This window comes from Dysgonomonas sp. 216 (genome assembly GCF_010501065.1).
Taxonomy (GTDB): domain Bacteria; phylum Bacteroidota; class Bacteroidia; order Bacteroidales; family Dysgonomonadaceae; genus QVMM01.
In genome coordinates, this window is record NZ_QVMM01000008.1 from 57,672 (window position 1) to 115,342 (window position 57,671).

Annotated in this window: 43 protein-coding genes and 1 tRNA gene (1 of these 44 only partly in view); 19 read left to right on the top strand and 25 right to left on the bottom strand. The window is 36.2% G+C overall.

Annotated elements, in window-relative coordinates:
• A protein-coding gene (locus D0T53_RS06490) for a saccharopine dehydrogenase family protein (RefSeq protein WP_163266273.1) crosses the window boundary here: on the top strand, positions 1 to 376 show its 3' portion. Its footprint begins 818 nt before the window's first position; 376 of the gene's 1,194 nt are visible here — the last part of the coding sequence; its start codon lies beyond the left edge, outside the window; the stop codon is at positions 374 to 376.
• A 99-nt stretch (positions 377 to 475) separates the two neighbouring features.
• On the opposite strand, the gene D0T53_RS06495 is transcribed toward D0T53_RS06490, so the two are convergent.
• Complete coding sequence (locus D0T53_RS06495) at positions 476 to 4,711, bottom strand: acyl-CoA dehydratase activase (protein ID WP_370457800.1); 4,236 nt, start codon at positions 4,709 to 4,711, stop codon at positions 476 to 478.
• Between the two features lie 115 nt (positions 4,712 to 4,826).
• Complete coding sequence (locus D0T53_RS06500; protein ID WP_163266274.1) at positions 4,827 to 5,393, bottom strand: 5'-methylthioadenosine/S-adenosylhomocysteine nucleosidase; 567 nt, start codon at positions 5,391 to 5,393, stop codon at positions 4,827 to 4,829.
• Positions 5,394 to 5,677: 284 nt separating this feature from the next.
• Between D0T53_RS06500 and D0T53_RS06505 the strand changes: the two genes are divergently transcribed.
• Positions 5,678 to 6,178, top strand: coding sequence for a DUF4625 domain-containing protein (locus D0T53_RS06505; protein WP_163266275.1), 501 nt, complete (start codon positions 5,678 to 5,680; stop codon positions 6,176 to 6,178).
• Between the two features lie 27 nt (positions 6,179 to 6,205).
• Here the strand turns inward: D0T53_RS06505 and miaA are convergent, their stop codons facing one another.
• Positions 6,206 to 7,102 (bottom strand): tRNA (adenosine(37)-N6)-dimethylallyltransferase MiaA, encoded by an 897-nt coding sequence (gene miaA, locus D0T53_RS06510; RefSeq protein WP_163266276.1) that lies wholly within the window; start codon positions 7,100 to 7,102, stop codon positions 6,206 to 6,208.
• The gene (locus D0T53_RS06515; protein ID WP_163266277.1) at positions 7,102 to 7,656 is read right to left on the bottom strand and encodes a plasmid pRiA4b ORF-3 family protein; all 555 of its coding nucleotides are present in this window, start codon (positions 7,654 to 7,656) and stop codon (positions 7,102 to 7,104) included. The genes miaA and D0T53_RS06515 overlap by 1 nt, the downstream gene beginning before the upstream one ends.
• A 356-nt stretch (positions 7,657 to 8,012) precedes the next feature.
• Between D0T53_RS06515 and uxuA the strand changes: the two genes are divergently transcribed.
• Both uxuA and D0T53_RS06525 read left to right on the top strand, forming a co-directional pair.
• Positions 8,013 to 9,194: a mannonate dehydratase gene (gene uxuA / locus D0T53_RS06520; RefSeq protein WP_163266279.1), complete on the top strand. Its 1,182-nt coding sequence runs from the start codon at positions 8,013 to 8,015 to the stop codon at positions 9,192 to 9,194.
• Positions 9,195 to 9,205: 11 nt separating this feature from the next.
• Positions 9,206 to 10,021: an SDR family oxidoreductase gene (locus D0T53_RS06525; protein ID WP_163266281.1), complete on the top strand. Its 816-nt coding sequence runs from the start codon at positions 9,206 to 9,208 to the stop codon at positions 10,019 to 10,021.
• A gap of 71 nt (positions 10,022 to 10,092) precedes the next feature.
• On the opposite strand, the gene D0T53_RS06530 is transcribed toward D0T53_RS06525, so the two are convergent.
• Positions 10,093 to 15,930 carry an alpha-2-macroglobulin gene (locus tag D0T53_RS06530; RefSeq protein ID WP_163266283.1) on the bottom strand — a complete coding sequence of 1,946 codons (5,838 nt, stop codon included), beginning with the start codon at positions 15,928 to 15,930 and terminating at the stop codon, positions 10,093 to 10,095.
• Between the two features lie 210 nt (positions 15,931 to 16,140).
• On the opposite strand from D0T53_RS06530, the gene D0T53_RS06535 reads away from it, so the two are divergent.
• The gene (locus tag D0T53_RS06535) at positions 16,141 to 17,271 is read left to right on the top strand and encodes an adenylyltransferase/cytidyltransferase family protein (protein WP_163266285.1); all 1,131 of its coding nucleotides are present in this window, start codon (positions 16,141 to 16,143) and stop codon (positions 17,269 to 17,271) included.
• Positions 17,272 to 17,340: 69 nt separating this feature from the next.
• Here the strand turns inward: D0T53_RS06535 and D0T53_RS06540 are convergent, their stop codons facing one another.
• From D0T53_RS06540 to D0T53_RS06550, 3 genes are all read right to left on the bottom strand, one after another.
• A complete protein-coding gene (locus D0T53_RS06540) occupies positions 17,341 to 19,437 on the bottom strand; it encodes a S9 family peptidase (protein WP_163266287.1) in 2,097 nt (698 codons plus the stop codon).
• Between the two features lie 32 nt (positions 19,438 to 19,469).
• The gene (locus tag D0T53_RS06545) at positions 19,470 to 20,120 is read right to left on the bottom strand and encodes an ABC transporter ATP-binding protein (protein ID WP_163266289.1); all 651 of its coding nucleotides are present in this window, start codon (positions 20,118 to 20,120) and stop codon (positions 19,470 to 19,472) included.
• 83 nt (positions 20,121 to 20,203) lie between these two features.
• Entirely contained in the window at positions 20,204 to 20,959 is a 756-nt protein-coding gene (locus D0T53_RS06550) for an RNA methyltransferase (RefSeq protein ID WP_163266291.1), read from the bottom strand.
• A gap of 153 nt (positions 20,960 to 21,112) precedes the next feature.
• Here D0T53_RS06550 and D0T53_RS06555 point away from each other — a divergent pair, with 153 nt between their 5' ends.
• The 8 genes from D0T53_RS06555 to D0T53_RS06590 all read left to right on the top strand — a co-directional run bounded on the left by D0T53_RS06555 (position 21,113) and on the right by D0T53_RS06590 (position 31,987).
• Entirely contained in the window at positions 21,113 to 23,494 is a 2,382-nt protein-coding gene (locus D0T53_RS06555; RefSeq protein WP_255489406.1) for a BamA/TamA family outer membrane protein, read from the top strand.
• A 46-nt stretch (positions 23,495 to 23,540) separates the two neighbouring features.
• The gene (locus D0T53_RS06560; RefSeq protein ID WP_163266294.1) at positions 23,541 to 24,296 is read left to right on the top strand and encodes a GNAT family N-acetyltransferase; all 756 of its coding nucleotides are present in this window, start codon (positions 23,541 to 23,543) and stop codon (positions 24,294 to 24,296) included.
• Between the two features lie 58 nt (positions 24,297 to 24,354).
• Complete coding sequence (gene proB, locus D0T53_RS06565; RefSeq protein ID WP_163266296.1) at positions 24,355 to 25,449, top strand: glutamate 5-kinase; 1,095 nt, start codon at positions 24,355 to 24,357, stop codon at positions 25,447 to 25,449.
• Positions 25,450 to 25,453: 4 nt separating this feature from the next.
• A complete protein-coding gene (locus D0T53_RS06570; protein ID WP_163266298.1) occupies positions 25,454 to 26,704 on the top strand; it encodes a glutamate-5-semialdehyde dehydrogenase in 1,251 nt (416 codons plus the stop codon).
• Positions 26,705 to 26,709: 5 nt separating this feature from the next.
• Positions 26,710 to 26,898, top strand: a complete 189-nt coding sequence (locus tag D0T53_RS06575; protein ID WP_163266300.1) for a hypothetical protein — start codon at positions 26,710 to 26,712, stop codon at positions 26,896 to 26,898.
• Positions 26,899 to 26,947: 49 nt separating this feature from the next.
• Positions 26,948 to 27,901, top strand: coding sequence for an N-acetylornithine carbamoyltransferase (locus D0T53_RS06580; RefSeq protein ID WP_163266302.1), 954 nt, complete (start codon positions 26,948 to 26,950; stop codon positions 27,899 to 27,901).
• A 111-nt stretch (positions 27,902 to 28,012) separates the two neighbouring features.
• Positions 28,013 to 29,200 (top strand): glycine C-acetyltransferase, encoded by a 1,188-nt coding sequence (kbl, locus tag D0T53_RS06585; protein WP_163266304.1) that lies wholly within the window; start codon positions 28,013 to 28,015, stop codon positions 29,198 to 29,200.
• A gap of 117 nt (positions 29,201 to 29,317) precedes the next feature.
• Positions 29,318 to 31,987 (top strand): AsmA-like C-terminal region-containing protein, encoded by a 2,670-nt coding sequence (locus D0T53_RS06590; protein WP_163266306.1) that lies wholly within the window; start codon positions 29,318 to 29,320, stop codon positions 31,985 to 31,987.
• Between the two features lie 188 nt (positions 31,988 to 32,175).
• Here D0T53_RS06590 and D0T53_RS06595 read toward each other — a convergent pair whose 3' ends face one another.
• The 9 genes from D0T53_RS06595 to lgt all read right to left on the bottom strand — a co-directional run bounded on the left by D0T53_RS06595 (position 32,176) and on the right by lgt (position 39,795).
• Positions 32,176 to 32,739, bottom strand: a complete 564-nt coding sequence (locus D0T53_RS06595; protein ID WP_163266308.1) for a 30S ribosomal protein S16 — start codon at positions 32,737 to 32,739, stop codon at positions 32,176 to 32,178.
• A 128-nt stretch (positions 32,740 to 32,867) separates the two neighbouring features.
• Entirely contained in the window at positions 32,868 to 33,863 is a 996-nt protein-coding gene (locus tag D0T53_RS06600; protein ID WP_163266310.1) for a DUF3137 domain-containing protein, read from the bottom strand.
• Positions 33,864 to 33,876: 13 nt separating this feature from the next.
• On the bottom strand, positions 33,877 to 34,437 hold the full coding sequence (locus tag D0T53_RS06605) for a LemA family protein (RefSeq protein WP_163266312.1): 561 nt from the start codon (positions 34,435 to 34,437) through the stop codon (positions 33,877 to 33,879).
• Positions 34,438 to 34,469: 32 nt separating this feature from the next.
• Positions 34,470 to 35,483, bottom strand: a complete 1,014-nt coding sequence (locus tag D0T53_RS06610) for a S41 family peptidase (RefSeq protein WP_163266314.1) — start codon at positions 35,481 to 35,483, stop codon at positions 34,470 to 34,472.
• Between the two features lie 5 nt (positions 35,484 to 35,488).
• Complete coding sequence (locus D0T53_RS06615; protein WP_163266316.1) at positions 35,489 to 36,253, bottom strand: glycoside hydrolase family 25 protein; 765 nt, start codon at positions 36,251 to 36,253, stop codon at positions 35,489 to 35,491.
• A gap of 16 nt (positions 36,254 to 36,269) precedes the next feature.
• The gene (rfbC, locus tag D0T53_RS06620; protein WP_163266318.1) at positions 36,270 to 36,818 is read right to left on the bottom strand and encodes a dTDP-4-dehydrorhamnose 3,5-epimerase; all 549 of its coding nucleotides are present in this window, start codon (positions 36,816 to 36,818) and stop codon (positions 36,270 to 36,272) included.
• A 12-nt stretch (positions 36,819 to 36,830) separates the two neighbouring features.
• Entirely contained in the window at positions 36,831 to 37,697 is an 867-nt protein-coding gene (gene rfbA / locus D0T53_RS06625) for a glucose-1-phosphate thymidylyltransferase RfbA (RefSeq protein WP_163266320.1), read from the bottom strand.
• Between the two features lie 30 nt (positions 37,698 to 37,727).
• Positions 37,728 to 38,921 (bottom strand): FprA family A-type flavoprotein, encoded by a 1,194-nt coding sequence (locus D0T53_RS06630; protein WP_163266322.1) that lies wholly within the window; start codon positions 38,919 to 38,921, stop codon positions 37,728 to 37,730.
• 25 nt (positions 38,922 to 38,946) lie between these two features.
• Positions 38,947 to 39,795, bottom strand: a complete 849-nt coding sequence (gene lgt / locus D0T53_RS06635; RefSeq protein WP_163266324.1) for a prolipoprotein diacylglyceryl transferase — start codon at positions 39,793 to 39,795, stop codon at positions 38,947 to 38,949.
• A gap of 262 nt (positions 39,796 to 40,057) precedes the next feature.
• Here lgt and D0T53_RS06640 point away from each other — a divergent pair, with 262 nt between their 5' ends.
• Both D0T53_RS06640 and D0T53_RS06645 read left to right on the top strand, forming a co-directional pair.
• Complete coding sequence (locus D0T53_RS06640; RefSeq protein WP_163266326.1) at positions 40,058 to 41,074, top strand: AI-2E family transporter; 1,017 nt, start codon at positions 40,058 to 40,060, stop codon at positions 41,072 to 41,074.
• 172 nt (positions 41,075 to 41,246) lie between these two features.
• A complete protein-coding gene (locus tag D0T53_RS06645; RefSeq protein WP_163266328.1) occupies positions 41,247 to 42,509 on the top strand; it encodes a hypothetical protein in 1,263 nt (420 codons plus the stop codon).
• A gap of 79 nt (positions 42,510 to 42,588) precedes the next feature.
• Here D0T53_RS06645 and D0T53_RS06650 read toward each other — a convergent pair whose 3' ends face one another.
• Genes D0T53_RS06650 through recN form a run of 5 tightly spaced genes read right to left on the bottom strand, consistent with a single transcriptional unit; the run spans position 42,589 to position 47,583 of the window.
• Complete coding sequence (locus tag D0T53_RS06650; protein WP_163266330.1) at positions 42,589 to 42,969, bottom strand: YccF domain-containing protein; 381 nt, start codon at positions 42,967 to 42,969, stop codon at positions 42,589 to 42,591.
• 8 nt (positions 42,970 to 42,977) lie between these two features.
• Positions 42,978 to 43,355, bottom strand: coding sequence for a RidA family protein (locus D0T53_RS06655; protein WP_163266332.1), 378 nt, complete (start codon positions 43,353 to 43,355; stop codon positions 42,978 to 42,980).
• Between the two features lie 18 nt (positions 43,356 to 43,373).
• On the bottom strand, positions 43,374 to 44,108 hold the full coding sequence (gene rlmB, locus D0T53_RS06660) for a 23S rRNA (guanosine(2251)-2'-O)-methyltransferase RlmB (RefSeq protein WP_163266334.1): 735 nt from the start codon (positions 44,106 to 44,108) through the stop codon (positions 43,374 to 43,376).
• Positions 44,109 to 44,141: 33 nt separating this feature from the next.
• Positions 44,142 to 45,914: a hypothetical protein gene (locus D0T53_RS06665; protein ID WP_163266336.1), complete on the bottom strand. Its 1,773-nt coding sequence runs from the start codon at positions 45,912 to 45,914 to the stop codon at positions 44,142 to 44,144.
• A gap of 10 nt (positions 45,915 to 45,924) precedes the next feature.
• Entirely contained in the window at positions 45,925 to 47,583 is a 1,659-nt protein-coding gene (recN, locus tag D0T53_RS06670) for a DNA repair protein RecN (RefSeq protein ID WP_163266338.1), read from the bottom strand.
• A 218-nt stretch (positions 47,584 to 47,801) separates the two neighbouring features.
• On the opposite strand from recN, the gene D0T53_RS06675 reads away from it, so the two are divergent.
• The 4 genes from D0T53_RS06675 to D0T53_RS06690 all read left to right on the top strand — a co-directional run bounded on the left by D0T53_RS06675 (position 47,802) and on the right by D0T53_RS06690 (position 52,428).
• The gene (locus D0T53_RS06675) at positions 47,802 to 49,229 is read left to right on the top strand and encodes a GDSL-type esterase/lipase family protein (protein ID WP_163266340.1); all 1,428 of its coding nucleotides are present in this window, start codon (positions 47,802 to 47,804) and stop codon (positions 49,227 to 49,229) included.
• A complete protein-coding gene (locus tag D0T53_RS06680; RefSeq protein WP_163266342.1) occupies positions 49,226 to 50,731 on the top strand; it encodes a LysM peptidoglycan-binding domain-containing protein in 1,506 nt (501 codons plus the stop codon). The genes D0T53_RS06675 and D0T53_RS06680 overlap by 4 nt, the downstream gene beginning before the upstream one ends.
• Positions 50,712 to 52,223 (top strand): MBOAT family protein, encoded by a 1,512-nt coding sequence (locus D0T53_RS06685; RefSeq protein WP_163266344.1) that lies wholly within the window; start codon positions 50,712 to 50,714, stop codon positions 52,221 to 52,223. Before D0T53_RS06680 ends, D0T53_RS06685 begins: the two co-directional genes overlap by 20 nt.
• A 131-nt stretch (positions 52,224 to 52,354) precedes the next feature.
• Positions 52,355 to 52,428 (top strand) — tRNA-Met (locus tag D0T53_RS06690).
• Positions 52,429 to 52,490: 62 nt separating this feature from the next.
• Here the strand turns inward: D0T53_RS06690 and D0T53_RS06695 are convergent.
• The 3 genes from D0T53_RS06695 to clpB form a co-directional block, all read right to left on the bottom strand.
• Complete coding sequence (locus tag D0T53_RS06695) at positions 52,491 to 53,405, bottom strand: RluA family pseudouridine synthase (RefSeq protein ID WP_163266346.1); 915 nt, start codon at positions 53,403 to 53,405, stop codon at positions 52,491 to 52,493.
• Positions 53,406 to 53,441: 36 nt separating this feature from the next.
• A complete protein-coding gene (locus tag D0T53_RS06700) occupies positions 53,442 to 54,191 on the bottom strand; it encodes a hypothetical protein (RefSeq protein ID WP_163266348.1) in 750 nt (249 codons plus the stop codon).
• 630 nt (positions 54,192 to 54,821) lie between these two features.
• The gene (gene clpB, locus D0T53_RS06705) at positions 54,822 to 57,410 is read right to left on the bottom strand and encodes an ATP-dependent chaperone ClpB (RefSeq protein WP_163266350.1); all 2,589 of its coding nucleotides are present in this window, start codon (positions 57,408 to 57,410) and stop codon (positions 54,822 to 54,824) included.
• Positions 57,411 to 57,671 lie beyond the last annotated feature (261 nt).

The following is a 57,671-nucleotide window of genomic DNA, read 5'->3' on the forward strand; positions in this document are numbered from 1 at the left end:
GTATAATGGAGTAGAAATTATCCCAATCCAGTTTCTTAAAGCAGTATTACCCGATCCGGGCGATTTGGGAGAAAACTATAAAGGCGAAACATCGATAGGCTGTCGTATAAAAGGGCTTAAAGATGGAAAAAAACGAACATACTATATATACAACAATGCTTCGCACGAAGAGGCATATAAAGAAACCGGCACTCAGGCTGTAAGTTATACTACGGGGGTTCCTGCCATGATTGGAGCAATGATGTTTATTAAAGGCATCTGGCGTAAACCGGGAGTATTCAATGTCGAAGAGTTTGATCCGGATCCATTTATGGAGCAATTAAACAAACAAGGCCTACCTTGGCACGAATTGTTTGATATAGATTTAGAAGTATAACACTTTAGTTTACAACTAAAACGAATAAATAACAAAGGGTTTTATCTATACATAAAACCCTTTGCTATTTTATAAACTATCTGTTATTTAAGAGATTACTTACGAAATCATAAAATGTAACCTGTTTTGTAAATTTACGTCAGCAATACCTCCATCTATATCCAGGTATAACAGGTTCATATCGGGATATACCGATTTTATACGTTTTTCTATCCCTTTAGCTACCACATGGTTAGCAATACACCCAAAAGGTTGTATACATACAACTTTGTTTATTCCTTTACGAGCGTAATGAGCCACTTCGCCTGCAATAAGCCAACCTTCGCCAAACTGATTCGAAAGATCGATAATCTCAGATGCAGCTTCTGCTTTAGCAAATATAGATTCGCTAGGCATATGGAAACGGAAGTCCGACATTATTTTCTCAACCTTCTTTATCTTACTGTTTATATACTTCCAGAATAGAGGCTGTAGAGCTTTCTCGAACAAGCTAGTTTCTTTCAGTCCATTATCGGTATTCACTTTACCATTAACAAAAAACTGGGCAAGGAAATCCAAAATAGGCGGAGTTATAACTTCAACTTCTTTCGACCGCAACCACTCTGTTATATGAGCTTGTCCGTAACTGTTGTATTTTATATATATTTCACCTATAAGCCCAACTCTTGCCAAATCCTTATCATTGATCGGAATATTATTAAAATCGGCCACAGCCTCTTTTAAAAGGCGAAGAACTGTCTTTGGGTTATTTGCCCGTGTAGCGTCTGCTCCTCGCTCCATATAGAAATCAAAAATCTTCTTTGCCGATCCTTTTTTCTTCTCGCGTACCGATATAGCCGAATACATCTGTTGAAGCGCATCGCCATACAATACCAGATGAATAGCTATTTTAAGAAGTTTTTTCCATTCAACTTTAAACTCACTCTGGTCATTCTGATAAGTATCACCCGAACTTAAAGCTACAACAGGAATATCTCGGAACCCGGCAGCCTGCAAACCAAGTTTAATTTGAGAGAGGTAATTTGTTGCCCTACATTGCCCTCCGGTTTGAGTTATTGCAAGAACAATATCCTGTAAGTCGTATTCGCCCGACTGCAATGCTTTTATAATGTCGCCTAAAACAAGAGTAGACGGATAACAAACCTCATTATGGCCGTAAACCAAACCCAAATCGGCTGATGCTTTATCTGTTTTAGGCAGATTTTGTATTTTATATCCAACTAACTCACCTAAAGCAGGAACAAAAGGCGATAGAAAATCGGCAAACCAGGGCACTAAGATTGTTTTCTTCCTGTCTTCCGCTTCATAACGTACTCCATAATTCTTAAATGGCTTTACATCCTGTTTTTCGTCAGTATTAATTGCTTTCAGAGATTCGACCAACGACCGCAAACGCAAACGAATTGAACCCGGACTAGCAATTTCATCAATACGAAGAACTGTTAGGTTTTTTCCGGCCTGTTTCAATACTTCCATTACCTCATCCATAAAGAACGAGTCAGGACCACATCCAAATGAGTTCAACTGTATTAATTGTACATTCTGAGGAAGTTTTGCGACCTCCATTGCAGCCTGAACAACCCTATTAGGGTACGACCATTGAGAAACTATATTTAACGCACTAAATCCCGCTGTAACTTCTTTTCTGAACACGTCATCAGTAAATACCAATACTCCTAAGTCAGAAAGTATTTGCCCTACCTTTTGATGCACCAAAGGATCGGTATGATACGGACGCCCTGCAACAATAAAAGCCATCTCTTTATCTTTTATCGCTTTATCCAGATAATCTTTTTGCTCGTCCCGTAACTGTCGCTTAAGCTCTGACCGAGCTGACAAAGCTACTTGAAAAGCCTTTCTGAAAACAGATTTCGAAACTCCCAGAGTCGACAAATACCTGTAACATGTTTTCTCTAAAGCTTCATCTGTATTAAATGTTATAACCGGTTTATCGAAAGGTATTCCAAACCTAGCTTCCGGATCGATAGAACTACGAACAACCTCCGGATAGCCGCTAACAACCGGACAATTGAACGAGTTGGATGAACTCCCGAATTCCTTCTCATCTTTCGGTATAATAGGGTAAAATATACGATCGACCTTTTGTTCTATCAGAGACAATATATGCCCATGTACCAGCTTAGCCGGAAAACATATATTATCAGACATAACCCCTCCTACTCCCGTTTGATACAAGTGCACTGTAGATTCTGGCGACAATCTGACGTTGAACCCACACTCCGACAATAGTGCATGCCAAAAAGGATAATTCTCGAACATATTTAATGCGCGTGGTATACCTATAGTCTTACCTTTTTGAATATTTTCGGCAGTTACAGGCCTATTGAACAGAACCTCATTTTTTATATCAAATGCATTGAATCCTTGTTTACGAACATTATTGGTATTATAGAATATCTTTTCGCATTTATTACCTGCATAAGAGATATTACCATTATCGAACTTAAACCGCAATACCGAGCACAAATTTGTACAACCTTTACATTGCAATTCGCGTGTATCTATTTTGTCGGGATCAGACAAACAGATAACTTTGCTAAGTTGTTTAGCACCTTCTTTCTCCCACAATTTATGTGCATATAATGCAGCCCCTAATGCTCCCATTAATTCAGGATAATCAGTAGAACTTACCGATTTTTCGGAAAGCATTTCTAAAGCCCTGTATACAGCATCATTTCTGAATGTACCTCCCTGAACAACAATATTATCGCCTAGTTCATTCAGATTGTTTATTTTAAGCACTTTAAACAAACAGTTCTTGACAACAGAATACGCCAACCCCGCCGAAATATCGCCAACATCAGCATTTTCACGCAAAGCCTGTTTTACTTTCGAGTTCATAAACACCGTACAACGAGAACCCAAATCGCTCGGATATTTAGCCAGACATGCTTCTGTAGCAAATTCGCTTATATCCATATTCATTGTAGACGCAAAATTCTGCAAAAACGAACCACATCCAGCCGAACATGCTTCATTCAACTCTATATTCGAGATTACACCGTTCTTCGTGAAGATTGATTTTATATCCTGTCCGCCAATATCTAGTATAAACGATACATTAGGATCAACATATTGCGCCCCTGAGAGGTGAGCCATTGTTTCAACAATGCCATAGTCTAAACCTAAAGCCGAACGGATAAGATCCTCGCCATAACCGGTTGCTGCCGAAGCCAAAAAGCTTACTTCCACACCTTGAGCTTTCGCTTCAGCGTAAAACTTATGCATCCCCGACAGTACCTTCCTCAATGGATTCCCCTGATTATTATCGTAAAAAGTATAGATAATATTAGCAGCAGAGTCCATCACAACTATTTTTGTTGTTGTCGAACCCGAATCTATGCCTAAAAAGCAATCTACATTCTTTCGTGCACCCAACTTTTCGAAATTCAGATGCTTTATTTTCCGTACAGCTTTCCAATCATTGTATTCTTTTTCATCTTTGAAAAGAACAGGCAGAGTCTCTTTTTGAACAGCAGTAGACACTTCCATTTTTTGAAGAAGTTGCTCTAAAGAACAAAACTGTTCTCTTTTATTATTATATAGGGCAGCTCCCCATGCCGGAAAGTATTCTCCATTTTCGGGCAAAATAAAATCTGCATCGGTTAATTTCAATGCTTCTCTAAAAGAGTTTCGGAGAGCCGGTATAAACGTAAGAGGACCACCTATACACAATACTTTAGGTTCTATATCATACCCTCTGGATAATGTTGTAACCGATTGAATTGCAACAGCATGAAGAATCGAAGCCGAAACATCAGGTATTGGAATATTACGGCTTATCAGATTCTGAACATCGGTTTTTGCAAATACTCCACAACGAGAAGCTATAGGATAAAGCTTCTCGAATTTCAAAGCTTGCTCTCCCAACTCTTCAACCGAAATATTCATTAAACTGGCCATTTGGTCGATAAAAGCACCTGTTCCTCCAGCGCAACTACCATTCATTCGAATATCAGGATGTTTACCCTCTCTGAAGAATACCATTTTAGCATCTTCCCCCCCTAAATCTATCAAGGTACGAGTTTCAGGATAAACATTGTTAACAACCTCTACAGCCGCAACAACCTCCTGAATAAAAGATACTCCGGTACGTTCAGCGATTCCCATACCAGCCGAACCTGTTATATTTATATCATACTCCGAATCAGGGAATAACTGAATTATTTTAGCTATTTCTTCAATAAATGTTTGCCTGATATTTGCCTGATGCCTACGATATGCCTTATATACAATCTGTTGAGTATTATCAAGAAGAACTACCTTTATCGTAGTTGATCCTGCGTCAACACCCATTTTGTATTGTTTTTTCACGAACCTATATATTTTTACAGTTTAATTTGCAAAGATACTAAATAATAATTTCTATATAAATTAGCCTTTGTAGTACTTCACTATTTTATTAGTCTTTTTTAACGGCAGAAGCATATTATTTATCTAAAAACCACTGAGCTAAACCTCCCCGAGCATCTGTTAGCTTATCCTCCCAATGTTTCACAGAGTTTTGCCCGATAATATCCGTTACATATTTTACAGCAATAAACGGAAGATTAAATTTTTTACATACTATAGCCAAAGCAAAAGCTTCCATGTCAACAACATCACCTTCTATTAATTCAGCTTCGGTTACAAAACTATCTCCGGTATTACACGTTCCGGTTAATCCATTGGAAGACAACCAAGATCGGGTTAATCCATCAGCATCCAATTCTTCTCGAAAATTAAGCTCAAAATCAATACCAGGCAATTGAACTGCTTGAAAATCTCTGTCAATAAACCGCCTGCATACAAAAATATTACCAACAGCATGAGTCAACGTTCCGGCTGTGCCTTTGTTTATAACAATATCAGGTCTATTATTACATATTGCCGCAGTCAGGTTCATTGCAGCTTTAGCTTTTCCAATTCCTGTTTTCACGTATTCAACCTTACATCCTTTCAAGGTTATTGGTGTAAACTCTTGTTCTACTGCATATGCTATTAAAACCTTTTTCATATTTTTATATTCTAATGTATTATTCACTAATATAATGGGGCTTTATTTTGACTAAAAGCCTGCAAAGTTACAGATTAATTACAATTTTTATATAAGGATATTTCAATACTATTAAGTAGAATAATAGATATAAAAAGCCGACAATACTAGTAGCAAGATTGTTATAAATAGTTTTAAACCACTGATAAAGTTATAACATATTTTATTAATAATCATTATGCCCAGCAAAGAAACACAAGCCTTTTTTAGTAAATTTGCACCATCATAAACAAGTAGCATTTTCAATGGCACGAATATTTTATACGCTATCAGTACTTTACATATTATCGTCTATACTTTTATCGTGTAGTGGTTCCGACGATGACAATCAAAAGCCTCGAATTGATAATTTCAGAGTTGGGGATACTATTTTAATTGGAGATAGTGTAATAAATTACATATATGCAGATCTTTCCGACAACGGAGGGCTTTCTACTTTTCGTATACAAATAATGCCTTCGCCAAGCATGCAAAAGCCAGACAGCGTTGTTCGCGATAGCTTTGCTTTACAAAAGCATATTCGAAGATGGTCATTCTTTGGCAAAGACACGGCTACATTGAACACCGGATTTGTTGTTCCATCTATTTCTTCTTATTATGATAAAACAACCGGAAAATCGACAAATTACCCAACCCGTACCGGCGAATACATATTGAGATATTCTTGTATTGACCTTGCTGGAAACCAAGACTCAAGCGAAGTTAGTATTACAATACTTTATCCTAAAAAACAAGTTACAGAGTAATACAATACGAAAAAACATCTTCGGCTATCAGGCAATCGATAATATACAGGACATGGCATCTTCTTCGGATGTTTCCGAAAGATTAATCCAGTGAATATCCTTATCCCGCTTAAACCATGTTATCTGTTTTCTTGAATATATACGCGAACTTTGTTTTATTTTATCTATTGCATAATCCAAAGTCCATTCATTATCAAGATATTTGAATAGCTCTTTATATCCGACAGTATTTAAAGAATTGAGTGACTTGAACGGATAAAAACGACGAGCTTCATCAAGCAATCCCTGCTCCATCATTATATCAACGCGTTTATTTATTCGTTCATATAACTCGTCTCTGTTACGTGTCAATCCAATTTTTACGATTTCAAACGGTCGTTCTTTTACTGAATTTGTTCGTAGAGAAGAGTATGGTTTACCCGTCATTAAGCAGACTTCGAGAGCATGAATAACCCGTTTATGATTCTTCAAGTCAACTTGTTTATAAAATACAGGATCAAGTATCTTCAGTTGTGTCCTTATTGCTTCTAGTCCTTGTTCTTCATACATCTGATAGACTTCAGCTCGAAGCTTGTCATCAATAGTCGGAATATCGTCTATACCTTTACATATAGCATCGATATACATCATAGAACCTCCGCTCATTATAATGTACGGAGAATTTATATCATTAATCAATGTTAAGGAATCCTGTTCAAACTCGCTTGCACTATAGTATTCCTCAACATTGAGTTTTGCCACCAAATAATGTTTAGCCCTTTTTAGCTGTTCTTCCGTGGGCGCGGCAGTTCCAATAGTTAATCCTTTATATATTTGTCTCGAATCGGCTGAAATTATCGGGCAATTCCAATATTCGGCAAGATGTAGGCTTAAATCGGTTTTACCGACACCTGTAGGTCCAAGTAAAACGATTAGTTTTTTCATCAAAAATTTTCGTCGTCAGGCAATTGTTCAAAATTATCTAAACCATCAAATCCTTCGGCATCCAATTCGTCTATATCATAAGTTTCATCGCCATAAAAATTCTCGCCAATATCCAGAGAACCGTTTACTGCTGCAATATTATCGAACTCCATAAACTGAACAGGAGGAAGTCCAACTGACTTTGTTATTACTGCTTTATCTAAGTTTTTGCCTGTTATTATTTCAGCTAATTCTATAAAAAATGCCCTCTCTGTCAGGTAATCAAAAACATACATCAATTTTTGTTTTTCATCTTCGAGAAAATCATCCAACGCGCAACCATCCATTACGTAAGAATCTTCCTCCGAGCTGGTATCCATCTCTATCAGAGTTATTTCTTTCTCCTTTTCCCAATTATCATCACAAATAAAAAAAGAAGCCATCTCTCCTTCTTTGTAATCTACCGATTCAAGAATCGTTTTATGAAGATCGAAAAACGTATCATTTGCATCAATTTGAATTTCTCTTTTGAAGTCATCTATCTCGTCTGACAACATTAAAAACCTGAAGATCATAAAACTGTATATTTAAATTATTTATTTTATAGATTATTGTTCTTATAAACACGATAAATACTGAAAAAGCACTCACCTTTTTGTAAACTCAAAGATAATACAATCTTTATTTCTGTCACAATATCAAAATAATTTTATGAACATATCTTCCTTTATTAATAAAAGTTCGATTTGCTTTCTGTGTATATCACAATCCTTTTAATCCCCCAAAACCTTCATTCTGTTAAAAATTAATAGAAACATGAACAAATATGCATTAATATATGTCTATTTTACATTCTTTCAAAGTCTAATAGTCCTTATTTTTACAGAGATAAATTACGATTGATTTATAAAAGAAATACTGACAAAACATTATGAAAAAAACATGGAGATGGTTCGGTAAAAAAGACAAAATAACACTATCCATGCTTCGCCAGATTAGTGTAGAAGGCATTGTTACGGCTTTACACAATATACCCAATGGCGAGGTATGGGATTTAGAATCTATTCTTGACCTAAAACAATACATTGAAGATGCCGGTTTGGAATGGTCGGTTGTAGAAAGTCTGCCTGTCAGCGAAGCTATAAAATATGCTGGTAGTAACAGAGATAAACTTATTGATAATTACATCGTCAGCCTTGAGAATCTCGGTAAGGCAGGAATAAAAACTGTATGCTACAATTTTATGCCTGTTATAGACTGGATACGTACCGATCTAAATTATAAATGGGAAGATGGAACATCTTCTCTTTTCTTCGATAAAATAAAGTTTGCCTATTTCGATTGTATGATTTTGAAGCGTAACAATGCTGAAAATAACTACACAGAAGAAGAATTAAAGAAGGTATATGCTCTTGACAAAACAATTACGCAAGAAGAAAAAGATGCACTTATCGATACGATCATCGTAAAGACCCAAGGCTTCATTAATGGAAATATAAAAGAGGGTGATCAAAATCCCGTTGCAATATTCAAAAGCCTATTGGCCTTATATGATGGCATAGGCCGAAATACTCTACGAGAAAATATGAAATATTTTCTTGAACGTATTATGCCTGTATGCGAAAAATACGGAATAAACATGTGTGTGCATCCCGATGATCCTCCATATCAGATGCTCGGATTACCACGTATTGTAACTAGCGAGGAAGATATAGAATGGATACTAAAAGCTGTGGATAACCCTCATAACGGATTAACATTTTGTGCCGGATCACTTAGCTCTGGTTGCCAGAACGATGTGCCTAAGTTAGCTCAAAAATTTGCTTCGCGTACCCGTTTTATACACTTACGAAGTACCGAAATATTGGAGGGTGGAAACTTTATCGAAGCACCGCATCTCGAAGGGAGGGGGCATCTTATCGACCTTGTCAGAATATTCGAAAAAGAAGACACTTCTTTGCCTATGCGGGTAGATCATGGACGGCTGATGCTTGACGACGAAAAAAACGGGTATAATCCGGGATATTCGTTTTATGGAAGAATGTATGCTTTGGCACAGATGGACGGTGTTATCGAAACTGTAAAGAATGAAATAAAAGAAAATATAATTTAAACAAAAACATTATGAACGAACAATTCAGTATAAAAGGAAAAGTTGCTGTAATTACAGGTGCAGGGGGCGTTTTAGGTGGAAGTATTGCTAAAAGCTTCGTTGATGCAGGTGCTAAAATTGTAGCATTAGATATAAGACAAGAGCAATTGGATGTAAGGATTGCTGAACTCACAGCAAACGGAGGCGAAGCTATCGGCATAATTGGCAATGTTCTGGATATAGAAAATCTCGAAAAAGTTGCTAAAGAGATTATTAGCAAATGGGGGCAAATAGATATTTTACTAAACATAGCCGGAGGAAATATGCCCGGAGCAACATTGAATCCCGATCAGGATTTTTATAATATGAAAATATCGGACTGGGAAAAAGTTACAAGCCTGAATATGAACGGAACAGTTTACCCCAGTATGGTTTTTGGCAAAATAATGGCTCAACAAAAAAGCGGATGTATAATAAATGTTTCGTCAATGGCTGCTTACTCGGCTATAACAAGAGTTCCCGGCTATTCGGCAGCAAAAACAGCCGTTAGCAACTTCACTCAATGGCTTGCAACCGAAATGGCTTTAAAATATGGCGATGGAATACGTGTAAATGCAATAGCGCCGGGGTTCTTTATCGGGGATCAAAATCGTGCTGTACTGATTAATCCCGACGGATCGCTAACCGACAGAAGTAAAAAAGTTTTGGACAAAACCCCTATGGGACGTTTTGGCGATATAACCGAATTGAACGGAGCTGTTCAGTTTTTGTGTAGTCCTGCTGCAAGTTTTATTACAGGAGTAGTACTTCCTATCGACGGTGGATTTAGTGCTTTTAGTGGTGTTTAATAACAAATTAAGTATAGAAATAGAAAAGGTTGCTTTTTGCAACCTTTTCTATTATATTAAAACATCTTTAATTATTTCACTGTAACTGTTATACCATTTGTATGCGATATAAACTCGGGAGCATACAAACACTGTATGCTTGTTATTCCATTCGAGTATGTACCTGATCGACTGACATATAATTCGTATTCGAAAGTATATGTACCTTTTGGCAAATTATCGAAGTAGAAATTTGTAGAAGCATCTTTGGTCGATTGATAGTATACGGCATTGTTCTGCCATTTATTACCCGACAACGTTTCAGTTGGTTCAAAACATGAAGCCCTCATATCTTTCAGATGAACAAACTCCATATCCCTGTCTGTTCTTACAACCAAACGCACAACCACTTTGTCACCTACTTTTAACGACCTACTCTCGTTCACAATATTTAGTTTTCCGTTTTCGTGAACAAATAGCAGTTTATCTACGCTGAAACCATTATTAACCGAGGTAGATATTTTATTAAGATCTTCAAAATACTGCCAATAGAGAGCCCCAAACGAAGGAGTATTACCTTGTTTACTTATCTGAACATTAGCCATTTTTGAATTTATTTCTCCTTTATTCCAGGTCTCTTTAATATATCCTGTTCCTTGTTCAATATTCGAAGTGTCAACTTTTTTACCACCAATAGTTATTTGTGCCGATTCGTTTTTCACATCAAACCAATTACTACCGGTACTTAACAATGCATATATTGCATCTATTGTAGCATGTGTCGACTCCCATTTCTGAGTTTGTTTTTGCTTAATCAACCACTGCTTCAGCATATCCATTTCTTCTGCCGGCGCTTTAGCCTCTTTAAAGGCATCCATTAAAAACACATGAGTTGCAACAGCCGACTGCGACATAAACACATGGCTCCGATTATTAGCCCAGAACATTCCCATTTCGTCTGTCTTTTTAGCGTGCTCTCTCAACGAATTCATAATTTTTGCCGATAATTCCTTGTTTCCGTTCCGCTGCAAAAGAACTACTAAAAGAGAACGCTGATATAAATCGAGTTTCGTCCAATTTTTCTCTACAACCGAAGTATAAAAACGCTCTGCTGTACGAGTCTCCTGATCTATTGGAATATCCCTGTAACTGGATCGTACATATAAATATTCAAGTTGATTTGTCGAGATAGAAGTGATAGTCTCCCAATTCTTATTATATTTTTTGAGATCTTCAAAATCTTCCCTGATTTTTAAATCTATAAACCGGATAGCATTCATTTGCATACGTTTGACTCTCTCGGGATATTGCACGGCATTCATCCCGATAAGTTGAGTAAAACCATACAATATATACTGAGTAATGCTACGGCTTGGATAAAAACCTTTGAACCACGACCAACTTCCGTCGGAATTTTGCAAATCTGACAATTTATCTATTGCCATATTTGTTTTCTGAATATTATTATTTGCATCAAATAACAACGACAATTGCTGTATCTGCTCTGTTTCGTCTTTTGCGTCCAATACCCAAGGTGTTTCTTCTAACAATACGGACTTCAATTCTTCGTTCTTCATCAAGTCCGATGTTAGCGTTTTTTTATCCTGATTCTGTTGTTTCCAAGCTTTAATCATTGCCGATACTTTAGGATACTGAACACCTATTGCTGTTCCTAAAGTATTTACATAATAACTGGCAAACCAGCTTATGGCATCATCTCCCGACGGATTGCTTAACGTAGGCAATGCCTGTACGGCATACCATGCCGGATTAGCTGTATATTCCAAAGTCAGGCGATAATTTTCAGCTGTTTTAGATTTGTTATTAGCAAACTTATCGAAAGTAAAGTACCCATTCTTTCCTGCGTTTACATGCATAGCCATGCTTTCTGTCACCAACATACGGTTAGGTAATACCGATATAGCATGTTGCTCTCCATCGCTAAAGTTTTCACTTTGTGCAATTATCCGACAACCAATCATTTCTATATCAGCAGGAACATCAAAAGTCCAGGATACTGATGCAGAAGCATCTTTTACTATCGAAAACGTTTGCTGTTTATCTGCCATAGGCATATCAATAATATCTTCTGTAACAGGATTAAAAAATTCTAATCTTACATTTCCCGACATCGGGCTTTCCGATAAATTTGATATTTTAGTAGATATACTTGCCTTATCCCCCTGACGCATAAAACGTGGTAAATTCGGAGTAACCATCAACTCCTTTCTCGAAACAGCAATAGCTTCGAGTGCCCCCGATGTCAATTCTTTATTATGTGCTAAAGCTCTGAATTTCCAAAGAGTGTTACTTTCGGGAACAGTAAAACTTATCAATATTTTACCATTACTATCAGTTTTCAGATGAGGGTAAAAGAATGCTGTTTCGTTAAAATCACGACGGATTTGGGGTTGCGATTCATCTGCTTTTTCTATCTGTCCGGCACCTGCTTCTTGTGTTAGAGTAGCCCCATTCGATTCAAATTTTGCTTTACTAGCCACAGCAAGTCCTGCGACTCTACCTTGTAACGCATCATCCATCGAAGCCTCCTCCATTTCGGCCAAATCGCTCGAATTTACAACTGCTGCAGCAGGCATTACAGTACTACCTGTTCCTCTTATTCTCATGGTTCTGCCGTAGAAAGAAAAACCAAACCATCTTAATTCATCAAATTCGAATTTTTTATAATCGAAACGAGAAGTTCTTCCATTATAAGTCTTATACAGGTTATTATATCCCTCTCCCGAATTAAGTCCAACAGGATTAGCTATATATTTGGAGTTTTGATATATATTCCAATAAGCAGGCTGGTAAATCTTATCAAGCGACGAATCGTACATCGAAGCCAATAGTTCGGCAAATGCAGGCTTATCCTGATTATCGGTAATTGATATACGCCACTCCTCATTTTGCCCCGGACGCAATTTATCCCTGAATACGTCAAACCTAAGATTCAGCTTTTTCTCCTCTTTTTGTAGCTCTATCAGTTGTTCTTTTCTGTATACCTCTTCATTTACAACATAAGTAAAACAAGCATATACATTTTCGCCATACGATTCGTTATATGGTATTACAAAAGACTTATTTTCATTATTGTATTTAATTTGTTGTTGCTGCAATATTTTGTTATCCTTTTCCAATTCGTAAAGTACTGTAATATCCTTTGCCGATATACCTAAAATAATTTCAGCAGCTTTTCCTTGTCCAAACTTAGGTTCTTTCACAATCCACCATTCATTCGTTTCTATTGCAGGACGTTTATCTTTTTCGGAATAGAGGACAAATTTATTCTCGTTTTCTACCAGATTGCCATTACTATCATTAGCCTGAAGTTTTATAAGATATTGTCCCGAAGGTATTTTTTTTAATTTTTCTTTCAGTTCATCCTGTTTGCCAAGTACAAATTCACCCGTCAATACTTCTGTCTTCACTGAATCATTGTCTGTCATTTTATATACTGTGTACTTACCGTTTGCCGAACTTATTTCATAACCATCAAGATTAGTTGCTTTTATATTAATAACAGCAGCACTTTCTTTACTTAGCATCTGAGGAATATCGGCTGAAAGAATCATCGAAACGCTTCCAACAGAAAAGCGATAATCTCCGGTTTGAGTTTCCCCATTAATATCGGTAACCGTTGCTGAAACATTGTATGAATAAATATTACGCCACAATGGAACAATATCGGAACCCGATTTTTCGGGTATCATAAACGATATTTCGAACGATCCATCTTTTTGTGTAACACTAACACTATCAGCTATAGTCTCTGTATTACCGCCAAACCATCTCCACAATGAGCTTTGAGTTACTTGATATTCAACCTCGGCATCCTGAATCTTAATTCCCGAAAAATTTTCGGCATGTCCTTTTATTGTTATCTTTTCGCCAAACTTGTATGTCTTATCTATCTTGTCGAATGTTATTTGAAAAGTCGGACGCTTATATTCTTCAACATTTATGTAAATGGAATTATCATTTATCCATATCGAATATGTACCTGTATTTAAACCTTTAGGTATGGTAAACTCGCCCGATAAAGAACCAAATTCGTTTGTCGTCACTTTTGATTCACTTATTGTCTGTCCGTTCGAATCTTCAAATTCAACCTCGTAAGTTTTGTTCGGAATAACCCGAAATCCGCCACCTTCATTTTCAGAAGATATTATACACTTATAATAAACTATCTGCCCGGGACGATATATACTTCTGTCGGTAAATATATCTGTTCTTTCTGTTTCTGTTACAATATTAGGCTGATCTCCGCCTTGCCAATATCTGTAATCGTAAGGAAAAGAACATTTCAACCCCGAATCATCATTTTTTGTCGACACCTGATATTTATATTTATTTCTTAGAGAATAATCCTTGTTTATATTCTCATCTATTGTAAGCACAGTAAAACCCTTGTTGTCGGTCTGTGCTGTTTTTAATATTTTATTATCTTTCAGAATTTTGACAGAAACATCCTTAACCGGATTTCCATTAAGCCTGTTTACTACATAAAATTCATATTCCCGTTCGCCTTTAGCTCGAGTTAAAACCATAAGGTTTGTTACATACAGAGAAAAGTCATCTTTATAGGTATTATTTTCACCAAAATTAGCCTTGATTTTATATTCACCAGCTTCGGTAATACCTAGATCAACATCTTGTTTCTCTTTTATATAAGTAGTTTTTGGAGAAAGCTCTATATTTATTGTTTTCAAAAATTTAAAACTGCCATCTACCGCTTTTTTAGATATAGTTAATGTACCCGTTTTTATATTATTATACTCTAGTTTCAGTTTTTTATCTTTTTTATCAGCTGCAAATATTGTTTTTCCCGAAATATGGGCATAAGGACGTTCCATATCTCTCAACTGAATTTTAAGAATATTTACCCGTTCGTACTTCGGATACATATCAATGCCTTTTAGACACCAATCGTAAGCCTGGGTTAAATCGGCATCTGTGTTTTTTCTTTTATATAAATCGGCTATTTGGTTTATAAGCTCTACACAGGTTTCGTCCGACTTATAATTATTGAATATATCTAATAAGAAATCAAGACTTTGAGCACCACTTGTACTTCTGCCATATACACTCGATATTAATTTATACCTTTCCAGCTCGGTAAGAATAATGGTTCCGGTCATATTACGATTATGCAGATTTTCCAAATATTCCTTAATATATAGAAAAGAAACAGCAGTAATATTGCTTCCAAAGGATTGTGAATCCAACTTTATAAAATCCGAAGTATTTAAAGTTACTTTATCAAAACTCAACAAAGGTTTGTCAGCATATCTAATACCATTAATATTCTTGCTTAATTCTATACACCTTTTCATTAAGAAGTCATACAAGGTGGGATAATATTTCTTAGAGTCTGCCCCTTTTTCTATAAGTTCGTTATAATCGGATATTTTTTTAGTTAGCAGTAAATCAACATTTTCCACCGATTTACCAAAATGCTCAAATATTTTATCTTCAAAAATATTTGTAGTCCATTCTTTCATGTCTTCAGGAATATAGTTTCCTAAATTTGTCCGACCTTTTATACTCCAATATTGATCGTTGTAGTAGTTCAAATAAAGTTCCGCAATATAAGTGTGCAATAACGCATTATCCGCAGGACCTGAAATATCTTTCAGCAAGTTTTCTAAATCGGAAAACAACCCCAGATTGTCGTCCGAATCAGTTATTATCTTATACTTATTTTTACAAATAAGAGCTTTTATTATTTGCTCATTATTTTTTTCGGATATTGCTTGTGCCAACACCTCATCTACAACATTTGCAGCCGATTGCGGCAAACTTTCAGCTTCGTATTTATTAGCCTTTATCCATAATTCGGCATAATCTTTCATTTTTTTCGATTTAGTTTGTGCCTGAACTCCTGTACATATTAATATCAGGATTATAAAAAGAACTCTCTTTTTCATACTGTCTAAAGTTTTTATCAAAGAATAAAAGTACAAAAAGATATTGCAGAAAAAACATTGGAGGTTAAAACTTTTTTTAATTATGTTAAATATTAGTTTAATCAAAATATCGACAGGAATAAAAAACGAAGAATATCATAGATAAAAAACTTCCGTTAATTTGTAGAAAATTATATCTTTACAGTATTGTAAAAAGAAAATACATAAAAAATGAAAAAAGTATTTGTCAGTGGCTGCTACGATATGTTACATAGTGGGCATGTTGCCTTTTTTGAAGAAGCTGCCACGTACGGAGAACTGTATGTTGGAATAGGTTCCGATAAAACAATAATGGAACTCAAAGCCCGTAAAACAATTAATAGCGAAAAAGAACGCCTTTATATGGTAAAAGCTTTAAAAGCTGTAAAAGATGCATGGGTAAACCAAGGTAATGGGCTTATCGACTTTCTGAAAGAGATACAAACTCTAAAACCTGACATATTTTTCGTAAACTCGGACGGACATAGTACTGCAAAAGAAGAACTTTGCAAAAAACTGGGTATTGAGTATGTTGTTAGTAAACGTATGCCTCATGAAGGATTACCTGTTAGATCGACAACTGCCCTTAGGGAAGAATGCCGTATTCCGTACAGAATAGATTTAGCAGGAGGTTGGCTCGATCAACCATCTGTAAGCAAATTAGCACCGGGTGCCGTTTTAACTATCTGTATAGAGCCTGACTACGATTTTAACGACAGGAGTGGAATGTCTACAAGTTCGAGAAAAAAGGCCATAGAACTATGGCAAGAAGATATTCCTGTAGGAGACCGTCTACAATTGGCTAAAACACTATTTTGTTACGAAAACCCTCCGGGAACAAAGTATGTAAGCGGCTCTCAGGACTCGTTAGGTATAGTTTTACCGGGGCTGAATAAATTACATTACGATGGCGATTTTTGGCCTTCCGAAATAGAATCTATTCTGGATGATGATCTTCTGAACTGGATACAAAACAATTTGTGGCTTATACCTCTATATCCTCGATTAGAAGAATATGATGCCCTTGCCGACACAAACCTTACTCGGGAAAATGCCGAACGTTTAAGCAAAGCAGCTATTGATTGCTGGAATGCTATTCAGTCCAAAGATGTCGACAGGTTTGGAAAAGCAATGAAAGAAAGTTTTGAGGCTCAAATATCATTATTCCCTAATATAGTTTCGGATAGTATTATGGAAGTCATAAATAAGTACAAAAGCCAAGTAAAAGGTTATAAACTGAGTGGTGCCGGAGGAGGCGGTTATTTAACCATGGTTAGTGATACCCCTATAAAAAACGCTATAAATATAAGAATAAGAAGATAACATTCTGAAAACAATAAAAACCGAGTCTAACAACTCGGTTTTTATTTTATAATATTTACTTTTCTCCTTTTACTTCAAATGAATACCAAACCAACGGGCAAACTCTCTCTGAAACAATATTCCGTTCTGAGGCTGCGATATCCAATGATTCTCATTCGGATAAATTAACATGCGAGCAGGTATACCTCTTAATTTAGCGGCATTAAATGCCATCATACCTTGCGACGCTAAGATACGAAAATCCAACTCGCCATGAGTAACCATTATTGGAGTATCCCATTTGTCAACAAACTTGTGTGGCGAATTAGAATATGTACGTTGCGCAATAGAATTATTTCTATCCCAATACGAACCTCCCATATCCCAATTAGCAAACCACATTTCTTCTGTTTCTAAGTACTGAGCCTCTAAGTTAAAAATACCGGCATGCGCAAGGAAAGCCTTGAAGCGTTTATTATGGTTACCAGCTAACCAATAAACAGAAAATCCTCCATAACTAGCCCCTGTACAACCCAGTTTATCTGCATCAACAAACGACTCTTTTGATACAGCATCAATAGCCGAAAGATAGTCCTTCATGTTCTGCCCTCCATAGTCTCCACTTATCTGTTCAAGCCATTCCTGACCAAATCCGGGTAGTCCTCGTCTGTTAGGAGCCACAATAATATAACCATTAGCTGCCATCATTTGAAGATTCCATCTGTACGACCAAAATTGACTTACTGTATTCTGAGGACCTCCTTGACAATATAACAATGCGGGATACTTTTTATTCGGATCGAAATTGGGAGGGTACACAACCCACGTTAGCATCTTTTTATTATCAGTTGTTGTTATCCAACGTTCTTCTACTTTTCCCATTATTACCTGATCAAGAATATGCTTATTCTCAAAACTTAATTCCGTAGCCTCTCCGTTCGCCAGATTTACCGAATAAACCTCATTTGGTTTCGACAATGAATGACGTAATGCTATTAATTTATCTCCGGCTATAGCAAACGATTCATAATCGTGTACACCATTCGTAATCTGTTTTATCTCACTGGTATGTATATACGCTCTGAATATTTGCGTCTTAGCCTCAACACACGACACGATATAAAGACTTTGATTGTCGCTATCCCAAGACATAAAATCAACATTATAATCAAAACGATCTGTTACATATGTCTTCTCTCCTGTTGACAAATCCATCACAAACAAGCGATTCTTATCCGACTCATAGCCTTCACGCTCCATGCTTTGCCATGCAATATATTTTCCGTTTGGCGAAAAAAGAGGATTCACATCATATCCCATCATACCTTCTGTCAGGTTTCGGGTCTCTTTCGATTCTATGTTATATAAATATATATCAGAATTTGTAGACAAAGAGTATTCTAATCCGACCTTTTTACGACAAGTATAAGCTACAACTTTGCTATCAGGACTCCATGTCAATTGTTCCATACCTCCCAAAGGTAACATAGGCGATTCGTAAGGCTCTCCCTCTAGAAGATCTACAATACCCGATAGCTTTGTACCATCATAATCAGCTACAAACGGATGAGGAATCTCTTCCACCCATTCCGACCAATGTTTATACATCAAATCGTCAATAATACGTCCTGATGCTTCAGGTAAATCGGGATACAAATCAACTGTACGCTTTCCATATTTTACGTTTGCAAAATACAAGATTTTTGTTTCGTCTGGCGAATAACAAAATCCATCTATGCCACCCTCCACTTCACTTATCTGTACACGACCCGACCCATCTGCATTCATCTCCCATATTTGAGAAGAACCACTTTCGGAACTCAGAAATGCAATTTTATTACCATTTTTAACCCAAACAGTATTATTCTCACTTTTAGGAGTAGAAGTAATCTGTTTTTTATTGGAACCATCAACATTCATCGTAAACAATTCCCTGTTAGTTTTATTCTGATCGATGCTAACATAAGTAACGCCATACAGTATAGTAGAATTATCGGGAGCTACTTGTACATCACTTACCCTTCCAAAACTATACAGCACCTCCGGTGTCATTATTCCGTCTTTAACACGGATATCCGATTTCCCTATAAGAATAGCTTTTTCTTCGTCTTTGTTTGTTTCTGGTCCCGAGCCACACGAAACAAGCCCAACTCCTAAGGCCATAACTATAAATGTTTTAATATTCATATTGTCAAAATTATTTCTTCTTAATCTTCGCTTTACACAATCATTCCGTCTTTCATATGTATAGTCCTGTCGGTAATATTGGCTAAACCTTCATCGTGTGTTACAATTACAAAAGTTTGCCCTAGCCTATTTCTTAAATCAAAAAACAAACGATGCAATTCTTCCTTATTTTCTGAGTCTAGACTCCCTGATGGTTCATCCGCTAAAATTACTGATGGGTTGTTCATCAAAGCCCGGGCAACTGCAACCCTCTGATTTTCGCCACCCGACAATTCGCTCGGTTTATGATCCTTGCGGGCTGATAATCCCAACATTTCTAATAAATCTTTAGCCCGTTTTTTAGCATCAGACTCTTTCGTTTTTGCAATTAACGCCGGAATCATCACATTTTCTAATGCTGTAAACTCCGGTAATAATTGATGAAACTGAAATACAAACCCTATATTCTTATTTCTGAAATCAGATAGTCGGCTATCATTCAGTTTCGATACATTTTGGTTATTTATAAATATCGAACCCGAATCAGCTTTGTCTAATGTCCCTATTATCTGTAACAATGTTGTTTTTCCTGCACCACTTGCTCCTACTATAGATATAACCTCCCCTTTATTAACTGAAAGATTAATCCCTTTGAGAACCTGTAGATTACCAAAACTTTTAGTTATATTTTCTATTTTAATCATCGTTTCCCCGATTTGTTAAATACAAATGTACAATTAGTTTATTCTTCGAGCAAAACATACGAAGTAAACAATTACGTCTCTTTTCAACTGCGGCGCCTAAACTCTGCACATATTATAGCTGTAGCTATGGCAACATTTAACGATTCTGACGTTTCACGAGTAGCCGGGTAGTTTGGTATAAATAATTTGTGAGTTATCATGCGTTGAATTTCCGGCCTGATACCATTGCCTTCGTTCCCCATAATTATAATTCCGTTTTCAGATAAGCTTTCGGTATACATATTATTTCCATCTAACAGTGTCCCATAAACAGGAATATCCGTTGCATATTCTGACAAAAAATATTCGAGATCCAAATAATGTATTTTTACCCGAGAGATAGCTCCCATTGTAGCCTGAACTGTTTTTGGATTATATATATCAGCACAATCTTTAGAACAAAAGATATTTTCTATACCATACCAATCGCATAACCGAACAATAGTACCCATATTACCCGGATCTTGTACGCCATCGAGCGCCATACTCAACGTTGATTTCAACTCTTCCGGATTTATTTCATTTTCAGGCTGATAAAACACACCTAATACATTTTGTGGTGTTTTCAAAAAACTGGCTTTTGCCAAATCACTATTATCCACAACAATAACCTCTTCAACAGACGACAAGTCTTTACCTAAAATAAAATCATCTGTAACGAGCAACAATTGGCACTTTATTTTGCCTATTAGTTCGGCAACCATTTTATCGCCTTCTGCTACAAATGTTTTGTGTTCGATACGGTGTTTCTTATCTTTTAACGATTGAATATGTTTAATTCTATTTTTAGTAAGTGCCATTCACATTAATTTTGAAACAAATCTACAAAAGAAACAATTAAAATCATAAATTTGCATTTTATAAAAAATACTCCATCCTTTTTGGTAATGCTATTATAAATGAGATTGAAGTTATTTTCCCTTTTTTCAACAATAATCATATTCTGTATTTATTTGAGCTCTTGCAGCTCTACTAAATTTGTACCCAAAGGCGAATATTGGCTCGAAAATGTAAGTATTACAAGCGATACCAAAGATATTACTCCTATGGACATGGAGACTTACCTTGCCCAAAAAGCGAATTATAAAACATTTGCAATATTTAGGCTACCATTATTTATATATAACTTATCTGGGCGCGATTCGACCAAATGGATAAATAAAATATTACGCAGCGGAGGCGAACCTCCGGTCATATTCGACAGCACACTTGTATACAAATCGGCTGATAATTTGACCCAAGTTTTAAAAAACAAAGGTTATGTTCATGCGAAAGTAACAGACGAAGTTTTTATCAAAAACAATAGGGTAAAAATAAAATATAACATAGAAGCCGGCGAACCATATAAAATAAAAGAGTATGAGGTTAATATACCCGATTCTTTATTTAATAACAATAAGCCCTTCGGAATACTTCATAACGATCCTCGTTTTAGAGCGGACTCAACTATCCTTAACTTAAACCGTATTTTAAAATGGAACACGCTGGTTAAATCCCAAGCTAAATTCGATCTGAACGTCTTAGATGACGAAAGAGCACGCATATCATCATTGTTCCGCAGATTTGGTTATTACGATTTTAATCGAGAATATATTGGTTTTGTAGCCGATACTATCACTGGAGGTAAAGATAAAGTTAATCTGGAACTTACCATATACCCCTTTACTCAACGGGCAGAAAGTGGCAATATCACGGAAATGCAGCACCAACAATATATAGTTAAAGAAGTTGACTTCTATGTAGACTACAATCCGCTGACCGATGGCTATTTAACAGACTATCGTCCAACTGAAACCGTAGAAAGAAATGATGGAAAATTTAAAATTTATTATGGGATAAGAGGGAAGTATATAAAACCACACATAATACTCGACAATAATTTTATTTCACCCGATGCATTGTATAACGAAAATGCAACATCGCAAACATACAATTCGTTAGCCCGTTTACACATATTAAAAAATATAAATATAAAATACGAGCTATTAAACGAAAACGATTCAACTAAACTTAAATGTATTATAACATGTATTCCCGACAAAAAACAGGGAATATCTACAGAAATTGAAGGAACAAACTCCGGAGGACGTTTTGGCGTTGGAAGTAGCATAGGATATCTGCACCGAAACATATTTAAAGGTTCCGAACTATTCAATGTTAAATTACAAGGGGGTTACGAAGCCATATCATTCGATTTTTCGAATTTCGCAAAAAATTACTTCGAAATAGGAGCCGAAACATCTGTTACCTTCCCTCGTTTTATGTTCCCATTCCTTCAAAAGGATTTACGACGCAGGCTTAATGCTTCTACCCAATTCACGGCAAATTATACATATCAGCGCCGCCCCGATTATTTTTCACGAACTATCCTTTCGTCCGGAGTTAAATACTTATGGAATAATAGGCGGAACAGTTCGGTAAAACACACATTCGACCTTGTTGAAGTAAGTTATGTCAGGATTCCTGAACTAAGTAAAGATTTTATTGAAAAACTTACTCCGGCTGCTCGCATCTATAGTTTTACCGATCAGTTTATATTAAGTACCGGATACACATATTCAAACACAAACTATAATCCGTCGCGAAGAACTCTGCAACCGGTTTATTCGTTTAGAGGACAAGTAGAAACAGCCGGAAACCTATTGTCATTAATAGGCAATTTAGCAAACAGTCCTAAAGACGAAATTGGTTCGAGAACAATATTCGGAACACGTTTTGCCCAATATGCCCGATTAAACATAGATTACAGCCAAACAATACCTATCGACGAAAAAAATGCAATAGCTTGGCGTATTGGAGGCGGCTTAGCTTTTCCTTATGGAAACAATAAAGAAGTACCAATTCAAAAACGTTTTTTCTCGGGAGGAGCAAATAGCGTCAGGGGATGGGGTGTCAGAGAGTTAGGACCCGGATCGTTTGGCGATACAATAAATAATTTCTATAATCATTCGGGCGATATACGTTTTGATGCAAATATTGAATACCGAAGTAAAGTTTTTTGGAAATTCGAACTCGCATCCTTTATCGATGCAGGAAACATTTGGACTGTAAAAAAATATAAAAATCAGGAAAACGGCGAATTTAAATTAGACAGAGCTTACAAAGAGATTGCTGCTTCTTGGGGAATAGGACTACGACTCGATCTCGAATACGTTCTTATTCGTTTAGATTGGGGATGGAAAATATACGACCCAACTAAAAATCCTATTTATAAGATGGAGGATGGAGAAAAAGTACTAGATCACTACGAAACAAATAGATGGCCTACCTTTAATTCTCCATTAAGTTTAGGAAGGAATACTGCTTGGCACATAGCTGTAGGTTATCCTTTCTAATAAATAACAGACTGAACCTTATCTTGTACATCTAAAATTACACCTTATGAATATTATCAACCTGAATGAAGAAAATATTGCAACAGAACATATCTGTTGTGCGCTCGACAGCAAAACCAGCAACAGCGGCGTTTTGGCAAAAAAAGAATGGTTAAATAAACGTTTCAAAGATGGCTTACGCTTCAAAAAGTTAGATGCTAGAGGTAAGGTTTTTATCGAATATATACCTATAGAAAACGCATGGGTACCTGTTCTAGGAAAAAATTATTATATAATAAATTGCCATTGGGTGTCGGGTAGCTACAAAGGAAAAGGTTACGGTAAAGCCCTTCTGGATGAATGCGAAAATGATGCTAAAATTAACAATGTAGACGGCATTGTCGTTATTGTAGGAAACAAGAAAAAACCGTTCTTATCCGATAAGTCTTTTTTCTTAAAGCAAGGATATGAGGTTTGTGACACAGCCCCGCCCTATTTTGAATTATTGATAAAACGTTTTAATAACAAAGCTCCTCTACCCCACTTTAGCGAAACTGCTAAACAAGGGATGCCCAGAGATATAAAAGGGATAGATATATTTTACACCCCACAATGCCCCTTTTCTGTTCCATATATTGAAATATTGAAGCCCGTTATTTTAGCATCAGATATTCCTGTACGTACACATTTAATAACAAGCAAAGAAGAAGCACAGTCTCATTTTTGTCCTGTTACAACTTACAGCGTATTTATAAACGGAATATTTAAAACAAATGAAATACTGACTCCGGCTAAACTTGAAAAATTATTGTCGGTTTTCTAAACAAAATGTTTATTTTATTAACTTTGTCTTAAACATTTTCTACAACAAACCTATTATTGTGGTAACTAAGAAAAAAAACATACGTATAGTTGTAAAAATAGGCAGTAATGTGCTTACCCGTAAAGACGGAACTCTTGATGTTACTCGCATGTCGGCGTTAGTGGATCAGATCGTTGAGTTAAAAAAATCGGGCGTTGAGGTTGTTCTCGTTTCATCGGGAGCTGTAGCGGCAGGTAAAAGTGAGATAAAAACCCAATCGAAACTCGATATAATTTCTTCACGCCAGTTATATTCGGCTATCGGGCAGGTAAAGCTCATAAATCACTATTACACCCTATTTCATCAACATAAATCGGTTTGCGGACAGATACTAGCCACAAAAGAAGACTTTTCGACCCGTCGGCACTATCTAAACCAACGCAACTGTATGGAAGTAATGCTAGATAATAATGTAACCCCTATTATCAACGAAAACGATGCAATATCGGTTAACGAATTAATGTTTACCGATAACGACGAACTTTCGGGGTTAGTTGCTGCTATGATGAATAGCCAACAGTTAATTATTCTTAGCAATATTAACGGAATATATAACGGAAACCCATCGTCTCCCGAATCGGAAGTAATCAAAGAAATTGACACTCATAAAGACTGTATAGATGATTACATTCAGACTTCAAAATCATCGGCCGGACGTGGAGGTATGCAAACAAAATACAACATTGCCCGTAAAGTAGCCGAAGAGGGCATTGAAGTTATTATAGCCAATGGTAAAAAAGAAAATATTCTTATCGATTTAATAAACTCTCCTCAGAGTATTGAGTTTACCCGCTTTATTCCTGTAAATAAAAAAGTATCGAGCGTAAAAAAATGGATAGCACATTCCGAAGGTTTTGCTAAAGGCGAAATCTACATTAATAAATGTGCAAGTGAGGCATTGCTCGGAGACAAAGCCATCAGCTTATTACCCATAGGAATAACAAAAGTTGTGGGAGATTTTGAAGAGGACGACATTGTAAGAATAATGAGTGAAGATGGCACTCAACTAGGAATTGGAAAATCTTCATACAACAGTGAAAAAACTATACAACTGATTGGTAAAAAGAAAGTAAAACCCGTAATACATTACGACTACCTTTATATAGAAAAATAAAACTATGGACGATTATCAGAGCCTTTTTCAGGCAGCCCGCGACTCTCGCATATCGCTAAACATGTTAGAAGAAAATACGATTAACGAAATTCTGGAAGCCGTAGCAAAAGAAACTGAATTGAAAATGCACCACATTCTTTCCGAGAACCAGAAAGACTTGCAACGCATGGACAAAGACAATCCTATGTACGACAGACTCTTGCTAACAGAAGAACGCATACGAGGCATTATAAACGACATACGTAATGTTGCTAAACTTTCGTCTCCTGTGGGTAACATTTTATCCGAGAACAGACACGAAAATGGCATGCTGATAAAAAAAGAACTTGTTCCCTTTGGTGTAATAGGAATAATATATGAAGCTCGTCCGAATGTTAGTTTCGATATATTTTCGCTGTGTTTTAAAACTCAGAATGTATGTTTACTTAAGGGGGGATCAGATGCACGTTTCTCAAACGAAGCCATTGTAGGCATAATTCGTGAAGTTCTAGACCAACACAACATAAATCCGAATGTATGTATTCTATTGCCGGCCGATCGTGAAGCGACAGCTGAACTATTAAAAGCAAGGGACTATGTAGATTTGATTATTCCACGTGGAAGCAAATCGCTCATCGACTTTGTCCGTAGTAATTCGTTGATACCTACAATTGAAACCGGAGCCGGAGTTTGCCACACATATTTTCATAAAAATGGAGATAAGGAAAAAGGCGAAAGAATGGTATACAACGCCAAAACACGAAGAGTAAGTGTTTGTAACTCGCTCGATTGTCTTATTATAGACAAAGAAAGATTAAATGACCTTCCTTTCATATGTAGTCGTTTAAAAGAACAAAACGTTATTATTTATGCCGATCGGTCAGCGTACGAGTCGCTTTCTGATAACTACCCAAAGGAACTATTAAAACAGGCTACAGAAGAGTCGTATGGCACCGAATTTTTAGATTATATAATGTCTGTTAAGACAGTAAATGATATAAGTGATGCACTAAAACACATCGATAAGTTTAGTTCGAAACATAGTGAAGCCATTGTATCTGAAGATGAAGCTGCAATAAAATTATTCGAGAAACTTGTTGATGCTGCCTGTGTATATGCAAACGTATCGACAGCATTTACCGACGGTGCTCAATTCGGGTTAGGTGCAGAGATAGGTATCAGTACTCAAAAGATGCATGCTCGTGGCCCTATGGGACTTCAAGAATTGTGCAGTTACAAATGGATAATTGAGGGAGAAGGACAAGTCAGATCATAAACAAAATGGCAAAAAGGAAGAAAAAGAAATCCCAAACAAAAATCACGGTAAAAGATTATATAAAGGCTGTAAAAAAAGCCGATAGAGATATTCAGTTAGAAACCCAAACAGGATGGGTATCAACTAATAAAATACATAAAAGTAAAAAAGTTTATAATCGAAAAAATTATAAAAAAGACTACCTAAATGAATAATGACGGCCTGTATTATTGAAATAAATAAACGAATAAAAATATTTTTGTAATGAGAACATATACAAACGTAAAAGACCTTGGCAACTTAGATCAGGCGATAAAGGAAGCGTTGGAAATAAAGAAAAACCGCTATGCATATAAGCATCTTGGAGAAAATAAAACTCTCTTGATGGTATTCTTTAACTCTAGCTTACGCACTCGTTTAAGTACTCAAAAAGCAGGAATGAACTTGGGCATGAATACAATGGTGCTTGATATAAACCAAGGTGCATGGAAACTTGAAACCGAGCGTGGCGTTATTATGGATGGCGACAAATCGGAACATATACTCGAAGCTATTCCTGTTATGGGTTCTTATTGCGATATTATAGGAGTACGGGCCTTTGCACAATTTGAGAATAAAGAGGACGATTATCAGGAAAAAATTCTAAATCAGTTCATCAGATATTCCGGCAAGCCTGTTTTCAGTATGGAAGCAGCAACAGGGCATCCTCTACAAGCCTTTGCCGATCTTATTACAATAGAAGAATACAAAAAGACTGAGCGTCCAAAAGTTGTTCTTACGTGGGCACCCCACCCTCGTGCTCTTCCCCAAGCTGTTCCAAATTCGTTTGCCGACTTTATGAACGAAGCTAACGTTGACTTTGTAATAACACATCCAGAAGGATACGAGTTAGATTCTAAATTTGTAAGAGGAGCAAAAATAGAATATAATCAGGATAAAGCATTCGAAGGGGCAGACTTCATTTATGCCAAGAATTGGGCTGCTTATGCCGATCCAAACTACGGAAAGATACTCAGCAAAGATATGTCGTGGACTGTTTCGACAGAGAAAATGGCTTTAACAAACAACGCCTATTTTATGCACTGTCTGCCTGTTCGCCGCAATATGATAGTTACTGACGATATTATTGAAAGTCCCCAGTCTATAGTTATTCCCGAAGCTGCAAACCGAGAAATATCGGCTCAAACAGTAATAAAGAGAATGTTAGAAAGCCTGTGATTTATTCTTCATTCGAGAAATTACAACAAACTAAAATTAAAGACCTCTTTCTGTTTTTATAAAAAACAGAATAGGAGGTTCGAATATCTCAAAACAGAAACAGTTAAAACTATGTACGGAGACTTTCAAAAATTTCTTCAAAAAGAACTATCCTCAATAAAAGAACAAGGACTGTTCAAAAACGAAAGAATAATAACTTCGCCTCAAGGGGCTATTATTAAAATAGAATCGGGACAAGAAGTATTAAACTTCTGTGCAAATAATTATCTGGGGTTATCTGACAATAATGAATTGATTGAAGCAGCTAAAAAATCACTCGACGAACGCGGATACGGAATGTCATCTGTCAGATTTATTTGCGGAACTCAGGATATACACAAACAACTTGAAGAAAAAATATCAGAATTTTTCGGTACTGAAGATACAATACTATATGCAGCATGTTTTGATGCCAACGGAGGTGTGTTCGAGCCGTTGTTAACTGACGAAGATGCAATTATTTCCGATTCCCTGAACCATGCGTCTATCATCGACGGTGTGCGCCTGTGCAAAGCTAAAAGATACCGTTATTCGAATGCCGATATGAACGAATTGGAAAAATGTCTGAAAGAAGCACAATCGCAACGTTTTCGCATAATTGTGACCGACGGAGTATTTTCAATGGATGGCAATGTTGCTCCACTTGATAAAATTCTCGAACTGGCCGATAAATATAAAGCCTTAGTTATGGTAGACGAAAGCCACTCGGCCGGAGTTGTAGGAAAAACAGGACGAGGAGTTACCGAACTTTACAAATGTAAAGGAAAAGTTGATATAATTACAGGAACATTAGGTAAAGCTTTCGGTGGTGCAATCGGAGGTTTTACAACAGGCCATAAAGAAATTATCAGCATGTTACGTCAGCGCTCGCGTCCGTACCTATTTTCGAACTCAATACCTCCAATGGTTGCCGGAGCAGGCATACACATGTTCGAAATGATGAACGAAACAAACGACAGACAAAACAAATTGCACAAAAATGTTGATTACTTCATCACTAAGATGAAAGATGCCGGCTTCGATATAAAGCCTACACAATCGGCCATATGTGCTGTTATGCTATATGATGCAAAACTATCGCAAAATATGGCTACAAACCTGCTTAACGAAGGAATATATGTTACAGGATTCTACTATCCTGTTGTACCAAAAGGAGAAGCCCGTATAAGAGTACAACTTTCGGCAGCTCACGAAACAGAACATTTAAATAAATGTATAAATGCTTTTATTAAAGTGGGAAAAGAATTGGGAGTTATCTAAAAATAAAACTTGTTCATTTTACATGATAAACAAGCGGAAACGAATACTGATTTCCGGTTATTTATCTTAACAACAAATAATACAAACTAATTTCACCCAGATAAATAATATCTCATTATGAAGAAAGGATTAAAAATTGTAGGTATAATTCTCGCAGTCATTCTTATACTGATGATAAGCATACCATTCCTGTTTAAAGGAAAAATAAAAGACGCTGTTGTTTACACAGCAAACAAAGAGCTTAACGCTGAACTTGGAATAGGCAATTTCGGGTTGAACTTATTTTCTAATTTCCCGAATGCAACTCTCTCGCTCGACAACATATCGGTAAGCGGAATCGCTGATTTTAAAGGAGATACTTTGTTAAAAGCGAAATCGGCAAGTGCAACAGTGAACCTAATGTCGCTATTTAATGGTAATTACGAATTATCAAAAATAGAACTTAACAGTGCCCACATATATGCTAAAGTTCTGGAAGACGGTCGTGTTAACTGGGATATTGTAAAACCCGACTCTATCAAAGTTGAAGAACCTGATGAAGAATCATCTTTTCAGCTAAAGCTGCAAAAAGTAACATTAAACGACTGCTATATTACCTACGATGACCAACAGGCTAGTATGAAAGCTGTTTTAGCAAACTGGCATGGAAGTTTATCGGGCGATTTTACAGCCGATATCACTACTATAAAAACAGAATCGACAATAGAAGAAATATCGTTCACGATGGATGGTATTCCTTTTATGAACAAGGTTAAAGGTATAATTAATGCTGACTTGAATGCTGATTTGGAAAACATGAAATTCGCTTTTAATAAAAGTAACATACAACTTAACGAAATAAAAGCATCTATTGACGGATCGTTAGCTATGATTGGCGAAAGTGATATGGAATTCGACCTCAAACTAAATGCCCCTGACACACAGTTTAAGGATATTCTTTCTATATTACCAGCAATGTACACTTCCGACTTTAAAGATGTAAAAACAGCAGGTACTGTATCGCTGGACGCATATATAAAAGGATTAATGGATGAAACAAATTATCCGGCATTCGACGTAAAATTGGCTATTAATAATGGAATGTTTCAATACCCTTCATTGCCTAAATCGGTAAATGAGATTGACATAGATGTTGCTATAACTAATAAAGGAGGCTCGCTTGATAATACAATTGTTGATATAAGTAAATTCTCATTCAATATGGGAGGTAACCCGTTCAGTGCCAAATTAAATATACAAACTCCGATAAGCGACCCTTCGCTTAAAGCCCATCTGAATGGGAAAATTGATCTCGGAATTATTAAAGACGTATATCCACTAGAGTCAGGAACAGAACTCAACGGAAAACTTACAGCCAACCTTGATATTGCTACACGTATGTCATATATTGAGAAAGAACAGTATGAGTCTGTTACTGCAACAGGTTTACTTAATGTTGCAGATATGATATATAAATCGGCTGAGATGCAAGATGTAAATATCAATGATATAAGTCTTGAGTTTACACCAAAATATGCCAGCTTAAACTCACTTAACCTAAAAATAGGGCAAAATGACTTATCTGCAAACGGACGCCTGGAGAATTACATTGCTTATGCAATGAAAGACCAAACATTAAAAGGACAGTTAAATATTAAATCGAATTATTTGAATATTAACGATTTCATGGGAGGCGAAGAAGAAAGTTCGACCACAGATACGACTTCTGTTGGTGCATTTATTGTTCCTAAAAACATTGATTTTGCATTAAATGCAGCTTTAAATAAAGTGCTTTACGACAAGATTGAGATGACTAATGTTAACGGCTCGATAACTGTACGCAATGGAGCCATTACAATGAATAACGTCAGCGCAAATGCTTTAGGCGGGACAGGTAAAATAACAGGTTCGTACAGTACTGCCGAAAACACAACTAAGCCTAAAGTTAATTTATCGTTGAATTTAAACAAGGTTTCGTTTGCCGAAACATTCAAATCAGTAGAAGCTATACAACGATTCGCTCCTATTTTCGATAAAATATCAGGAAACTATTCTATGAATCTCAATTTTAATACTACTCTGGGAGAAAGCCTTTTACAAATATTAGGAGCCCTTACGGGAGATGGTGTTTTACAAACTGACGATGTAAAAATTGAAGGAGTAGAAGCTCTTACTCAATTATCGTCAGCTCTAAAATTAGGAAATAGTGCTTCATTAAGTTCTTTCTCGACTAAAGATCTGAACATTCCATTTAAAGTTGAAGACGGAAAAATTACAACTAAACCCTTTAATATTAATGTAGGTAATGGAGGTTTATTAAAACTGGAAGGTAGCACAAGTCTGGACGAATCTATTAACTATACAGGATCAATAACACTACCAAAATCGTTAACTAACAATTACATTAATAATGTAGGCATAACTATTGGAGGAACATTTGCTAATCCGAAAATAGGCATAGACACCAAATCTCTAATAAATAATGTTGCCGACGCTGCAGCTAATCAACTATTAGGTGGATCGGTAAACGACAAGAAAGAAGAACTTACTAATAAACTTTCGGAAGAAAAAGCAAAACAAGCACAAAAACTGAGAGATGAAGCACAAAAAGCAGCTGATAAGTTAGTAAAAGCAGCTGATGAACAAGGCCAAAAACTAGTTAGCGCTTCAAAAAATGTGATCGCAAAAGCTGCAGCACAAACAGCAGCTAAAAAGCTGGTTGAAGAAGCTAAAAAACAAGGACAAAAGTTAATAGACGAAGCCGACGCTCAAGCTAAAAAACTGGAAGAAGAAGCTGATTCGGAATAATTTAGTTTATTTACGATCTTTAAAATCATAGTAAAAGCCCCTTTACTAATAAATTTAGTAAAGGGGCTTCTTATTTATCTATACTAAACTTACACAAGCAACAAAATATTTAGTCTATTAGTATAAAATAAAACAGACCGAACTATGAAAGTTCAGTCTGTTTTTATGCTGTTATATTTAACTAAAAATTATTCAGCATTTGTTTCTGGTGTAGCATCTTCTGTTGCCGGAGCTTCAGGAGTTTCTACAACTTCAGCAGCACTTACTTCTGCTTCAGCCTCTGCTACTGCTGTTTCAGCTTTCTTTTTAGCAACCTCTTCAGCCTTAGCTTTGTTTGCTGCTTTTTCAGCCTCAAAACGAGCCTTAGCTTCTTCCGATGCTTTTGCTGCATTTTTGTTTTTAAAAGCCTCATTAGCTTTTTCTTTAGACTCTTTCCAAGCCTGGAATTTTTTATCAGCTTCTTCTGCTGTAAATGCACCTTTTTTAACTCCACCTAGTAAGTGTTTCATCATAAGAACACCTTCACCCGAAAGTATGTTACGTGTAGTGTCAGTTGGTTGTGCTCCAACTTGTAGCCAATACAAAGCCCTGTCGAAATCTAATGTTATTGTAGCAGGATTTGTATTCGGATTATACGAACCAACCTTTTCAATAAATTTTCCATCGCGTGGAGCCCTGCTGTCAGCAATTACTATCTGATAAAACGGATAGTCTTTGCGTCCTCTTCTTTGTAAACGGATCTTTGTAGCCATCTTGTTTGTTAATTTTTAATTAATGCATAATTATTTATTAGCGGGTGCAAAGATATTGTTTATTTTACAATACACAATGCATTATGGGTAAAATTACTCTTTTCACTACACGTTAAATGAGAATTTTATCATTTACCCCAAATACGGGTATTAAGATCCAGTATTTCTACAACAGATAAAATATGGATAAGATTATTAACATAATAACGGATAGTATCTTCTTGTACCATCGATTTATTCATTTTGAAAGCAAACAAGTCAAAATTTCCAGAGATAGCAATATATAATTTGCCATCAATAAATGACGATCGCACTCTTTTATCTCCAAAGGTATTTACAAGGTCAACAAAACACTGTTGCATTGTTGGAGTTAACAAATATCGGGCCTCAACAGGATCGGTAGCATATACTACAAACTTTTTTTCAAAAACAGGGTCTTCCATATATACAAGTTCGCCCCGTTGCTTTGTCCCAAATTTTTCCTGTATCCAGCGTCCTATCCCTCCAAACATTCTTTCGGCTGTATCGGGCAATATAAATGTTTCGCCGGCAAAATGTTTATTACTGTCGGCAATAAGAAATACCCCCTCAAATATTGTATGCCATGTTGTTTTTCTGTTTCCGTTCTTATCCCGGGTTTCTGTTTTATATTGGCTATGCAGCTTCGAAAACTGGAGAAACGTATCGCCCATTATTCCCGAAATAAAATTAGAGCCTGAGTATTTGTCTGCTAATGTCCGGTATAAATCTGAATTATAGTATTCGTCGGTATTTATATAGCCGCTCATATTAAATTTAGACCGCACTAAGAATTCGGAAGTAATAAGAGGTGCTACTTCGGTATTGAAATCGTTTTCCATTGTTGTTTTCAACGGATTTACCCAAAAGAAGTATAATACAGGAAAAATAATACACAAAGCCAGATATCCCCAAAGAAGCGATGGATATGCAAAAAAAACAAAAGCAGCAAGAATCAGAAATGATGCAAATGTTGCAATCCAAAATATTCTCAAACGTTTTTTTGTTTCTAATCTTTTAACTTCCAGTGGTTCGAGTATATCTTTCAAATCAACAAGTATTTTTGCTACTTGCTGATCAACATCATTTAGCAAAGACTTTTTCATAAGGTGTATTATGTCAGAATAAATCTTTTACACTTGGGTTTTGTTGTTCAACAGCCGTTGCTGTTATCATTGGCTTAGTTTTGTATCCCATTGATGATGCAAATATGCTTGTTGGAAACATCTCTACAGCATTATTATAATCCATTACAGTTGCATTGTATGTCCTGCGGGCAGCAGCCAACTGTCCTTCGCATTCGTTAAGAGACGCTTGTAATCTTGAAAACTGTTCATTGGCTTTCAGATTAGGATAGTTTTCAACAGTAAGATTAAAAGATTTCAGAGCCTGATCTATTTGTGTATTAATATCAATTTTCTGCTCACTCGTAAGACTAGGCTTTTGAGCCTGCGAACGTAATTCTATCAGTTTTTCAAGTAACGAACTCTCATGTTGCATATATTGTTTTACACTTGCAACTAAATTAGGGATAAGATCGTAACGTTGTTTAAACATTGCATCAACAGAACCATTTGCATAATCCACTTTGTTTTTAAGTCCAATCAAGCGGTTACGTATACTGATAATTATTACAACAATAATTATTACAACAGCAATAGCAATTAAGGTAATTTCCATCTACTTAAAATTTTAAAGTTTATAGTTCGTGTTTATTGGTTTTCTAATAAATATTTACGAGCTGCTTCAATTATAGTATCCACACTCTTAATCATATCTGTGCCAGTCATATCGACCTTAATATCCGGATCAATACCAAATTCAGTATGTTCTTTTTCTGCATTTAACATAGGCGATGCTGAGAATCTCACAGACCACCCATTCGGCAATTCCGAACTAAATGGCAAACCGCTTCCCCCTCCTGTTTTATCTCCGATTATCGTTACATTTGGAGAATACCCCATAGCATTAACAAAATCGTTTGTAGCACTATAACATTTCCGATTGGTTAAAACCGCCACTTTTCGTGGATATCTTATTCGGTAAGATGACTCAATATAACGTTTGTATGGAGATGAGAAATCGTTATGCCCCTTACCTGTTTTATGAATTATGTATCCGACCAGTGTCTTTTCGTCGAAAAAACGAGAGGCTAACTTCTCGACATTCGAAAGTAACCCTCCTCCGTTATCCCGTACATCAATTATTATTCCTTTACATCTATATAAACGATAAATAACATGATCTAAATTAGCTTCACTAAATCCGTTGGAAAAACTCTCATAATATACATATCCAATACTATCTTCTAAGACTTTATACTTTAACGATCCTGCAATCAAATAATCAGTCTTCAAATATTCCTTTTGTATTTTAGCATCAAAATTATCCTTTACCGAATCGGCCTCCCACACCCAATACCGGGATATATTATGGCTCGCAATCAAATTCACATGTCCATCACGTAATTCGGCTAACATTTCTGCCAAAATATCGAAAAAGGCATCATTTGTTAAATCTTCAGTTATGCGAGGCGAATAGCGTTCACGCACTTCTAACCAATCAACACCTTTATAATCAAAAAAGCAATAACGTTCGTCTATTATTTTCCACAGAGCTTCAAAATTACCTTTTTTTGTATTCTCAAATTTCTCTTCCGAAAAACAGGAGGAGAATATTAATAAAAATACAACAGGAACCAATAATAATAGAATCAGTCTTTTCACACCAACTAAGGTATTAAAAATTTATATAACTCGTTATGCGCGTATCTGAAATAATTTAAATCGACGTTTCCGTCTACACCCTCAAGTTGTCCTTTATGCGAAAATTGCCATATAACCCAATCTTTCACATACGAAGGTTCTTCGCGTAAATCGCACATCCAAATATAATTTGAAGGAAAATTATCCTTTACATAAAGATTATAGCACTCCTTATTAGTATAGATCAACGGATGGCAACCATAATATTCATACAGTTCATTTTCCAAAACTTTTAGTTCATCCACTACACGTTTTATATATACAGTATCTTTACTATATAAATTATGTTGCGAATGTTCTACATCAATTGCCGGAAACATATCTCCCGATTCACATTTTGCAATATTTATAAAATGTCTGGCTTGTTCCTTACCCGATGCAGCAAATAAATAAAAATGATAAGTCCCTGCTTTTAGTCCGCTTTTTTTTACAGCTTCGTAGTTATATGCATAATTCCGATCTTTATGGCTTACCCCACCCGTAGCTTTCATATATACAAAACTGACTCCATGCCCCCGCAATTCCGACCAGTTTATTATCGGATTATGATGCGAGAGATCAACACCTCGAACCAAATACTCATTCTTTTTAAAACTATTTGGCTGTTTACTTAACTGACCTTTCAAATAGTATATAATCGCACCAATAGATAAGATCATTAAGACTGCAATAAATACACCCTTTACAGGTATCTTTTGGTATTTTTTCTTTTTACGAACCGGAGGCGACATAAATCAAGAACATAACTTACTCAAACAAAATGGCATCGGCTAATAATTTGCCCGATTTGTCTTTTGGGGAAAGCAGTAACTCGCTCTCCTCAATACCCCAATCTACATTTACAACAGAATCATTCCACACAATAGATGCTTCGTGCTGAGGGGCATAAGTATTATCTACTTTATAAGAAAACACAGTATCATCTTTCAACACTAAGAAACCGTGAGCGAAACCACGAGGTACAAATAATTGTTTTTTATTATCTTCGGTCAATTCTACCGACACATATTGCCCAAACGTTGGGGACGATTTGCGTATATCCACGGCAACATCCAAAACAGCGCCTTTTATTACCCGGACTAATTTAGCTTGTGCAAATTCGCCTGTCTGATAATGCAACCCTCGTAGCACACCTCTTGACGACTTCGACTCATTATCCTGAATAAAATTTACAACCCCAATATATTCTTCAAACAAATTCTGTTTGTACGATTCCATAAAATACCCTCGGGCATCGTTAAAAACCTGAGGTTCTATAACCCAAACTCCTTTTATCTTTTGTTCTGTAAATTTCATATAGTCAAATTATCAATCTTGCAATAAGCTCAATATATATTTTCCATAGTTGGTTTTATCCAACTTTTCTCCCAAAGTTTTTAGCTGTGCATCATCAATCCACCTGTTACGCCAAGCTATTTCTTCGATACACGAAATATAGAAACCTTGTCTTTTTTGTATAGTTTCAACAAAGTTACCTGCTTCAAGTAAGCTATCGCAATTACCTGTATCTAACCAAGCAAAACCACGCCCAAACAATTCAACTTTTAAAGAATCTTCTTCCAAATACAGTTTATTCAGGTCGGTTATTTCGTATTCGCCCCGAGCTGAAGGTTTCAGATTAAGAGCTTTTTCTGTAACTGTTTGATCATAAAAATACAAACCGGGAACAGCATAATTCGATTTAGGGCTTTCTGGTTTTTCTTCCAACGAAACAACCTTTCCTGTACCGTCAAACTCAACAACACCATATGCTCTTGGGTCTTTAACATAATATCCAAATATACACGCACCCTTATCTATTGAAGCTGCACGCTTAAGCATAGCTGAAAAATTTTGTCCGTAAAACATATTATCTCCAAGAATTAAACATCCGGGTTGCCCATCCAGAAATTTTTCGCCTAGAACAAAAGCCTGCGCTAAACCATTCGGTATTTCTTGTACTATGTAGTCAAACTTCATCCCTAATTCTTCGCCTGTACCTAATAAATCGCGAAACATAGGCAAATCACGAGGAGTAGATATAACCAAAACTTCTTTTATACCTGCCAACATAAGGGTAGACAGTGGATAGTATATCATTGGCTTATCATACACAGGCATAATTTGCTTAGATATAGCCTTTGATAACGGATATAGTCGGGTTGCACTTCCCCCTGCTAATATTATTCCCTTCATCTCGTAAATTGTTTATGTTAAAGAATTATTTTACTTAATTTTTTCAGCCATTGCTTTTGCTAATTCAATAGCCTCTTCATATTTATCGGGCTGCATAGCCTGTTTCATTTCAACAGGAGTACCTACAATTTCAAATTTCACATCTTCGGCAAATTGAGCAAGACGTTTAACCGCAGCCCCAGCCCAAGTAAATGATCCGAAATATCCAAAATAACGATTCTTTATATCCCGCCCTTCTATTTTTGACAACAAATACTCGATTTCCGGAAACAATTTATTGTTATACGTAGGCGAGCCAACTATCAAGCCCTTATATTTAAAAATATCGCGTAATATATATGATTGAGAACTTTTCGATACATTGTGCATAACAATATCCTTAACTCCTTGTTGAGCTAATTCTGTAGCAATAACTTCGGCCATCTGCTCAGTATTTCCATACATACTGCCATAAGCGATAACTACTCCATTATCACCTTCGTAACGACTTAGCTTGTCGTATAAAGATACAACACGATTTATCTCCTCCTTTATTGTCCATATCGGACCATGAGTCGAACATATATAATTAATATCGAGGGGAGCTAATTTCTCTAAAGCTTTCTGAACCGGCGACCCAAATTTCCCGACAATATTTGAATAATATCTCACCATTTCGTTGAAATATTTTTCCGGATGCATTTGGGCATCAGTTATACCACCATCTAAAGCGCCAAATGTACCAAATGCATCGCCCGAAAACAACACTTTATCTGTTGTCTCATAGGTCATCATAGTCTCTGGCCAATGTACCATAGGCGTCAAATAGAAAACCAGATTATATTTTCCTAACGAAAGCTGATCTCCTTCATTTATAATATTCGTTCCTGCATTTATTCCATAAAAGCCATTAACCATCTCAATAGTTCGCTTGTTCCCTACTATCTGAACATTCGGATATTTTGTCCGAAGCAATCCTATCGATCCGGAATGATCGGGTTCCATATGGTTAATAACCAAATAGTCTAACGACTTTCCGGCCAGTGCTGTTTCCAATTTTTGGAGAAACACGTCTGAGTAGCAAATATCAACAGTTTCGATTAATGCTGTTTTATCATCACAAATAAGATAAGAATTGTAAGATACACCTTTGGGTAAAGTCCACAAATTTTCGAACAATGCTTTTGTTCTATCATTTACACCCAGATAAAACAGATCTTCTTTTATTTTTATTGGCTTCAACATGGCTGAGTTTTAAATATAAACATTCTTATTTTTTAGCAGTCTGCAACTCTGATACATTTTTACTATATGCATTCCAAACAAGCCAGATCCCCCATATAACAAAAGGAATACTGAGTAACTGCCCCATATCTATGCCATAAGTAGCTCTCATTTCGAGTTCAAATGGTTCTTGTACATTTTTCAGAAATTCTATAAGGAATCGCGAAAGGAATATACCAATCATACACACTCCTAATATCAGCCCCTGACGATTACGAGCATCGGTCTTCCAATATAACCACATCGACAAGCCAAACAATGTCAGATAAACTAATGCCTCATATATTTGAGTAGGATGACAACCCATATCCATATTGGGAACTAAATGCATATACTCGCGACTGCGAAGAAACCTAAAGGCCCAAGGCAGATTGGTAGGTACTCCGAAAACCTCAGAATTAAGAAGATTTCCGGTACGAATAAAAGTTGCTGTAAGACAAGCTCCTACAACCAAACGATCGAAAGTCCAAAGCATACTTTTTTTCGTCACTTTTCTCGAATAAAGCCATATTGCGATAATAATGCCTATAACCCCTCCATGACTGGCTAATCCTCCTTCCCATACTTTAAGTATTTCGATAGGATGAGACAAATAGTATCCCGGATTATAAAACAGACAATGTCCTAAACGAGCACCAATCATTACACCTATTACAACATACATAAACAACGAATCGAACCACTTTTCCGGTAGTTTTTCCGACGCATACATTTTCTGTATAATATATGCAGCAGCTAATATTCCAACTCCCCAACACAGTCCATACCAACGAATCTCGTGGCCGAAAATATTGACTAGTTCCGGGTCAAAATTCCAAGTAATATATGATAACATACTATTTATTCTATTCTAATTTAAACTAAAGCAATGTTTATTTTAAGTTAGCAAAGATAAAAAAATTATAGATATAGCCTATCACTCTATATTAAAAGAACGAATCGAAATTCGCCCCTATTTATCAATTAGTTAAAGTTTACATAAACTCAAATACAAAAAGTCTGATATCTGAAAAACAAATAATCTGCATTATTGTTAAATTAGTATTACACATTTCATTCTGTAACAATTAATTCATTCTAACCAAAACTATATAATAATGAAATCGATAAACGAATACTGGAAATATGCTCTCATTACATTTATTATAATTCTGGGTATAGTTATTTTTAAGGAAACACTTCCATTTCTGAGTGGTATTCTCGGAGCTTTCACTCTGTATGTATTGGTAAGAAACCAAATGTATTATCTTACAGAAAAAAAAGGTTTACGAAAAAGCCTGGCAGCATTACTCATAATCGTGGAGGTTATATTGATTATACTTATTCCAACCTTCCTGATAATATGGCTCACTATAAACAAAATGAGCACTATAGATTTTGCACCTGCAGCTATTTTCTCTTTCGTTGATAATATTGCATTAAAAATTAAAGATATTACCGGATACGACCCATTTAGTTCTCAAAGTATAATCCGGTTTACATCGTACGCAACAAAGTTTATACAAGTATTTCTCGGACAAATAAGTTCGTTCGTTATCAACGCAATTGTTTTGCTATTTATCCTATACTTTATGCTGATTGGAAACAGGTCTATGGAAGCCTATGTTTACGACGTATTACCATTTAATAAAAAGAATAAACGTTTGGTTGTTGACGAAGTTAAAGTAATGGTTAAATCCAACGCAATAGGGATTCCTCTATTAGCCATCATACAAGGAGCAATAGCAACAATAGGATATATGATATTTGACGTGCCTGACCCTATACTATTTGGTTTCCTTACTTGTTTTGCAACTATAATACCACTGTTAGGGACATCATTGGTTTGGTTTCCATTAACTGTATATTTAGGAATTTCGGGGAACTGGGGAGCTGCAATCGGGCTTGCTTTATACTCGTTAATAATAATAACAAATGTTGATAATCTTATTCGCTTTGTACTTCAAAAACAATTAGCCGACACTCACCCTTTAGTCACAGTATTTGGAGTTATTATAGGTCTAACCTTGTTCGGATTTTGGGGCGTTATATTTGGCCCTCTTTTACTATCCTTGTTTATCCTTTGTATTAATATGTTTAAGAAACAATACCTCGACACAGCAAAAGAAGAGTAACATATAATAGCAAATATTGATTAGAGTATAAAACTCTACATCGAAATAAAAGTTTACCCAACATCATCTATTCTTCTTAACAACACTATTATTTTATCTTATCAATTTCGTAACCGAAATTAAAAAGCTAGGTTTTAGCTTTGCAGCAGATTTAATAATATAAGAAATACGAATGAAAACTAAACTTTTTACATTAAGTGCAATTTGTTTATTCAACTCTACGGGAATATCGGCCCAAAACGTAAATACACAGAAACTAGAGGAACTTCAAAAAAGAACAGAAAAGCTTGAGAAAGTGGCAAAAGCTTTCAGCAAAATAAAAATATCGGGATATATCCAAGGTCAATTCCAATACAGCGAAAAAGATGCTTTAACAAAGGTTGGTGCTAAAAATGAAGACAAAGAAGAATCATATAACAGACTTGGTGTACGCCGAGGACATGTGAAATTCACATTTGAAGAAGGTATCGCTTCTGCTGTATTTCAATTAGACTTTACAGAAAAAGGTATTGGATTTAAAGATGCTTACCTAAACCTGAAAGATCCCTGGACAAAATCGAATGCACTTCGGGCAGGAATCTTCGACCGCCCATTTGGTTACGAAATCAGCTATTCTTCATCCAGAAGAGAATCTCCGGAACGATCGACTGTTTTTCAAACCTTATTCCCTGAAGAACGGGATTTGGGCGCAATGCTAATTTTACAACCTCAAAAAGAATCTCCTCTGAATTTCATTAAGCTCGAAGCTGGATTGTTTGCCGGGAACGGAATTAAACAAGAAACTGATAACCGGAAAGATTTTATCGGGCACATTTCCGCCACAAATAAAATAGGTACAAACTTTGATTATGGTTTAGGATTTTCGTACTACAATGGAGGCGTTTATCAAAGTTCTGAAACCGTTTACAAAATGAAAGGAAACGGATTTGAAGTCGATAACAACGAATCTAACAAAGGCGAGTTTGCCAAACGCGAATACTTTGGAATAGATGGACGAATTGGCTATAAAAGCTCTATTGGACAAACACAACTTCGTGCCGAATATTTATTTGGTCAGCAACCGGGAATAGCAGGATCATCGAAAAGTCCAAACTCTTCGAGCTTACCAGCTTCCCCAGCAAACACATACATCCGTGATTTTAATGGTGGTTATGTGATGTTAATTCAAAGCTTAGGTAAATTGCCGGTATTGGCAGTACTAAAATACGATTGGTATGATCCTAACACCGATGTATCGGGTAACGACTTAGGTTTAAACGGAACTTCAAAAACCGACCGTTCACAAAACACATTCGGACTAGGAGCTCTATGGGATGCTACTAAAGATGTAAGATTACAGGCATATTACGAATTCAACAATTTTGAAGAATCGAACAATATTAATGATGATATTAAGGCCAATCTCTTCACTTTAAGATTACAATACAAATTCTAAATGTATTCTTTATCTATATAGTTCAGACCATTTTCTTATCAATTCCCTTTCTTTGGTGTAAGATTGGGAATTTTTAGCTTTAGAATCCACCTGCTACTACTTCTTTTCCAAAAGGGAATAAAGCCAGTCGTATCAATTTAAAATGCTGTTTACCAAAAGGTATACCAACTATTGTGATACACAAAACAATACCCCAAAACAAATGGGTGAGTGAAATCCAAAAACCGCCAATAATAATCCAGATAATATTCATTATCAGGTTAAGACATCCTAAACCATTTTCGTTATCTTTTATTCGTGACCCGAAAGGCCATAGCGATAATAATCCCATTTTTATTGTTTGGAGTCCAAAAGGAATACCTATTACAGTGATCATCAGCAGGGCACTGGCTATAAAATATTCGATGGCTATCATAAAGCCACCGAATAAAAACCATATTATATTTCCGAGTAAACGCATATAAAAAATTATCTGGCTGCTATAACTTCAATTTCAACCAAAGCGTTCTTTGGTAGTGTACGTACAGCAAACGCTGAACGAGCCGGAAATGTTCCCGCAAATTGAGTAGCATATACCTCATTCATTCCTGCAAAATCCGCAATATCGGCTAATAGCACTGTTGTTTTCACTATATTATCGGTAGTTAAACCTGCTTCTGATAGGATAGCCTTAATATTTTCGAAAGATTGTTTTGTTTGTTCTTTTATTCCTCCTTCTGGAAATTCGCCCGTTTGCGGATCAATAGGCAACTGTCCCGAGACGAAAACCATACCATTTACTTCTATTGCCTGACTATAAGGTCCAATAGCCGCAGGAGCATTATTCGATGCTATTACTTTTTTCATCTTTTTATTACTCTTTTATTATTTACTTTGCCTTATAACCTCATATATAAGTATTCCGGCAGCGACCGAGACATTTAACGACCCGATAGTCCCGAATTGAGGAATTTTTACCAAATCGTCGCATATACGCAGATTATCGTTCGATACTCCGGTATCTTCGGCTCCCATAACAATTGCAACAGGCCCGTTATAATCCACTTCTGTATAAGTTTGTGCTGCTCTTTCGGTTGCAGCTACGACTTTAATACCGCTATCTTTCAAAAAACGAATCGCATCTGTCAGATTTTGTTCCTTACAAACGGGTATTTTCAATAATGCTCCTGCCGAAGTTTTCACTGCATCTGCATTTACTGTTACACTTCCACGGGCGGGTATTACAATTGCGTCTACACCTGCAACTTCGCAAGTACGTGCTATAGCTCCAAAATTACGAACATCGGTCAATCCATCAAGTACAAGTATAAACGGATTTTTCCCTTGTTCGTATAAAAACGGAATAATATCTTCGATCCGCTCATAAGTTATAGCCGAAAGGAAAGCTATAACACCCTGATGATTTTTTCGGGTAAAACGGTCTATGCGTTCCACTGGAACTTTTTGCATAGGTATATCATGAGACTTCAGCACCGTTACCAATTCCTTATAAAGATCGCCCGAAAGCTCGCGCTTTACTATCACTTTATCTATTTCTTTTCCGGCTTCTATTGCCTCAATAACGGCACGAATGCCGAAAATCATTTCTTTTTCTTTCATATTATTTATTGCGTTTATTTTCCTTTTTTGTGCTTATAACGGTGCTACATTTCCGAATTTAGCCTTATGCAATGCCGAACAGAATTTCAGTAATTCGGCTTCACTAGCTGCTTTTACTGTCATCATTATCAGGTATTCATTATTTTGCCCGTATATCCATGCACTGGTATTGTTTTTTTCGAATGCAATACCCCACTCCGACCCATCATCGGCTTTAATAACACCCGCCTTATCAAATTTATCCCAAGCTATTACCGTTGTTCGGGCACGTATACAATCTTTTATAAATTCGTCCATAGAATACTTACTTCCATAACGTAAATATAATGTGCAGCCTACATCATAATTAGTACCTCCCCGAATATAAACATACATATTTTCAAAATCGGGAGCAATATTTGTCGAAGAATTAATATCCAACCGTAATGGTTCTTCGCCCCACGAGGTATTTATTCCGTATTTATAATCCGAAGCAGTTCCGGGCAACCATAATGTAGCACCAATTGTGGATAAATTACACTTGAATAACTGAATATCAGATTGCTTTGGAATAGTAAGTTTATCTAATTGCACAGGTGTTTTCGCCTTTAAGCTTAAAGCAGAAGATAATGGTTTCTGCTTTTCTTTTGTTTTTTTATTTCGGGCTGCATTATCTGTTATTTTTATCGAAGACAATAGTTTATTGTACGCATCAATATTATCAACTGTTATATTCGATACCGAAAATGAATAATAGCCTTGTTCTGTTTCGAACCACGAATCCAGATTTTGTATATCAGGAGTACCATAATAACAAGCTTCTGCTTTTATCCCATCAAAAAAGATTTCGGTATCGCCCGAAAAAGAATAAACCTGTTTTGCCCCACTTCCCAAATTTGAGAAAGTTACAGGACTCCTGTGCTTTTTAGAAGAATAACGGATCATCAAAGTAAGCCCGTCTCCACGTAACCATGCAAATATCATCGAATTATCGAGTAGATCAAGGTCGTCCACATCTAAAATTAACCTTCCGTCTTCCCCTTCCGACAAATCGCGTCCGTTAAGTTCATATACCCAGCCTGACGGAAGAGTTATACTCATATTTAGATTTGGAATATCCAATATTCTCGATAAACGAGTTTTGTCTCCTATTTTGCGATATTTATAACCGGCACATGGTTTCTCTGCCAGCTTCTTACGTTCTTTATCGTAATAACCAAACTTAACCCTATTTTCGTAAAGAAGCCTGTCTTTATTGAGATTCTTCTCTTTAAAATTATTTATAAGCTTAAAAAATCCGTTCTCGTCGCGTGAGCCTGACTTGAATGAGAAAGCGTACAAATATCCGTCTTTATAAAAAGCATGTATATCATAAATATCTGTACCCTTTCGCACTTTATAAGATACAGACTCTCCCAACCCCGATTTTACAGACTTTAAAATATCGATAAAAGCAGTGCTACGACGAAGCCTTTCTATATATATTATTTTGTTAAAGTCGTCATCTTTTGTTATTTGTAGCTCAACACCAGAATCATCATCGGATAACGAAAACCGGAATGTATTAGTTTCGTCATCGTCCAGATAATCTAAATTAAAACAGTAAACCGTTTTTTTATCAATATTCAGCATAACTTCCTTACCCGAAAACACCGGTACCATAAAACCGGCACCTTTAGGTAAAGATAATCCAACCCCAAATTGTGGCAAATTAAACTCGTATGGTTGAGTTTGACGTACAAATCCCGGATTAATAATACTTTGAGCCTTAGCAAATCCAAGCCCAAGGAATATTACAATAAGTAACAAGATGTATCTTCTTTCCATTTTTCTAAATTTATAAACCGAGCATTTCTTTTGCATTGATAATTGCTGCTTCGGTTATTTGTGCTCCGCTAAGCATTTGTGCCAATTCGCGAATGCGTTCATCATCACTCAATTTCCGAAGATTAGTAGTTGTTGTATCCGTATTATCTTCCTTATATACAAAATAATGCGTACGTCCTTTTGCTGCTATTTGTGGCAAATGTGTAATTGCTATTACCTGCATCTTCTGCCCGAACTCTTTCATTATGAGTCCCATTTTATCGGCAACATCGCCCGAAACGCCTGTATCGATTTCGTCGAATATAATTGTAGGCAGAGCTGTTGCTCCCGCTATCATAGACTTCAAACAAAGCATTACTCTCGATATTTCGCCACCCGAAGCTACACTTGCTATAGGTTGAAGCGGAACATTTTTATTAGCAGAAAACATAAAAACCAAGTTATCGGCACCTGTAACATCGGGTTCCGATTTTGGTGTTATCTCGCAAACAAACTGAACATTTGGCATTCCTAAAGGTGTAATGCGCTCAATAAGTTGTTTTTCAATTTTAGAGGAGGCTTCTTTCCGTTTAAAACTCAGTTCGGCTGCGAGTTGAAGTATTGCCTCATATCTAGCTTCAACCTCTAACTGCAATTGTTTTATTTGTTCGTCAAACGAGTCTATATTTTCCAGTTTCTTTTTTAATTCTTCATAAATATTGAGTAATTCCGAAACAGACGACACTCTGTGTTTTTGCTGTAGTGCATATATCATATCGAGCCGATTCTGAACTATTTCGTAACGTTCGGGCGAAAATTCAATATCTCCACCACAACGTTCAACTTCGGGCGATAAATCTTTTAAATCAACATAAGCACTATTCAATCGGTCAATAATATCCTCGGCTGTAGGATATATCCGTTCTAAACTCTGAGCTGTACTTATAGCCCGTTTCAAATTCGGGACAATACCATTTTCATCATCCGACAGAATATTGTATACCTTAAATAGCGTTGTTTTTATATCCTCAGCATGATCCAGCATTTCAAGTTCTTTTTCCAGCTCGTCCTGTTCTCCGTCAACAAGATTAGCATCTTCAAATGCTTTAAACTGAAATCTGAGATAATCTTCTTCTTCCTTACCTAATCTTGCTTTTTCGTTCAGGTCTACCAGCTCTTTACTTACTTGTTTATAGACTGTATATGCCGAATGATATTTTTTAAGCAAATCGCTATTTGCTGCCAATATATCCACAACCTGCAATTGAAAACGACTATCACCTAACAAAAGGTTTTTATGTTGCGAATGGATGTCAATTAATTGTTCTCCCAATAATTTCAGATCGGTTAACGAAACTGGTGTATCGTTAATAAATGCACGCGATTTACCTGTCGACAAAATTTCCCGCCTGAATATATACGATTGACCATCATATTCAATATCATGTGTTGCACAAAACCCTCTCAAATCATATGCCGACACATCAAATACCCCCTCTATAACACATTTTGTTTCGCCGGTCTTTATAATCTTTGTATCGGCACGCAATCCTAATATAAGCGACAAAGCCCCCAATATTATAGATTTTCCGGCCCCTGTTTCTCCCGTAATAACAGAAAAACCCGATTCAAAATCAACCTCTAAATTATCAATCAGAGCGTAATTTTTTATATATAACGATTTTAACATACAGTTATCCAATAATGAACAAATTGAACCAAGCAAAGATAATGATTTATTTACAGAATCGAAGATGTATATTTCTTTATAAGACTACACATACGTACGCAAACAAGATACTAATTTCTTTTTTTAAGCATTTCGTATAAATAAGTAAAAGAAAGTAATTACTTTTGGGGCAAATTTTTCGAATTTACAAAACAAATTTAGATATCCATTTAGATATTATGAGCAAGGGAAAAAGAAACAATTATTTCTTTTATATATTATTCACTCTAGTATTAGCAATAGTAGCTTTTTTAGTTTTAAAGAACTTTCTGCCAGAAAGGCTATTCCCCGAAAACAAGCATGATGCTAGCGAAAAAATAGCAATAGACAGTTTGGCTATCGAAGCTATTGCCGACTGCAACGATGATTCGATAAAAGTTGAAGAAAATATACCTAACGAATATCTTCTTTCGTCAAACGAGAAGATGGAAGGTTATTCCAATATTTCCCGATTTTATAATAAGCTACGTATACTCGAATCCACAAAAAAGAGTAAAGTACGTATAGCCTACTTCAGCGATTCGATGACCGATGGCGATTTAATAGTACAGGATTTTCGTAAAAAATTTCAGGATAGGTTTGGAGGCAAAGGTGTAGGTTTTGTTGGGATTACTTCATTATCGGCCAATGCCCGTTATAGTGTTTCGCATCGTTACTCGAAAAACTGGGAAACTAAATCGTTTCTCAAAGGTCAGAAATCGAAACCCGATTATGGTATTGACGGACAAGTTTCGCTCACAAAAAATGGCAGTGTGTATACCCTTGATTTAAAGGCAAACGATATGCCTCATTGCGAATACCTTCAACGCCCTACCTTGTTTTTCGGCACATCAACAAACAACAATGGATATATACATTATCAGTGCGATAACGACAGTGTTAAAAACACTCTTTTAACACCCGTTGATTTGGTTAATACCTTATCTTTATCCGACAATAACCCGAAAAAGGTTTCTTTGAAGTTTTATAATACCGAGTCAATTCCTTTCTACGGACTAAGTTTTGATTCGCCAAGCGGTGTACACGTCGATAATTTCTCGATGCGTGGAAATTCGGGATTACCATTATCAGCGTTAAATGCAGACCTGATGCAAGCTTTTGACTCGAAATTGCATTACGACCTTATTATATTGCATTATGGTGCAAATGTTATTGGTTATAAAACCAACAAGTACGACTGGTATGAAAAACGGATGGAAGAGGTTGCAAATCATTTAAAGAAATGTTTTCCGAACGCCGACATATTGGTTATATCTACTGCCGATAAGGGTAGTAAGATAGACATGGTGATGCAAACCGATCCGGCAGTAGAGCCATTAGCGATTGCTCAAAAATATTTTGCAAAAAATACAAATTCGACCTTCATCAATTTATATCAACTAATGGGCGGAAAAGATTCGATGGTAAAATGGGTGGAAGAAGAAAAACCGGCTTTAGCAAACAAAGACTACACACATTTTAATTCGAAAGGCTCTAAAAAAATTGCCTTAATGTTATATGAAGAACTGGAAAATGGATACAATAAATATTTAAATATCTTGGAATCGTCGAAAAGCGAGAAGAGAACTAACCAACTACTGACTGGGGGGAAAGTAGATACTAAATGAAAATTATAAGAAAAAGCTTTGTTATTACTATACTATGTATATTTCCTTTATTCGCATTGCCAGTAAAGGCTATCGGGGTCGATAGTATTTCTGCTATGCCCGATAATTATTTTAAAAATGAGGCGCTATTAGCCGATTTTTTCAATAAGTTATATAATCTGGAAGTTAACCGTACAGGAAAAATAAACATAGTCCATATTGGAGATTCACATGTCCAAGCTGATTTTTTTACTGATGTTATCCGTCAAGCATTCCAAGAGCGATTTGGAAATGGAGGATATGGGTTTACATTTCCGTATAGCCTAGCCAAAACCAACGGAACCAATATTGTTACATACAAATCAAATATCGTTTGGAAAAGTATTCGGAATATAGAGCCTATATCGAATATCGATGTGGGACTTGGAGGAATAGGAATATATACTCATAACCGACAATTTAAGATTGAACTATCTGTAAAGGAGAAATACAGCTTTAACACAATAAAAGTACTTTCCGCTACAAAAAATCCGTGTTTCACATTCTCGTATTTAGCCAGTAAGCATAATATAAAAACTCAACCACGCCCACAACAAAGCGAACAATCCCTAAATGCACCTCAAAGCACAAAAAAACAAGGTAAGCAAACAAGCAAAGTTTTCCACACTGTTGCATCTAAAGAAACACTATACCGTATATCTGTAAATAACAATGTATCGGTAGAAGATCTTAAAAGGGCGAATAACCTAACTTCTAACACTATAAAAGTAGGACAACGTCTTATTATACCTATAAAAACAGCATATATTCAGGAAAAAACGCCCGATATTGTGCCGCCACAAACGCCTGTGTCTGTAGTCACTGAAAAAGATTCGGTATACATAACACAGTCCGACTACTACTCTAGTTTTCATACAAATCAAAAACAAGGGCATATATATATACTACCAAACAATGGGAGCGAAACATATAACCTAAATGGCGTTGTACTCGAAAACGATAATTCGGGTGTGATATACCATGCTATCGGGATTAATGGTACTAAAGTTTCCGATTTCAATAAACATCCTTTATTTTTCAATCAGCTGAATATATTAGCTCCCGACCTTATTGTTATATCATTAGGAACAAACGAATCGTTCGGGAAATGGTCGGAAGTTAATTTTATGAACCAAATAAATAAAATGATAAACAATATACGCAAGCAAAACATAAACGCCCCTATATTGATTATGACTCCTCCTCCTTCGTTATTCAGAAAATCGCTACCTAACGATTTTGTAAAGACATACAGCCAAGCACTTCTGAAAATGAACGATTGTATAATATGGGATTTGTTTTCGAAAACAGGAGGACTGTCTGCTCCCCTTAAAAAAGGAAACGAGCATTTAATGGCTCGCGACAAAGTACATTATACAAAAGAAGGATACAATATACAAGGTAATCTTTTTTCGTCCGAATTTCTTAAAGCATATAATAACTATATAAAACGAGTATTTAACAGTGAATACAATATTAGATAAGCTAAGTGAGTGGGGGCTCAACCTATATTTAACGAAGGAGCAAATTCTCTCGTGGTTTGTATACGACCCCGAGAACCCGTTGCTTTTCAGCAGTGCTCTGTTCCTAGGTTTTTTCCTCGTTTTTTACCTCGTTTATACATTAACAAAAAAACACATATACTTCCGAATAGTATATGTACTGTTGTTCTCCTTCTTTTTTTACTATAAAGCCGGAGGAACATTTTTTATACTACTCATTTTCTCCTGTATCGTAAATTATATCTTTTCGGGGATTATGTATTCCTCGAAAAACAAAAATGAACAGAAATTCTACCTTACGTTTATCATCTTAGTAAACCTATTCCTGCTAGGATACTTTAAATATACGAATTTCTTTATCGACAATATTAATAACATATCCGGTCTGAATCTCTCGTTCCATAACATTGTATTACCTATCGGCATTTCGTTTTATACATTTCAGGCTATAAGTTACAATGTCGATCTCTATAAAAAACAGATAGAACCGGCTAAAAGCCTCTTCGATTTTTCTTTTTACCTCTCGTTTTTTCCTCAGCTGGTAGCAGGGCCCATTGTCAGAGCCAAGGAGTTTCTTCCACAGGTAAGGCAAAACGTAACACTATCGCGAAGTAATGCCAGTGCGGCATTATTTATGATATTATCGGGGCTGATAAAAAAAGCGGTTATATCCGATTACATATCTCTTAACTTTGTAGACAGGGTATTCGACTCGCCTATAAACTATACCGCTTTCGAAAACCTGATGGCTGTATACGGTTATACACTTCAAATATATTGCGACTTTTCGGGCTATTCCGACATGGCAATAGGCCTAGCATTGTTAATGGGCTTTACATTACCCCAGAACTTCAACAGCCCGTATAAATCGGCTTCTATCACCGAATTCTGGAAACGTTGGCATATATCCCTGTCTTCGTGGCTAAGAGATTACCTTTATATACCAATGGGCGGTAACCGCAAAGGAAAAGTAAGAACCTATGTCAATTTATTTTTAACAATGTTAATCGGTGGCTTATGGCACGGAGCGGCATGGAAATTTGTTGTATGGGGTGGGCTTCACGGAGTATTATTGGTTATCGAACGATTCTTTAAACAATACATAAAGCTTCCATCAAATATTCTTATCCGGATACTAAGTATAATACTTACCTTCCATTTTGTTGCCTTTTGCTGGATATTCTTCAGAGCCGGAAGTTTTGGTACAGCCTACGATATTTTAAGCCAGATAAAAGGTCTGGATTTCAACATTCAGGATTGGATAATTATAATATCGGCTTACCGCAATGTATTTATCTTAATAGCCATAGGCTTTGTGCTGCATTTTATTCCTGAGAGAATAAGTGTTGGAACCAGAACATTATTCGAAAAAACACCAATGATTGTAAAAGCTGTAATTATAGGATCGATATTTTGGGTAGTATATGCAACTGCTTCAAGCGGTCCTCAACCATTTATTTATTTTCAATTTTAAAATATTTGAAAATAACAGACTCTGATTTTCAACTCGTTTCGGAATAAAGTTATAAACTTCTGTTTTTTGTTGAAAAAGAATTTGCATAGTTAAAAATAATCTCCTACTTTTGTCACCGCAAAATAAATGATGGCGGGATAGCTCAGATGGTTAGAGCGCATGATTCATAATCATGAGGTCCCGAGTTCAATTCTCGGTCCCGCTACAAAAAAAGCACTTACAAATTAAATTTCGTAGGTGCTTTTTTATTTTTCACAAAGTCAATCTTTAGATTTTATTCTCTTCCGGCTCTACCAGCATTTGCATTCGCTTAGGTACGGGCGACTTCAAATCTATAATTTCGCCTGTAACAGGATGTCTGAACGATAATTCGTATGCATGCAAAGCAACCCTTTTTATAGGATTAATACTGGCACCATATTTTTTATCGCCAACCACAGGATGCCCTATATGTTTCATATGCACCCGTATTTGGTTTTTACGTGCAGTATCCAAAGTAATGTACAGTTGGGTAAAACGCCGAACACCCTTCATTAATTTATAATGGGTTACAGACTTCTGCCCGCCGTTGTCTTTTTCCGACGAATGCATTATATAATTTTTGTCCTCGGTAAGCCACGAAACTATAGTGCCTTCGGGCTGAGCTACTTTACCTTCAACAACAACAACGTAAGAACGCAACAATATCAGTTTGTCTCCATTTATCTGCATTGTTTCCTGAACTTCGGGCGATTTAACATACATCATCAAACCCGAGATTTCCCTATCGAGGCGATGTATAACATATGCACGCTCACCTTTATTCTGATTCTTCAGATAAGAGTTGACAATGCCATAAGCTGTTTCGTCGCGTCCCCGTTCGGTAGCAACCGAGAGTAAACCCGGCTCTTTTTCTACCACTATAAAATAATCATCTTCATAAATTATAGTTATACCCTTCAATTGTTTAAGAGTATGCTTTTGATCTGCTTTATGAATAGTTACTACATCGCCTACATTCAACTCGTAGTTATGTTGCGATATTACTCGTCCGTTTACCTTTATTTGTTTATGAACCAGTAGCGATTTTACTGCCGAACGGCTTTTTCGAACTTTTTTTTCGATAAGAAAAGAAAGAAGTTCTTCCCCACTCTTTCCGGCAGTTAATGTCTGCAATATTGTACTTTTTTCTTTATCACTCATATTCTTTGGAAAATAGAATGCAAAGTTAGCATTTTATCATTCATTGCTTTCATTATCCTCGGTATTTTCCTTTTTCAGCAACCGCTGCAAATCTTCTTCTTCTATCTGCTTTAAATTTGTAAGCAAAAACTTATCGTCAAGAAAATCGCCAAATTCATTACACTCATCAACCACTTTGTGAATAATCGCTTTTAAATCGTGCTTCAAATCGGCCAATAATAATACTTTAACATGATTGCCTACAAACGTGAATTGTTCTACAATTATGTTTTTCCGTTCTGCCTCAAATCGGAATTCCCTCTCCAATATTTCTTTCTGCAAATCGGAATAAAACTCTCTGTTTTTTGTTACAATAACAGCAAAAAAGCGTAATTTATCGTCCACACCTCCCAATCCGGTGGAAACTAATATCTGTTTTTCGCCCGAAATATCCGATTCTAACAATATCTTGCTTTCTATATATGCCATTGCCGACCAACTAGCCAACTCTGGTTCCAAAGGACTGCTATGATATGTTTCTAATGCCCGAAAAGCCGAAATATCGGTCAAACCGGCTAAGGTTGTTAAAGCATAACGCTTTTCTTCGAGCCTTATATCGGGAGAAAACAGTAAAGCTATAAGATAACCTTTATCTATATATCCTTGCTGCTCCCTAATATGGCTTGCATACTCGAAATATCTCATTTGCTCTTCAATAGGAATTACTTCCTCTATAATATGAAAATTATCTTTCAAATTACCCGAAGAGTCGCGAAGCTGATTCAATATTTTATCAAAGTTATCCATCTACTTATATAACAAATATCCCCTGTCTTCTGTTTCAACAGGGAATATTGTATCTTATTTATGTTAAACAATATTGTTTTCTAAAATTCTAACAATATAGAATTAAGCTATTGCCTCGATACTCTATATAACACATTCTGCCTAAAACCTGACAGTCCTGACAAGTTTTCGTTTTTTTCGTCCCTCTATATCTCCCCCGTGAAGAGGCTTTTATTCTTTAATTATATTCGCTGTCTCATATATCACATTACTACGCATGGTCTTCCATCACGCACAGTAATAGTAAATGAGTATAATTTTAAAGAACACTTATTCTACTTATACAGAATTACCCCTTACCGAAACCCCTCTAAAAAGACTAAAATTTCAAAACCTGACACATCTGACAGTTTTTATATTTATCAGAAATTAAGCAACATTGACAAGAACCTCCCCCTTTCTTCTGCATGATAGTCATTATTTCCCAACTTTCAACTATCCCATACAATGTTTAGCAGCATCTAGTAATAAAATCCATTATATTAAAAACCTGACAGTTCTGACGATTTATAAAAAACTCAGCATGTCAGGTTTTCTTACCCTCTGATAATTACTTATAATATAGATAAATAATCATCAAATTATCCTGTCTTAATTTTTAAAATCAAGATTCCCATCTTTTACTCCAACAACAATAGCTTCCGATTTATTTACTGACTGCGATAATATTTTCCGAGATAATGTATCGAGTACCTGACGTTGGATGACACGTTTCACCGGACGAGCACCAAACTCGGGGTCATACCCCATGCGGGAAATTAACGATATAGCATCATTGCCAAATTCAAGAGTAATGCCATTGCTTCGCAATAGTTTTACAACACCGTCAAGTTGTATCGCAACCACCTTCTCAATATCCTTTTCTGTCAGAGGTTCAAACATAATTATCTCGTCAATACGGTTCAAAAACTCGGGACGAATAGTTGTTTTCAACATATTTAAAACATCGTTCTTCGTTTTTTCAATTACTTCATCACGATTATCTTTTGTTATAAGGGCAAAATTTTCCCTTATCTGAGCCGATCCCATATTAGATGTCATAATTATAATCGTATTTTTGAAGTTTACAACCCTACCTTTATTATCGGTTAGCCGCCCATCGTCCAACACCTGCAATAATATATTAAACACATCGGGGTGAGCTTTTTCTATTTCATCGAATAATACAACCGAATAAGGCTTGCGGCGGATAGCCTCGGTTAGCTGCCCCCCTTCGTCGTAACCAACATATCCCGGAGGTGCTCCGATCAGACGTGTTGCACTAAATTTTTCCTGATATTCACTCATATCAATACGAGTCATCATATTTTCGTCGTCGAACAAAAATTCGGCTAAAGCCTTAGCCAATTCCGTTTTACCCACACCGGTTGTTCCCAAAAATATGAATGAACCTATCGGACGTTTCGGATCTTGTAAACCTGCACGGCTACGACGAATAGCGTTTGATACGGCCGCAATAGCTTCGTCCTGCCCTACAACCCTTTTATGCAATTCATCTTCCAGATTCAACAACTTATCGCGTTCGCTTTGCAACATTTTATTTACAGGAATACCCGTCCATCGCGAAACAACATCGGCAATATCAAACGAATCTACTTCTTCCTTTATCATTGCAGTATTACCTTGCATATCACGCAATTTTTCCTGCAATTTTTCGATATCCGACTCCATTTCTTTTATTTTACCGTAACGCAATTCGGCTACTTTTCCGTAATCTCCTTCCCGTTCCGCTTTGTCGGCTTCGTACTTGGCATCCTCAATATATATTTTATTTTGTTGAATTTTATTTATCACTTCTTTCTCGGACTGCCATTTGGCTTTCAAATCCTTCTCTTCTTCCTTTAGGTCGCCTATTTCTTTGTTTAATTGTTCAAGTTTAGCTTTATCATTTTCTCGCTTAATAGCCTCACGTTCTATTTCGAGCTGTTTAATCCGGCGGCTCTTTTCGTCCAACTCTTCCGGAACCGAATCAACTTCCATTCGCAATTTAGCTGCGGCTTCGTCCATTAGGTCAATCGCCTTATCGGGTAAAAAACGATCGGTTATATATCGGCTCGATAACTGAACGGCCGATATAATAGCCTCGTCTTTAATCCTTACTTTATGGTGGTTCTCATATTTTTCTTTCAGTCCTCGTAATATCGACACAGTATCTAATTCAGAAGGCTCATCAACCATCACAATCTGAAAACGACGCTCAAGTGCTTTATCTTTTTCAAAATATTTTTGATATTCGTCTAATGTTGTTGCCCCTATCGACCTCAATTCGCCACGCGCCAAAGCAGGCTTCAATATATTTGCCGCATCCATTGCACCCTCGCCTTTTCCGGCGCCAACCAAAGTGTGAATTTCATCAATGAACAGAATAATGTCCCCTTCGGCTTTTGTGACCTCATTTACAACCGATTTCAAACGTTCTTCAAACTCTCCTTTATATTTGGCTCCGGCAACAAGCGCACCCATATCGAGCGAATATATCTGTTTGCTTTTCAGATTTTCGGGAACATCCCCTCTTATTATACGAAATGCCAGTCCCTCAACAATGGCTGTTTTTCCTGTACCGGGTTCACCTATAAGAATAGGATTATTTTTTGTCCTCCGGCTCAGAATTTGTAAAACCCGTCGAATTTCGTCATCCCTACCAATTACGGGATCGAGTTTCCCATCTCTGGCTCTTTGAGTTAGATTTATTGCGTACTTTTCGAGCGACTGATAAGTATCTTCTGCCGATTGGCTTGTAACTTTCGATCCTTTCCGTAATTCATCAATAGCCAGTTGCATATCCTCTTCCGATATTCCTGCATCTTTCATCATTTGCGATGCAGTACTCTTTGACGAAAGAATACCTAAAAGCAAATGTTCGATCGACACATATTGGTCGCCCATCTTTTTCGACAAATCAACGGCTTTTTCTAATGCAGAATTACTTTCGCGGCTTAAGTACGGTTCACCACCCGATACCTTGGGGTACGAGTCGATATCGCGGCTCAACAAATTGGTTAAATGAGAAGCATTAGTTCCTAACTTTTGAAACAAAAAATTAACGATATTCTCACCTGTAAGTATAACACCCATCAAAAGGTGTGAAACCTCGATAGATTGTTGACTTTTTTCTTTCGCAATTTCTATAGCTTTTTGTACAGCCTCCTGCGATTTTATTGTAAAATTATTGAAATTCATATGTTTATATTTTCGCTATTATTATATTTTTCTCAAACAAATAACTTCAAAACATTTGCCAAAACCCTAAAGATGACAAACTGACAGCATTATGGTATTTTAAATATGTTATAATACTTTTTTTCATAATTAGCTCTGTAGAATAAACGACTAATAGCAAGAATATGTTTATAAAATGAAAGAATAATAAATTTAAACGAATGAAATAAAACTTAATTTTACTTATTTCGTCGAAGAAAAACCTGTGTTAATCGGGCTTTT

What these genes read in the sequence shown, in the direction of transcription:
- D0T53_RS06500 (WP_163266274.1), bottom strand. Translation starts at nt 5,393, where the DNA reads ATGAAAAAGGTTTTAATAGCATATGCAGTAGAACAAGAGTTTACACCA.
- D0T53_RS06505 (WP_163266275.1), top strand. Translation starts at nt 5,678, where the DNA reads ATGGCACGAATATTTTATACGCTATCAGTACTTTACATATTATCGTCT.
- miaA (WP_163266276.1), bottom strand. Translation starts at nt 7,102, where the DNA reads ATGAAAAAACTAATCGTTTTACTTGGACCTACAGGTGTCGGTAAAACC.
- D0T53_RS06515 (WP_163266277.1), bottom strand. Translation starts at nt 7,656, where the DNA reads ATGATCTTCAGGTTTTTAATGTTGTCAGACGAGATAGATGACTTCAAA.
- uxuA (WP_163266279.1), top strand. Translation starts at nt 8,013, where the DNA reads ATGAAAAAAACATGGAGATGGTTCGGTAAAAAAGACAAAATAACACTA.
- D0T53_RS06525 (WP_163266281.1), top strand. Translation starts at nt 9,206, where the DNA reads ATGAACGAACAATTCAGTATAAAAGGAAAAGTTGCTGTAATTACAGGT.
- D0T53_RS06530 (WP_163266283.1), bottom strand. Translation starts at nt 15,930, where the DNA reads ATGAAAAAGAGAGTTCTTTTTATAATCCTGATATTAATATGTACAGGA.
- D0T53_RS06535 (WP_163266285.1), top strand. Translation starts at nt 16,141, where the DNA reads ATGAAAAAAGTATTTGTCAGTGGCTGCTACGATATGTTACATAGTGGG.
- D0T53_RS06540 (WP_163266287.1), bottom strand. Translation starts at nt 19,437, where the DNA reads ATGAATATTAAAACATTTATAGTTATGGCCTTAGGAGTTGGGCTTGTT.
- D0T53_RS06545 (WP_163266289.1), bottom strand. Translation starts at nt 20,120, where the DNA reads ATGATTAAAATAGAAAATATAACTAAAAGTTTTGGTAATCTACAGGTT.
- D0T53_RS06550 (WP_163266291.1), bottom strand. Translation starts at nt 20,959, where the DNA reads ATGGCACTTACTAAAAATAGAATTAAACATATTCAATCGTTAAAAGAT.
- D0T53_RS06560 (WP_163266294.1), top strand. Translation starts at nt 23,541, where the DNA reads ATGAATATTATCAACCTGAATGAAGAAAATATTGCAACAGAACATATC.
- D0T53_RS06570 (WP_163266298.1), top strand. Translation starts at nt 25,454, where the DNA reads ATGGACGATTATCAGAGCCTTTTTCAGGCAGCCCGCGACTCTCGCATA.
- D0T53_RS06575 (WP_163266300.1), top strand. Translation starts at nt 26,710, where the DNA reads ATGGCAAAAAGGAAGAAAAAGAAATCCCAAACAAAAATCACGGTAAAA.
- D0T53_RS06580 (WP_163266302.1), top strand. Translation starts at nt 26,948, where the DNA reads ATGAGAACATATACAAACGTAAAAGACCTTGGCAACTTAGATCAGGCG.
- kbl (WP_163266304.1), top strand. Translation starts at nt 28,013, where the DNA reads ATGTACGGAGACTTTCAAAAATTTCTTCAAAAAGAACTATCCTCAATA.
- D0T53_RS06590 (WP_163266306.1), top strand. Translation starts at nt 29,318, where the DNA reads ATGAAGAAAGGATTAAAAATTGTAGGTATAATTCTCGCAGTCATTCTT.
- D0T53_RS06595 (WP_163266308.1), bottom strand. Translation starts at nt 32,739, where the DNA reads ATGGCTACAAAGATCCGTTTACAAAGAAGAGGACGCAAAGACTATCCG.
- D0T53_RS06600 (WP_163266310.1), bottom strand. Translation starts at nt 33,863, where the DNA reads ATGAAAAAGTCTTTGCTAAATGATGTTGATCAGCAAGTAGCAAAAATA.
- D0T53_RS06605 (WP_163266312.1), bottom strand. Translation starts at nt 34,437, where the DNA reads ATGGAAATTACCTTAATTGCTATTGCTGTTGTAATAATTATTGTTGTA.
- D0T53_RS06615 (WP_163266316.1), bottom strand. Translation starts at nt 36,253, where the DNA reads ATGTCGCCTCCGGTTCGTAAAAAGAAAAAATACCAAAAGATACCTGTA.
- rfbC (WP_163266318.1), bottom strand. Translation starts at nt 36,818, where the DNA reads ATGAAATTTACAGAACAAAAGATAAAAGGAGTTTGGGTTATAGAACCT.
- rfbA (WP_163266320.1), bottom strand. Translation starts at nt 37,697, where the DNA reads ATGAAGGGAATAATATTAGCAGGGGGAAGTGCAACCCGACTATATCCG.
- D0T53_RS06630 (WP_163266322.1), bottom strand. Translation starts at nt 38,921, where the DNA reads ATGTTGAAGCCAATAAAAATAAAAGAAGATCTGTTTTATCTGGGTGTA.
- lgt (WP_163266324.1), bottom strand. Translation starts at nt 39,795, where the DNA reads ATGTTATCATATATTACTTGGAATTTTGACCCGGAACTAGTCAATATT.
- D0T53_RS06640 (WP_163266326.1), top strand. Translation starts at nt 40,058, where the DNA reads ATGAAATCGATAAACGAATACTGGAAATATGCTCTCATTACATTTATT.
- D0T53_RS06645 (WP_163266328.1), top strand. Translation starts at nt 41,247, where the DNA reads ATGAAAACTAAACTTTTTACATTAAGTGCAATTTGTTTATTCAACTCT.
- D0T53_RS06650 (WP_163266330.1), bottom strand. Translation starts at nt 42,969, where the DNA reads ATGCGTTTACTCGGAAATATAATATGGTTTTTATTCGGTGGCTTTATG.
- D0T53_RS06655 (WP_163266332.1), bottom strand. Translation starts at nt 43,355, where the DNA reads ATGAAAAAAGTAATAGCATCGAATAATGCTCCTGCGGCTATTGGACCT.
- rlmB (WP_163266334.1), bottom strand. Translation starts at nt 44,108, where the DNA reads ATGAAAGAAAAAGAAATGATTTTCGGCATTCGTGCCGTTATTGAGGCA.
- D0T53_RS06665 (WP_163266336.1), bottom strand. Translation starts at nt 45,914, where the DNA reads ATGGAAAGAAGATACATCTTGTTACTTATTGTAATATTCCTTGGGCTT.
- recN (WP_163266338.1), bottom strand. Translation starts at nt 47,583, where the DNA reads ATGTTAAAATCGTTATATATAAAAAATTACGCTCTGATTGATAATTTA.
- D0T53_RS06675 (WP_163266340.1), top strand. Translation starts at nt 47,802, where the DNA reads ATGAGCAAGGGAAAAAGAAACAATTATTTCTTTTATATATTATTCACT.
- D0T53_RS06680 (WP_163266342.1), top strand. Translation starts at nt 49,226, where the DNA reads ATGAAAATTATAAGAAAAAGCTTTGTTATTACTATACTATGTATATTT.
- D0T53_RS06695 (WP_163266346.1), bottom strand. Translation starts at nt 53,405, where the DNA reads ATGAGTGATAAAGAAAAAAGTACAATATTGCAGACATTAACTGCCGGA.
- D0T53_RS06700 (WP_163266348.1), bottom strand. Translation starts at nt 54,191, where the DNA reads ATGGATAACTTTGATAAAATATTGAATCAGCTTCGCGACTCTTCGGGT.
- clpB (WP_163266350.1), bottom strand. Translation starts at nt 57,410, where the DNA reads ATGAATTTCAATAATTTTACAATAAAATCGCAGGAGGCTGTACAAAAA.